The 55337-nt window shown below is 70.9% G+C and carries 50 protein-coding genes, 1 tRNA gene and 4 pseudogenes (2 of these 55 only partly in view); 24 read left to right on the top strand and 31 right to left on the bottom strand.

Going from position 1 to position 55337, the window contains the following annotated elements:
* The 3 genes from ACIBW6_RS32895 to ACIBW6_RS32885 all read right to left on the bottom strand — a co-directional run.
* On the bottom strand, nt 1-1593 hold the 5' portion of the coding sequence (locus ACIBW6_RS32895) for an adenosine deaminase (protein ID WP_399066195.1). The gene continues 36 nt to the left of window position 1, outside the view; the window shows 1593 of its 1629 coding nt (coding positions 1-1593); it begins with the start codon at nt 1591-1593; the stop codon falls past the left edge of the window.
* Nucleotides 1594-2052: 459 nt separating this feature from the next.
* Nucleotides 2053-2820, bottom strand: a complete 768-nt coding sequence (locus tag ACIBW6_RS32890) for an SDR family oxidoreductase (RefSeq protein ID WP_399066193.1) — start codon at nt 2818-2820, stop codon at nt 2053-2055.
* Nucleotides 2821-2900: 80 nt separating this feature from the next.
* Entirely contained in the window at nt 2901-3206 is a 306-nt protein-coding gene (locus ACIBW6_RS32885; RefSeq protein ID WP_399066190.1) for a putative quinol monooxygenase, read from the bottom strand.
* 113 nt (nt 3207-3319) lie between these two features.
* On the opposite strand from ACIBW6_RS32885, the gene ACIBW6_RS32880 reads away from it, so the two are divergent.
* A complete protein-coding gene (locus ACIBW6_RS32880; RefSeq protein WP_399066189.1) occupies nt 3320-3856 on the top strand; it encodes a winged helix-turn-helix transcriptional regulator in 537 nt (178 codons plus the stop codon).
* 458 nt (nt 3857-4314) lie between these two features.
* On the opposite strand, the gene ACIBW6_RS32875 is transcribed toward ACIBW6_RS32880, so the two are convergent.
* Nucleotides 4315-4695 (bottom strand): hypothetical protein, encoded by a 381-nt coding sequence (locus ACIBW6_RS32875; protein WP_399066187.1) that lies wholly within the window; start codon nt 4693-4695, stop codon nt 4315-4317.
* A 226-nt stretch (nt 4696-4921) separates the two neighbouring features.
* On the opposite strand from ACIBW6_RS32875, the gene ACIBW6_RS32870 reads away from it, so the two are divergent.
* The gene (locus tag ACIBW6_RS32870; RefSeq protein ID WP_399066185.1) at nt 4922-5434 is read left to right on the top strand and encodes a GNAT family N-acetyltransferase; all 513 of its coding nucleotides are present in this window, start codon (nt 4922-4924) and stop codon (nt 5432-5434) included.
* A 169-nt stretch (nt 5435-5603) separates the two neighbouring features.
* On the opposite strand, the gene ACIBW6_RS32865 is transcribed toward ACIBW6_RS32870, so the two are convergent.
* The 4 genes from ACIBW6_RS32865 to ACIBW6_RS32850 form a co-directional block, all read right to left on the bottom strand.
* The gene (locus tag ACIBW6_RS32865; protein WP_399066183.1) at nt 5604-6038 is read right to left on the bottom strand and encodes a subtilase-type protease inhibitor; all 435 of its coding nucleotides are present in this window, start codon (nt 6036-6038) and stop codon (nt 5604-5606) included.
* Nucleotides 6039-6557: 519 nt separating this feature from the next.
* Entirely contained in the window at nt 6558-7271 is a 714-nt protein-coding gene (locus tag ACIBW6_RS32860; protein WP_399066181.1) for a 4'-phosphopantetheinyl transferase family protein, read from the bottom strand.
* Nucleotides 7268-7510 (bottom strand): acyl carrier protein, encoded by a 243-nt coding sequence (locus ACIBW6_RS32855; RefSeq protein WP_399066178.1) that lies wholly within the window; start codon nt 7508-7510, stop codon nt 7268-7270. Before ACIBW6_RS32855 ends, ACIBW6_RS32860 begins: the two co-directional genes overlap by 4 nt.
* Before the next feature lie 15 nt (nt 7511-7525).
* Nucleotides 7526-8410 carry a hypothetical protein gene (locus ACIBW6_RS32850; protein WP_399066175.1) on the bottom strand — a complete coding sequence of 295 codons (885 nt, stop codon included), beginning with the start codon at nt 8408-8410 and terminating at the stop codon, nt 7526-7528.
* A gap of 358 nt (nt 8411-8768) precedes the next feature.
* Here ACIBW6_RS32850 and ACIBW6_RS32845 point away from each other — a divergent pair, with 358 nt between their 5' ends.
* From ACIBW6_RS32845 to ACIBW6_RS32830, 4 genes are read left to right on the top strand one after another with little or no spacing between them, the layout of a single operon-like run.
* Nucleotides 8769-9851, top strand: coding sequence for a phytanoyl-CoA dioxygenase family protein (locus ACIBW6_RS32845; RefSeq protein WP_399066173.1), 1083 nt, complete (start codon nt 8769-8771; stop codon nt 9849-9851).
* Nucleotides 9833-11143 carry a DUF6271 family protein gene (locus ACIBW6_RS32840; protein WP_399066171.1) on the top strand — a complete coding sequence of 437 codons (1311 nt, stop codon included), beginning with the start codon at nt 9833-9835 and terminating at the stop codon, nt 11141-11143. The genes ACIBW6_RS32845 and ACIBW6_RS32840 overlap by 19 nt, the downstream gene beginning before the upstream one ends.
* Complete coding sequence (locus tag ACIBW6_RS32835) at nt 11140-13035, top strand: condensation domain-containing protein (protein ID WP_399066169.1); 1896 nt, start codon at nt 11140-11142, stop codon at nt 13033-13035. Before ACIBW6_RS32840 ends, ACIBW6_RS32835 begins: the two co-directional genes overlap by 4 nt.
* 1 nt (nt 13036) lies before the next feature.
* On the top strand, nt 13037-14302 hold the full coding sequence (locus tag ACIBW6_RS32830) for an MFS transporter (protein ID WP_399066167.1): 1266 nt from the start codon (nt 13037-13039) through the stop codon (nt 14300-14302).
* Between the two features lie 167 nt (nt 14303-14469).
* On the opposite strand, the gene ACIBW6_RS32825 is transcribed toward ACIBW6_RS32830, so the two are convergent.
* Nucleotides 14470-14991 (bottom strand): 2'-5' RNA ligase family protein, encoded by a 522-nt coding sequence (locus ACIBW6_RS32825; RefSeq protein ID WP_399066165.1) that lies wholly within the window; start codon nt 14989-14991, stop codon nt 14470-14472.
* An 85-nt stretch (nt 14992-15076) separates the two neighbouring features.
* Nucleotides 15077-15385, bottom strand: a complete 309-nt coding sequence (locus ACIBW6_RS32820) for a hypothetical protein (RefSeq protein ID WP_399066163.1) — start codon at nt 15383-15385, stop codon at nt 15077-15079.
* A gap of 451 nt (nt 15386-15836) precedes the next feature.
* On the opposite strand from ACIBW6_RS32820, the gene ACIBW6_RS32815 reads away from it, so the two are divergent.
* Nucleotides 15837-16178 (top strand): STAS domain-containing protein, encoded by a 342-nt coding sequence (locus ACIBW6_RS32815; protein ID WP_399066161.1) that lies wholly within the window; start codon nt 15837-15839, stop codon nt 16176-16178.
* Nucleotides 16179-16430: 252 nt separating this feature from the next.
* Here ACIBW6_RS32815 and ACIBW6_RS32810 read toward each other — a convergent pair whose 3' ends face one another.
* Nucleotides 16431-17498 (bottom strand): hypothetical protein, encoded by a 1068-nt coding sequence (locus tag ACIBW6_RS32810; RefSeq protein WP_399066159.1) that lies wholly within the window; start codon nt 17496-17498, stop codon nt 16431-16433.
* The gene (locus ACIBW6_RS32805; RefSeq protein ID WP_399066157.1) at nt 17498-18802 is read right to left on the bottom strand and encodes a M48 family metallopeptidase; all 1305 of its coding nucleotides are present in this window, start codon (nt 18800-18802) and stop codon (nt 17498-17500) included. Before ACIBW6_RS32805 ends, ACIBW6_RS32810 begins: the two co-directional genes overlap by 1 nt.
* Before the next feature lie 111 nt (nt 18803-18913).
* On the opposite strand from ACIBW6_RS32805, the gene ACIBW6_RS32800 reads away from it, so the two are divergent.
* Nucleotides 18914-19045 carry a hypothetical protein gene (locus ACIBW6_RS32800; protein WP_399066154.1) on the top strand — a complete coding sequence of 44 codons (132 nt, stop codon included), beginning with the start codon at nt 18914-18916 and terminating at the stop codon, nt 19043-19045.
* Nucleotides 19046-19274: 229 nt separating this feature from the next.
* Here ACIBW6_RS32800 and ACIBW6_RS32795 read toward each other — a convergent pair whose 3' ends face one another.
* Nucleotides 19275-19703: a hypothetical protein gene (locus ACIBW6_RS32795; protein ID WP_399066152.1), complete on the bottom strand. Its 429-nt coding sequence runs from the start codon at nt 19701-19703 to the stop codon at nt 19275-19277.
* Between the two features lie 288 nt (nt 19704-19991).
* Between ACIBW6_RS32795 and ACIBW6_RS32790 the strand changes: the two genes are divergently transcribed.
* The 4 genes and pseudogenes from ACIBW6_RS32790 to ACIBW6_RS32775 all read left to right on the top strand — a co-directional run bounded on the left by ACIBW6_RS32790 (nt 19992) and on the right by ACIBW6_RS32775 (nt 23089).
* Nucleotides 19992-20822 (top strand): NAD(P)H-binding protein, encoded by an 831-nt coding sequence (locus ACIBW6_RS32790; protein WP_399066149.1) that lies wholly within the window; start codon nt 19992-19994, stop codon nt 20820-20822.
* Nucleotides 20823-20898: 76 nt separating this feature from the next.
* Nucleotides 20899-21072: pseudogene (locus ACIBW6_RS32785) on the top strand (GntR family transcriptional regulator); the annotation flags it as partial.
* A gap of 356 nt (nt 21073-21428) precedes the next feature.
* Nucleotides 21429-22760, top strand: coding sequence for a PP2C family protein-serine/threonine phosphatase (locus tag ACIBW6_RS32780; protein ID WP_399066225.1), 1332 nt, complete (start codon nt 21429-21431; stop codon nt 22758-22760).
* Nucleotides 22760-23089 carry an STAS domain-containing protein gene (locus tag ACIBW6_RS32775; protein ID WP_399066148.1) on the top strand — a complete coding sequence of 110 codons (330 nt, stop codon included), beginning with the start codon at nt 22760-22762 and terminating at the stop codon, nt 23087-23089. The genes ACIBW6_RS32780 and ACIBW6_RS32775 overlap by 1 nt, the downstream gene beginning before the upstream one ends.
* Nucleotides 23090-23192: 103 nt before the next feature.
* On the opposite strand, the gene ACIBW6_RS32770 is transcribed toward ACIBW6_RS32775, so the two are convergent.
* Complete coding sequence (locus tag ACIBW6_RS32770; protein WP_399066146.1) at nt 23193-24179, bottom strand: aldo/keto reductase; 987 nt, start codon at nt 24177-24179, stop codon at nt 23193-23195.
* Between the two features lie 905 nt (nt 24180-25084).
* Between ACIBW6_RS32770 and ACIBW6_RS32765 the strand changes: the two genes are divergently transcribed.
* Nucleotides 25085-25453, top strand: coding sequence for a hypothetical protein (locus ACIBW6_RS32765; protein ID WP_399066144.1), 369 nt, complete (start codon nt 25085-25087; stop codon nt 25451-25453).
* A gap of 292 nt (nt 25454-25745) precedes the next feature.
* On the opposite strand, the pseudogene ACIBW6_RS32760 reads toward ACIBW6_RS32765, so the two are convergent.
* Nucleotides 25746-25871: pseudogene (locus tag ACIBW6_RS32760) on the bottom strand (oxidoreductase); the annotation flags it as partial.
* Nucleotides 25872-25877: 6 nt separating this feature from the next.
* Between ACIBW6_RS32760 and ACIBW6_RS32755 the strand changes: the two are divergent.
* The 4 genes and pseudogenes from ACIBW6_RS32755 to ACIBW6_RS32740 all read left to right on the top strand — a co-directional run.
* Nucleotides 25878-26129 (top strand): annotated as a pseudogene (locus tag ACIBW6_RS32755) (MerR family DNA-binding protein); the annotation flags it as partial.
* Nucleotides 26130-26163: 34 nt separating this feature from the next.
* Complete coding sequence (locus ACIBW6_RS32750) at nt 26164-26559, top strand: RidA family protein (RefSeq protein ID WP_399066143.1); 396 nt, start codon at nt 26164-26166, stop codon at nt 26557-26559.
* Nucleotides 26560-26975: 416 nt separating this feature from the next.
* Nucleotides 26976-27329: a hypothetical protein gene (locus ACIBW6_RS32745; RefSeq protein ID WP_399066141.1), complete on the top strand. Its 354-nt coding sequence runs from the start codon at nt 26976-26978 to the stop codon at nt 27327-27329.
* Between the two features lie 449 nt (nt 27330-27778).
* Nucleotides 27779-28015, top strand: a complete 237-nt coding sequence (locus ACIBW6_RS32740) for a hypothetical protein (RefSeq protein ID WP_399066140.1) — start codon at nt 27779-27781, stop codon at nt 28013-28015.
* A 608-nt stretch (nt 28016-28623) separates the two neighbouring features.
* Here the strand turns inward: ACIBW6_RS32740 and ACIBW6_RS32735 are convergent.
* Complete coding sequence (locus ACIBW6_RS32735) at nt 28624-28998, bottom strand: hypothetical protein (protein ID WP_399066138.1); 375 nt, start codon at nt 28996-28998, stop codon at nt 28624-28626.
* A gap of 218 nt (nt 28999-29216) precedes the next feature.
* Nucleotides 29217-29594, bottom strand: a complete 378-nt coding sequence (locus ACIBW6_RS32730; RefSeq protein WP_399066136.1) for a hypothetical protein — start codon at nt 29592-29594, stop codon at nt 29217-29219.
* 372 nt (nt 29595-29966) lie between these two features.
* Here ACIBW6_RS32730 and ACIBW6_RS32725 point away from each other — a divergent pair, with 372 nt between their 5' ends.
* Complete coding sequence (locus tag ACIBW6_RS32725; RefSeq protein WP_399066134.1) at nt 29967-30560, top strand: hypothetical protein; 594 nt, start codon at nt 29967-29969, stop codon at nt 30558-30560.
* A 57-nt stretch (nt 30561-30617) separates the two neighbouring features.
* Here ACIBW6_RS32725 and ACIBW6_RS32720 read toward each other — a convergent pair whose 3' ends face one another.
* From ACIBW6_RS32720 to ACIBW6_RS32710, 3 genes are all read right to left on the bottom strand, one after another.
* Nucleotides 30618-31463, bottom strand: coding sequence for an LLM class flavin-dependent oxidoreductase (locus ACIBW6_RS32720; RefSeq protein ID WP_399066132.1), 846 nt, complete (start codon nt 31461-31463; stop codon nt 30618-30620).
* 261 nt (nt 31464-31724) lie between these two features.
* A complete protein-coding gene (locus ACIBW6_RS32715; RefSeq protein ID WP_399066131.1) occupies nt 31725-33701 on the bottom strand; it encodes a hypothetical protein in 1977 nt (658 codons plus the stop codon).
* 220 nt (nt 33702-33921) lie between these two features.
* Entirely contained in the window at nt 33922-35640 is a 1719-nt protein-coding gene (locus ACIBW6_RS32710; protein WP_399066129.1) for an RICIN domain-containing protein, read from the bottom strand.
* Nucleotides 35641-35810: 170 nt separating this feature from the next.
* Between ACIBW6_RS32710 and ACIBW6_RS32705 the strand changes: the two genes are divergently transcribed.
* Nucleotides 35811-37034, top strand: coding sequence for an ROK family protein (locus tag ACIBW6_RS32705; protein WP_399066127.1), 1224 nt, complete (start codon nt 35811-35813; stop codon nt 37032-37034).
* Nucleotides 37035-37435: 401 nt separating this feature from the next.
* On the opposite strand, the pseudogene ACIBW6_RS32700 reads toward ACIBW6_RS32705, so the two are convergent.
* A pseudogene (locus ACIBW6_RS32700) lies at nt 37436-37690 on the bottom strand (helix-turn-helix domain-containing protein); the annotation flags it as partial.
* A gap of 354 nt (nt 37691-38044) precedes the next feature.
* Between ACIBW6_RS32700 and ACIBW6_RS32695 the strand changes: the two are divergent.
* Nucleotides 38045-38587, top strand: coding sequence for a hypothetical protein (locus ACIBW6_RS32695; protein WP_399066125.1), 543 nt, complete (start codon nt 38045-38047; stop codon nt 38585-38587).
* A gap of 23 nt (nt 38588-38610) precedes the next feature.
* On the opposite strand, the gene ACIBW6_RS32690 is transcribed toward ACIBW6_RS32695, so the two are convergent.
* On the bottom strand, nt 38611-39033 hold the full coding sequence (locus ACIBW6_RS32690; protein WP_399066123.1) for a MerR family transcriptional regulator: 423 nt from the start codon (nt 39031-39033) through the stop codon (nt 38611-38613).
* Nucleotides 39034-39087: 54 nt separating this feature from the next.
* Here ACIBW6_RS32690 and ACIBW6_RS32685 point away from each other — a divergent pair, with 54 nt between their 5' ends.
* Complete coding sequence (locus ACIBW6_RS32685; RefSeq protein ID WP_399066121.1) at nt 39088-40059, top strand: SDR family NAD(P)-dependent oxidoreductase; 972 nt, start codon at nt 39088-39090, stop codon at nt 40057-40059.
* Between the two features lie 128 nt (nt 40060-40187).
* On the opposite strand, the gene ACIBW6_RS32680 is transcribed toward ACIBW6_RS32685, so the two are convergent.
* The 4 genes from ACIBW6_RS32680 to ACIBW6_RS32665 form a co-directional block, all read right to left on the bottom strand.
* On the bottom strand, nt 40188-44573 hold the full coding sequence (locus ACIBW6_RS32680) for a trypsin-like peptidase domain-containing protein (RefSeq protein ID WP_399066119.1): 4386 nt from the start codon (nt 44571-44573) through the stop codon (nt 40188-40190).
* A 33-nt stretch (nt 44574-44606) separates the two neighbouring features.
* Nucleotides 44607-44981 (bottom strand): CU044_2847 family protein, encoded by a 375-nt coding sequence (locus ACIBW6_RS32675; RefSeq protein ID WP_399066117.1) that lies wholly within the window; start codon nt 44979-44981, stop codon nt 44607-44609.
* Nucleotides 44982-45087: 106 nt separating this feature from the next.
* On the bottom strand, nt 45088-46008 hold the full coding sequence (locus ACIBW6_RS32670; protein ID WP_399066222.1) for an SGNH/GDSL hydrolase family protein: 921 nt from the start codon (nt 46006-46008) through the stop codon (nt 45088-45090).
* Nucleotides 46009-46232: 224 nt separating this feature from the next.
* On the bottom strand, nt 46233-48275 hold the full coding sequence (locus tag ACIBW6_RS32665) for an FG-GAP-like repeat-containing protein (RefSeq protein ID WP_399066115.1): 2043 nt from the start codon (nt 48273-48275) through the stop codon (nt 46233-46235).
* Nucleotides 48276-48619: 344 nt separating this feature from the next.
* Here ACIBW6_RS32665 and ACIBW6_RS32660 point away from each other — a divergent pair.
* From ACIBW6_RS32660 to ACIBW6_RS32650, 3 genes are all read left to right on the top strand, one after another.
* Nucleotides 48620-48694: transfer RNA gene (locus ACIBW6_RS32660), tRNA-Trp, on the top strand.
* A gap of 233 nt (nt 48695-48927) precedes the next feature.
* Nucleotides 48928-50922 carry a sialidase family protein gene (locus ACIBW6_RS32655; RefSeq protein WP_399066113.1) on the top strand — a complete coding sequence of 665 codons (1995 nt, stop codon included), beginning with the start codon at nt 48928-48930 and terminating at the stop codon, nt 50920-50922.
* Nucleotides 50923-50960: 38 nt separating this feature from the next.
* Nucleotides 50961-51248 (top strand): hypothetical protein, encoded by a 288-nt coding sequence (locus tag ACIBW6_RS32650; protein WP_399066111.1) that lies wholly within the window; start codon nt 50961-50963, stop codon nt 51246-51248.
* A 43-nt stretch (nt 51249-51291) separates the two neighbouring features.
* On the opposite strand, the gene ACIBW6_RS32645 is transcribed toward ACIBW6_RS32650, so the two are convergent.
* The 5 genes from ACIBW6_RS32645 to ACIBW6_RS32625 form a co-directional block, all read right to left on the bottom strand.
* Nucleotides 51292-52215: a JmjC domain-containing protein gene (locus ACIBW6_RS32645; RefSeq protein WP_399066109.1), complete on the bottom strand. Its 924-nt coding sequence runs from the start codon at nt 52213-52215 to the stop codon at nt 51292-51294.
* Between the two features lie 61 nt (nt 52216-52276).
* Nucleotides 52277-52510 carry a response regulator transcription factor gene (locus tag ACIBW6_RS32640; protein WP_399066107.1) on the bottom strand — a complete coding sequence of 78 codons (234 nt, stop codon included), beginning with the start codon at nt 52508-52510 and terminating at the stop codon, nt 52277-52279.
* A gap of 179 nt (nt 52511-52689) precedes the next feature.
* Complete coding sequence (locus tag ACIBW6_RS32635; protein ID WP_399066105.1) at nt 52690-53985, bottom strand: DegT/DnrJ/EryC1/StrS family aminotransferase; 1296 nt, start codon at nt 53983-53985, stop codon at nt 52690-52692.
* Nucleotides 53982-54617: an AAA family ATPase gene (locus ACIBW6_RS32630; protein WP_399066103.1), complete on the bottom strand. Its 636-nt coding sequence runs from the start codon at nt 54615-54617 to the stop codon at nt 53982-53984. The genes ACIBW6_RS32635 and ACIBW6_RS32630 overlap by 4 nt, the downstream gene beginning before the upstream one ends.
* Nucleotides 54614-55337, bottom strand: partial view of a hypothetical protein gene (locus ACIBW6_RS32625; protein ID WP_399066101.1) — the 3' portion only. It continues 362 nt past the right edge of the window; the window shows 724 of its 1086 coding nt (coding positions 363-1086); the start codon falls outside the window, past its right edge; the stop codon is at nt 54614-54616. Before ACIBW6_RS32625 ends, ACIBW6_RS32630 begins: the two co-directional genes overlap by 4 nt.

Genomic DNA, 55337 nt, shown 5'->3' with positions numbered 1-55337 from the left:
GTAGGCGGACTCCAGGCGCCACTGGGCGGCTGCCTTCGGGCTGTCGGCCAGGAGGCGGCCGCAGGAGCCGCCGGGCTCGCCGCTACCTGGGCGCGCTGTCGCGCAGGCCGAGACGGGTCGATAGCCGTCGCGCGTCGGGTTGCCGCGCCACAGGCTGCGGCCGGGCAGGAAGGCGTATTCGAGTGAGGCCCGCGCCAGGTCCTTCAATTCGGGGTAGCGCAGCCGGTAGGTGGTGGACGCGTACTGGTATTCGTGGCTGATGTCGGTGCGGGAGATACCCGGGTCGTCGGTGGACAGGACGACTGGCACGCCGTAGGTCCGGTAGGTGCTGAACGGGTGGTCGTCACCCTTCACGCCGAGAATCTGTGCGTTGCTGGTGAGCGGCACCTCGACGGCCGTCTCCCGGCGGGCCATGGTGCGGGCCAGTTGCTGCCAGTTGTTCTCGTGGGCGAGGTCGACGCCGTGGCCGATGCGTTCGGCCTTCGCCACGTTCACCGCCTCGCCGATGTGGAAGGACAGATCCTCCGGCTTGACCAGCCCGGGCCACAGCTCCCCGGCGTGCAGGGTGATGTGGGCCTTGGGGTACCGCGTGCCCAGGTAGTTCAGCATCCGCATCTGGAGCCGGTAGTTGCGCAGTGCGCTGTCTCCGTCCTCGGGCTGGACGAGGTTGACGGCGACGAACCGGGGGTCGCGTCCGGCCAGCTTCAGGCCGAGCGCGATCTGGGTGAAGACGCGTTCGGGAGAACTGCCGCGGGAGACCTGTGAGATCCACCGCACAGGCAGCCGGCAGGCGCGGCGGGGGTGCGCGGTGTTGCAGCGGGCCTCCGTGCGGAACTCGGCGTTGGTGCGGTCGGCCTCCTTGCGGGCCTGGGTCACCAGCCTGTCCAACTTGCCCCCGGCCAGGAGTTTGCGGTGCATCCGTGCCGGGTCCGGGTCCCAGCCGACCTCCTCGGCGAGCTTCTTCGCGCCGTCGGAGGCGGGGGTCGCCATCGTCTCCAGGTACGACTGGTTCTGCCGGGCCGCGTGTTCGGCGACCTCTGCGAGGAGCTTGCCCGGGTGGCGCCAGGTCACCTCGCCGAACTTGCCGAAGGCGGCGAAGAAGTGGTCGTGCCCGGACTCGTCCTGCGGGAAGTCCTCCATGGACCAGGCCCGCACCAGTTCCTGGTGGAACGCCTTGTCGGTGCGCGCCTCGGCGGCCGGGCGGGCGCCGTCCTTGCAGGGCGGCTGCACCGCGGTCATCGTCTCCTCCTCGATGCACAACCCGTCCTGCGCGCCGAGTTCGATGAGGTACTCGGTGCTCACGGCACCGGAGAGGTGGTTGTGCAGGTCGCCACCCTTGGGCAGCTTCCAGAAGAAGTCCCGCAGTCGGCCGGAGTCGTGGCGGGCGGATTCCAGATAGGCGGCTGTGCGGGCCTCGGCGGCCGTGGCGGGCGGCCGGTCGGCGGCAACGGCGGCGGGACCGGTCTTGTCGGACCGGGCCCCGTCGGGCTGGGCGGCGGCCGGCAGCGCGGACAGCGCGGTCAGCACACAGAGTGCGGCGGCGCCCGTCGGGTACAGGATCCGACGGCGGCCACTTCGGGATCGAAGAGTCACCCCAGCATGATCAACGAATCAGGCGACGCGTGAAGACGATCGCTGGGGGGCGTCACTCGATCGAAGGATGCCGCCGATGACCTCTCGTTTGGATCAACGGGAAATCGAAGCCGAAGAAGCCCTTACCCGCGGCCACGCCCCCGCGGCCATGGCCGCCGACCCCGACCCCGACCCCGACCCCGACCCCGAGCGGGACCTGGCACGGACGGGGCGCTGGATCAAGGACGAGAAACGCCATGGCCCGGAACATGCCAGCGGTCTGGCTGCCGGCCTGCGCGACCGGAGCAACTGCTGGAGGTTGGCCCCACCGGCCGCGGCTCCCTACCTGTGCGACATGCGCGCGAGCGACTGGCACACACCGGCGTGCGCATGGCCCAGAGGTACACGCGAGGTGGGTACCTCCCGGTACTGGAGGAGTCCCGCAGGGGCGTTCCGCCGGGGACAGCGGGCCCGCACGGGCTACCAATCGATCTGGGTTGCCAGGAAGGGGGCATCCTCTGGGGCTTGCTTACGGGCCGCCAGCAGGCGCTCGGCCGGTGCGCCGACCGGTATACGCAGCGGGGGTTCGGCGTTCTCGACGGTGTCGGCCACTGTGCGGGCGACGTCTTCTGGGGTGATCGACTCACCGCGCAGGGCGCTGAGAGCGTTGAGCAACGGGGCGTACGGGTCGCCTTCACGCAGGAACACGCTGGCGCGTTCGGCGCCGCCGGAGGAGACCGCGCCGGGCTGGACGAGACTCACCTTGACGCCGAAGTGACGTGTCTCGATGGCGAGTGTCTCGGCGAGCGCCTCCAGTGCCCACTTGCTGGCGCCGTACAGGCCGATCATCGGCAGCACCAACCGCCCCTGGACGCTGGAGATGAAGATGAGGCGACCCGCTCCCCTCTCCCGCATCGCGGGGAGCACGCCTTGGACCACCCGCAGCGCTCCCAGGGTGTTGAGCTGGAAGAGCCGGTCGGCCTCCGCGAGCGGCACGCTCTCCAGGGGCGCGCGTACGGTGTCGCCCGCGTTGCTGATCAGGACGTCGATGTCACCGGCGTCTTTCATGGCCTGGTCGACGCTCTCCTGATCCGTGACGTCGAGCCGCAGCCGCTGGTCGACGGGGAGGTCCGCGAGGTCCTCCGGATGGCGTGCGGTGGCGATGACCCGGTGGCCGCGGCGGGCGAGTTCGACAGCGATGGCCCGGCCGATTCCTCGGGACGCACCGGTGATGAGCACGGACGACATGGTGGACCTCCTTGTTTGCTGGGGGTGGCGGGGGGGGGTGGCAACTGACCCGGCCGGAGGTCGGCCAGGCCCGGGATTCGTCAGGCCGCGGTCTCGGCGCCGACGGGGTGGCCCCTCATGAGCCACCTCGGGCCTTCGGCGTAGGCGCCGGCCTCCGCGAAGAACGCGGCGAAGTAGGGACCGTCGACGTGTGCGTGGAAGGCGTCGGTGTCCGCGTAGACCTCGTTCAGATAGAGGACGTTGAGGTCGTCCTCGTCGACGATGACCTCGAACCGATGCGAGCCGGGCTCGTTCGTGAGGGATTCGCGGGCGGTTCGTCGGGCCGCTTCGATGAAGTCCTCGCGATGCTCCGGCTGGACGGTGAAGGAAACCAGGAATTGATACATGGGGCCGCTCTCCTCTTACCCGAGGCCGCACTAGTTCACTGACTGAACTGGCCAGGTCATCACCGTAGCATGCTTCAGTTCAGTGAGTGAACTACCTCTGTTAGGATCGGGGTATGACGCTCCCCAACACCTACGCGGACCGGAACTGCCCAGTGGCGCGCACACTGGAGGTGGTCGGCGAGCGCTGGACCCTTCTGATCGTCCGGGACGCGTTCTACGGGGTGCGTCGGTTCGGGGACTTCGCCACGCAGCTCAAGATCCCGCGTGCCGTCCTCACCTCGCGGCTGAAGTCCCTCGTGCAGGAGGGCGTACTCACACGTGACGACGGCGACGCAGGCGGCGTGGAGTACCGGCTGACCGCCAAGGGCATCGCTCTGTGGCCGGTCGTGCACTCCCTCATGCAGTGGGGCGAGACCTTCTACTCCCCCGACGGGCCGAAGCGCGTCCTGCGTCACGACGAGGATGACGGCCTGCTCGACACCGAGGGGCGCTGCCACGAGTGCGGTGCGGCCGTCCCGGTCCCGGAGATCCGGCTGGAGACCGGGCCGGGATTCCAGCCGTCGGAAACGGCGCAGGATCCGGTGTCCACTGCAATCAACGCCCCGCACCGCCTGCTCGAACCGATCACCGCGCCACGCTCGGCGCGCTGAGGGCAGCGGGCGGTTTTCCCCTGACTACTGTCAGCCGTGCTACCAGTGCATGGCATGGCTTCGCGGATCCGTCCGTGGCGAAGGAGTGCTCAGGAGGCGTTGGCGCACCCTCACCGGCGGGCCAGAGCCGGAACAGCCTCGCGCGGTTGACGTCGTCCTTGTCGGTGGCCCGGCCGGTGCAACACGCTGCACCGGGCGGGCGACACCTGCGCGCTCAAGAACCCGGCCCACTCTGGCTGGCATCAGTGCACTGACTTGACGCTCATACGGTGATGGGTGCGTGACGCGCATCCGTCTCCTCCCCTGTCCACCATCCGGTGACGACTGCCCGCCGACGGAGCCGCAGGAGCAGGCCCGCCAGGTGTCGCCGCGGCTATTGCGTGCGGTGTGCGTGACCCGGCTGGGGGTGCGGCCATCCCGCTGCGGGCTTGCGCCGAGCCGGAGCACCCCTGGGGCAGCTACAGCTCTTCGCTCAACATCTCGCCGGGCATGGTGGTGGTCGCTGCCTTCCCCGAACTGTAGAGCTGAGCGATGACGGGCGTGGTCACGTCTTCGAGGGGCTTTTCCGGGGCCGGCAGCAGGTCGGCCCCGCCGCACTGGTTGAGCGCGCTGCCTACCGGCAGGCCGAGAAGGTTGCCTCCGGCGGAGCCGGTGCCGTGGCTGGTACTTCCCTGCGCGCGGGCCCCGTTGTCGAGATTTGCGCAGGAAGTGCCGAATGCCGGGCTGAGAAAGTCGCCGATACCGCCGGCCGACGCCTGCGGGGCACCGGCCAGACCGGTGGCAAGCACCGCGGCGGTAGAGCTGACACCGAAGGCGACCAAAGCCGTGCGTGAGGTCATACCCGCACGAACGAGATCAGCCAGGTGATGGTTACTGCCGAAAGGCGCGCGCTCTCCAGGGCCGGTATAGGACCGGCGTCAGCCCGGGCACTTGCGACAAGTTCGCCTACCTACGCACCGAGCAGTGACTGGGCGCAGACACGAGCACCCCGCGCCCGAGTCCGGGACGTCCAGTGGACCCGCGCGATCCCGAAGGGCCTTCCCGTGTCCGTGTCAGGATCCCGGCATGGCCGAACCGACGCTTCGCCCTCGTACCGACGGCCACATGAAGGGCTGCCTCCAGGCGCTCGCCACGGTCCAAGCGGCCGACCGTTACCCGGTGGACTGGCCGGCCGATCCTGAGGGTTGGCTCACTCCCCCAGGCATGCGCGAGGCGTGGGTGGCCGTGGGGGACTCGTCGGTCCTGGGTCATCTGGTCCTTGCTCCCGCCGGAGAGGCACTTGCTGACGCCGTCGGGCTGCCTTCGGAGCGTCTGGTGTCCGTGGCACGATTCTTCGTCACTGTGGCTGCCCGCAGGCAAGGTGTGGCCGCGAGGTTGCTGGACAAGGCGGTCGAGGTCGCGGCGACCGATGGGCTCAGGGCCGTCCTCCAGGTCGAGGTCGGGGCGACGGGCGCCATCCGCCTTTACGAGCGTGCCGGATGGCGTCACGTGGGCGCTGCGGCGGGTGACTGGAGGACAGCCGATGGGCGCGTGGCCCAGATGCGCTCTTATCTTGCTCCGCTCGACCGCTCCTCGTAGTGCGTGGTGAGCGGAACGGTGCGTCAGGCGGCCCGCCGCCCGGTCAGGACGACCGGCGCGGCACCGCATGTGCCGCGCCGGCCTGGGGGCTTTGGTCCTTCACAGGGAGGTCGAGGACCGTCAGGGCTCCGTCAGAGGTGTTGTCGGTAGCCCCATGCCGGTGGCCCCGTCAGATTTCGAAGACGACGGTTGTCGCGGCCCTCTTGATGCAGTCATTGGCGAAGGTGCGCTCGTAGGCGACGCGGGTGCCGCGCCAGACGCCCTGGGCCGTGACGGTGACGGGATCGTACTTGTGCGTGCAGGCGACTTCCTGCTCGGCCGGCAGTCGGTCGAAGTCGCCGTCAGCAAGGCGCAGTTGCGAGCAGGCCAGCTCGGGGGCCGGGTGACTTCCCGAAGGCTTGGGTGCGCAGGTCAGCGTGACGGCGCGCTCGGGGGCCGCGTTGGCGGCGCTGTCGCCGTGCGCCACCGTCAGGACGAGGGCCGACGGTGCGTACAGGGACGTCGTGGACGGGGCCGTGGCCGGGAGCGCAATGCCGCTCAACGGTCCGAGCACGGCGGTAGCCGTGAGGGTGATCGCAGTGGCCAGGCGCGCGGTGATCGGCATGGTGTGCATCCTTCCGCTTGGGTCGTAGTGCCGGGTTCGGCAGCGGCGAGTCTGCTGAATCAGCTTCGGAAACACACATGCGGCGGATGCGTTTCGGGTGACTTTGAGTGATGAACCAGTGGCGTGATGTAGCACCGCGGGGCACATGCCCCTCGTAACTGGGCGGCGGGAGAGCGTACTTCAACGTGGTCTGGCTGAAATCCCTTCGCTCGACAATCGGCTTGAACGCACGGGGTCAGCGCCTGCGTCACGCTCCGTTGCGCGTCTCGCGGGCGGGTCGAAATGACGATGCCACCGTGGATCTGAAGGCCGTGATGCCGCTGAAGGGTGTCGAACATGGGGCAAGCGGACCGGTCTGCCGAATGTTTCTGCATTCACTTACGTCGGCCTGCACCGGGAGGAAAGAAGGCCTCGGCCACGGTGACCTTCACGGCGAGGGGCGCGCGGGCCCGACCACCAGGCGCGGCCGGGCCCCGACCGCACGTCCGCACCCGGAAGCCCGGCGGACCCGCGGACCCGTTACCCGTTCCGGACGAGGTCCAGATCGGTGAGGTCGGCCCGCCGCCACGGCCCGGCACAGGCCACAGCGGCGCGCGCCCCGCGCAAGGCGTCGTACCAGGAGTGCACGGGCAGTGCCGCGTCGCCCGCCTTGAACCGTGCCTCCTCCTCGACCCAGCGGGTCAGCCCGTCGACGAGGCGGGCCTCGGTCTCCACCGTGTCGGTCAGCCCGTCGACGGCCGGTGACCGGCGGGTGGCGTCCGTCGCGTCGCCCGGTGGGCGGTCGGCCGTGGGGAAGCGGCGGCGCAGCAGTTCGGGGCGGGGCGGGACGCGGTCCCCGGGCTCTACGTCGACGCCGACCCGGCCGTGCCCCACGGCGGCCGCCACCAGTCCGTCCGCGTGGCTCATGCTGACCCCCAGTCCGGGATGCGCGGGCAGGAAGGGGCGGCCGTGACCGTCGCGGTCGCAGTCGGGGCAGCGTTGGCGCAGAGCGGGCCGACGCGGCGGTCCGTCGGCGAACCGGGCGACGCACCACCGCAGCAGCAGGCGCGCCGCCAGGACGTCGTCGCGCCGCGCCGGCACCCGCACCAGTTCCAGTCTGCGCCGCTCCCAGCCGGCGAGCGTGCGCTCGTCCGCGCCCGGGACGGCCAGGACCTCGGCGGTGCGGGCGACGACCACGAACGTGGGGCCGCCGACCCGTTCCGCTGCGGGGCCGGCCACCTCCCCCGTGTTCACGCCTGGGCGGTCACGGAGGCGCTCAGGAACCGTTCCTGGATGCGGGCGAGCGTGCGGAAGTCATCGATGGTCGACGTCTGCAGGTCGATGGTCTCGCCGCTGATGGATTCGAGCAGGTCGATGAAGTCCAGGAAATCCATGGAGTCGATCAACCTTGCCTCGATCAGGTCCTCGTCGGGGGCGATGGCCCCGTCGAGTCCGGGGTTCTTCTCGTGGATCCACGCGATGACGGATTCCATGGCGCTGGGCGTTCCTTACTCTGCGGTACGGGTGGTCGGGTACTGCGGGGGGCCGGGCGGGACGTCGCGGAGCGCGACGAGCGCGGCCTCGGCGGAGCCGTGCGCGAGGATCATCGCGTGGGCCCAGCGTTCGACGCCGAAGGCGACGCACGCGCTGTAGGCACTGCCGTGCGTGCCGGCGCTGATGCGCAGCCGTTCGCCGAAGAAGTTCCGGTGCCGGTTCACGGAGGCGATGGCGGTGCCGTCGGAGATGCTGTACTCGTGCTTGACCGGGTCGAGCGCCATGAGCCGGGCCCGTGAACCCTGCCGGTCGTAGAACGGGTCGTCGGCCGCCGCCCGGGTGAGTTCGAGACCGAGGCGCCGAGCCGCTGCCGTGATGAACTCCGCACCCCGGTCGAGGTGTTCGACGCAGCCGTCCTTCGTGCCCAGGTACACCACCTCCCGCATGTGGAAGCCGTGCAGCCGGCGCAGTCCGTCGTAGTGGGTCTCGTTGCGAAAGCAGCGTCCGGTGGCGGACAGCAGCATCCCGTCGTCACCGATGTCCTGCCCCTCCAGGGACAGCAGCAGGCCGTAGCAGGTGGCCGAGGGCAGTACATGCCCGGTCGTCCGCAGCGGGACGTCGGTCGGCGGCTCCCCGCCGGCCAGTGCGTCCAGGGCCTCCGGGGCGAACCGCCCGGCGGGGACGCCCAGGTGCGGGAAGTTGCGGAAGTAGTCCAGGCGGGCGAGTCCGTCCGCGGGCAGCAGGGGCGGGCCGAGGCACTCGGGGGCCGCCAACTGCTCGGCCAGGCCGCGCAGCAGTGTGTCCAGGCCGTGCAGGAGCGCCGTGTGCACGGGGTCGAAGGCGAGCAGTCCGGCGCCGGGGCCGCGCAGTCGCGGCAGCGGCCGGGTGGTGGTGTTCATGCAAACCGCTTCCTGAGGATCGGGCGGGTGCGGAGAAGCCCGGGCGTGCGGGGGCGGCGCGACGGTGAGGTGCCGCCAAGCACGCTGCGTGGGCGTCGAGTTGTGGACACTAAGCCGTCGCGACGGAGGTTGTCTAGACCAAAGGGCGGAAGGTCGATCGCGGGTCCGTTTGCTCCGGCCGCGGGCTCAATGACCCCCACGAAGAGGGGACTTGACAGCAACCTGCGGTCTAGACCAGTGTTCGAGCGCTCCCTGTGTCCCGCCGCGATCCCGGCCGACGACGGGGCACGGCGCAGCCATGACCGCGCCGTACGCGTGCCCAGCCGATCCGACTGCCGGACATCGCCGAAGGACTCGCATGACCACCACCGCGCCCACCCGCACCCGCCGGCCCCGTCTGCACAGGGCCGCCACCGACCGGCCCTACTTCAGCGCCGACGGCGAGTCCTACCTCGCCCAGACCACCCTGCGGGAACTGGAGAAGACCCGTCCGCTGCGGGTGCTCACCGCCGAGCAGTTCGCCCACTGGCAGACCTACGGCTACGTCATCGTCCGCGAAGCGATCCCGGCCGCCTCCGCACGCCGGCTGCTCGACTTCACCTGGGAGTTCCAGGGCCTCGACCCCGACCGCCCGCAGACCTGGTTCGAGGACCGCCCCTGGCGGTCCCAGCTCGACCGGCAACTGCACATCTACGGCTTCGTCGAGGCGTACCACCACCAGCTCCTCTGGGACAGCCGCCAGAGCAGCCGGGTCTACGACGCCTTCGTCGACGTGTGGGACAGCGAGGAACTCTGGGTCACCCTCGACCGGCTGAACCTCAACCCGCCCAACCGCGGCAACCGCGACCGCGCCCTGATCGACCCCACCGACCGCGGCTTCGACATCGAGTTGCACTGGGACATCGACACCACCCTCGGCGTCCCGCCCCAGCGGGTCCAGGGCATCATCGCCCTCAACGACACGAGCCCCGAGACCGGCGGCTTCCAGTGCTGCCCCGAACTCTTCCGCCGGTTCGACCGGTGGGCCCCGCTGCGGCCCGCGGACCGCGACCCGCTGCGCCCGGACGTGGACCACGACGAGTTCCCCGTCGTCCGGCCCGACCTGCACCCCGGCGACCTGCTCATCTGGAACGGCCTGCTCGCCCACGGCGTGGCCCGCAACACCTCCGACAACGGCGTGCGGGCGGTGCAGTACCTCTCGATGATGCCCGCACTGGAGGAACACGACCGGCTGCGCACCTCACGGGTCGAGTCCTGGCGCCACCTGCGCACCCCGCGCTGGAACCGCACCCTCGTCGGCGACCCCGTCCTGCACGAGTCCAAGCGCTATCCCACGGCCCGGCTCGACGCCCTCGGCAGCCGTCTGCTCGGGCTCACCTCCTGGCACGAGCCAGCGGCACCCGCGAACGCCGAGGAGCGCGCGTGCGCCGCATCTGCCTGACCCTGCCCACCAACCGGTCCTGCGCACCCGCCATCGCCGGCCTGGCCCGGGAAGCCGCCTACGGCGCGCGCGCCTTCGGCGTCGAAGCCCACGTCCTCGTCCTGGACTCGGCCGACGAGGCCGCGCGCGCCGAGCACCGCGCGGTGATCGCACACCTGCCCCCCGCACCCGGGGTGGTCGTGCACCACCTCGACGAGGAGGCCCAGCGGGTCCTGCTGCGGGACCTCACCGCCACCGCCTCGCCCACCGACGCCGGCCGTCTGCTGAAGCTGCTGCTGCCCGACGGCGTCTCCTACGGCGCCTGCACCGACCGTGCCTTCCTCCTCGCGGAGGTCCTCGGCTGCGCCTCGGTGCACCGACGGGACTCCGACAGCCGCTACCAGCGGCACGACGGCGAGACCGTCTTCCCGATCCGGCACGAGCTGGACTTCCTCGACGCCACGGCGTCCGAAGCCGCGGAGCGGGTGTCCCTGCGCCGGTTCGACCCCGCCGCCGGAGACCGCCGGGTGGCTCTGGTCGGCGGCTCCTTCATCGGTGACATGTCCGTCGACCTCGACGCGGTGCGCCGGCGCGACCCGGCGGCGTACGAGCGGCTCATCGGGCTCACCGTGCCCGACGACCACCCGGCGATGTGGCGCGCCACCCTCGTCGCCGAGGCCTTCCGCGGCGGGGGAACGACACCCTTCACGGAGGATCGCACCACGCTCGCTCGGGTCCCGGCCACCCGCGTCGACATGTGCAACGTCGCCCTGTCCCGCGCGGTGTACAGCAGAGTCCCCCTGCCTCCGGCCACGGAGACCGTCGGCAGCGACTACTTCCTGCTGAACCTGGTCCACGCGGCGGCGCTGCCGGGCGTGTTGCACAACCGGCACATCGTCAACCACCACACCCCGGACCGGCGCACCGACAGCGGGTTCCTGGCCTACCAGATCAGACTCGCCAAGTACTTCCTGGCCGTCCCCCGCCTCCACGAGATCCACACCGCGCTGCGCGATCCCGGGACGCGCCTGCTCGACGAGGACGGCCGGTTGCGGACCGGCGAAGTCGCCGCCGCGGTGCGACGCAGCGCCGCCGACTCCCGCCCTGGCGACGTCCACCGGCTGGACACCCTCGACGCCGTCCACCGGAGCCTCGGCGGACGCTGGGCCGAGGCCGCCGACCTGCTGGCGGCGCACCGCGACCGGCTCCGGGCCGAGGCCCGCACCGACATGGCGGACTTCGCCCTCCTGCTCGACGCATGGCCCGCGTTGATCCGCGCCGCGCGCACCAGGGAGCTGGTGAGCGGACGATGACGACGGACGCACCCGAGACGCCGCCCGAGGCGGAGCGGAACTCCTGGACCGAGCACACGCACCGCGTGACCTACCGCGGCGGGACCGCCCGGCGCGGCCCGCTCGCGGTCGGACAGACGAACATGATCCGCTGCATCCTGCGTGACGACCCCGTGCAGATCAATATCCACGACGTGTGGTCGGCCCCCGACGGCACCAGCGTCGAGCGCGCCCTGGACGCACTGCGTGTCCTGGTCGAACGCCATGAGGCGCTGCGCACGACGTTCCCGCACCGCGGCGGCGACCTGCCCGACGAGCAACGGGTCACGGCCGCCGGCACGTTCGACGTCGTCGAGCGCGCCCACCACGCCTGGCCCGACGAACCGGCCCGGTACGCCGAGTCCGTGGCCCGTCACGCGCGCCACGGCCGCTTCCGCCTCGACCGCGACTTCCCCCTGCGACCGACCCTGCTCACCCGCGACGGATCCGTCACCCACGTGGCGCTCGCGGCCAGCCACGCCGCCACCGACGGCACCGCGCTCGCGATCTTGCACGACGAATGGCGCGCGCTGGTCACGGGCGCCACGCTCACCGCCCCGGCCGCCCTCACCCCGCTCGACCTCGCCGCCGAGGAGACCTCGCCCGCCGGCCGCCGCAAGAGCGAGGCCTCCCTGCGGTACTGGGAACGCGTGCTGCGCACCGCGCCGCAGGCCATGTTCGCCGAACCACGGCTGCGCGCCGGGGAACACGCCACCGCGCAACTGTCCCTGCGGTCCCTGCGGGCCGGACGCGCCCTGCGCGCCGTCACCGCACGTACCGGCAGCCCCGCCGCGACGGTCCTGCTCGCCGCGTGGAGCACCCTGGCGGCACACCGGGCGGGACAGAGTACGTGTGTGACCGCCGCACCGACCTCGAACCGCGGCCGCTCCGGTCTCGCCCGCAGCGTCAACACCCTCTCCCAGGACGCGCTGCTCAGCCTCGACGTCAGCGGCCCGACCTTCGACACGGTGCTGCGCAAGGCGTGGGGCGCGGCCATGGACGCCTACCGGCACAGCAGGTTCGACTCCGTACAGCTCTGGAACATGATCGACTCGGTGACGCGCGAACGCGGCAGCCGCTTCGCCCGCGACGTCGTGTTCAACGACGTGAGCAGCGTGCCGGCCACCTCCGTCGGCACGGCGGCGTCCCCCGAGGCCGAGCCCGCCGAACTCTCCCTGACCTGGGGCCCGGAGCAGGAACTGCCCACCCGGCTGCTCACCTTCGTGTACGCACTCGAGCCGGAGCTGCGCCTGTCCCTGTGGGCCGACCCCGCGCTCTTCACTCGCGAGGAGGCCGAGCGCTACCTCGTCGGCCTCGTCCGTTTGCTGGAGGCCGCCGCGGCCGCGGACGTGCCGCTCGCCGAGCTCACCGCCGTCACCGGGGTGCGCCCGGCGACGCGCGACGCCGACTGGTTCCGGATCGACGGCTGCTGGGTCTCGCGCACGGCCGTGGAACAGGCGGTAAGCGAGGCGGCGGGCCACCTCCCCGCTCATGTCGCGGTCACTGACCCCCGGTCCGGCGCCGGGCCGGGCACCCCCGGCGACCCGGACGCGGCCGACCCGGGCGGCCCCGGCCCGGCCCGGCCGGACGACCCGGCCGGCACCGGACCGGACGAGCCGGACGACCCGGCCGGTACCGGACCTACCGGGCGGGACCGGCGTCTGACGGTCTTCGTCGCCGCGCCCGACGCCTCCGCCGCGACCCCGCACTCACTGCACACCGCGGTCATGGCCCAGGTCGCCGCCCGGTCCGAACTCCTCGCGCCGCACCACTACGTCCTCGTGGCGAACGCCCCGCGCGACACCGCCGACACCGCGGCCTGGCGCCGACTGCCCGTCCTCGTCGAAGGGAACGGCCGCGAGCGGCCGATGTGACATGACCACCGACCACGCCCCCGACACCGTACCGAGCCCGTGGCGCTCGGCCCCCTTCCGGTTGTTCTTCACCGCCCGCAGCGCCTCCCTGCTGGCCGACGGCATGCTGATGGTCTCGCTGACCACCGCCGTCCTCGCCACCGGATTCGGCCCCTCGGGCGTCGGCTACGCGCTGGCGGCGTGGATGGCGCCCGTCGTGCTGCTCGTCCTCATCGGCGGTGTGCTGGCCGACCGGTTCTCCCCGCAGGTCACCATGGTCGCCGCCGACGTGCTGCGGATGTTCGCCATGCTGATCATGGCGGCGCTCCTGGCCCTGGGGGACCCGAAGCTGTGGCAGATCATGGCGCTCATGGCGCTCAGCGGAGCCGCGACCGCGCTCTTCCAGCCGGGTCTCGCCGCGCTCGTGCCGCAGGTCGCCGAGGACATCCAGCGGGCCAACGCCCTGCTGCGCGTCTCGGAGGCGATGAGCGCGCTGCTCGGCCCCGGCCTGGCCGGCCTGCTCGTCGCGTACTGGGACGTCGCGGGCTCGTACACGGTGATCGCCGGCGCCTACGCGCTCAGCGCCGTCGGCCTGCTTCCCCTGCGCCGCCTCGCCGCCGCCCAGGACGAGGAGACCGCGCCCATCTGGCACCGGCTTGCGGTCGGCTGGCGCGAGTTCCGCTCCCGTGACTGGCTGTGGTCCGTCATCCTCATCTGGTCGGTGTTCGGACTGTTCGTCTTCGGGCCCGCGCTGCCCCTGGGCGCCGCGCTCATCACCGAGCAGCACGGGGCCAACGGATTCGGGTGGATCGCCTCCGCGGACGGCGCGGGCACGATCGTCGGCGGTCTGCTCGGCCTGCGCGCCCGGCCGCGCCGACCGGTCGTCGCCGGGGCGCTCGCCATGCTGATGTTCGCCCTCAACCCGCTGGCCCCCGCGCTCGGCTGGTCCTTCACCGCCACCGCGGCGGCTCACGTCCTGGGAGGCTGCGGGTTCGCGTTCTGGGGCGTGATGTGGGCGACGAGCATCCAGACGCACATCCCGCTCACGGTCCTCAGCCGCGTCTCCGCCTATGACGTGGCAGGCTCCATCATGGTCATCCCGCTTGGCCGAGCCCTGTCGGGCCCGGCCGCGGAGGCGTTCGGCGCGGCGCACGTGCTGGAGTTCTCCGCGGTGGCCGCCGTCGTGCTCCTCACGGCGATGCTGGCCGTACCGGCGATCCGCCGCCTCGGACGGGAGCCGTCGAAAGCGGCCCCCGCGCCCTTGGGCCCGCTGGCACCGGCCGACTAGCGCTGTGACCGGAAGCGGTCACAGCACGCTGATTGACCGCGAGGCGGCCTTACGCGTCTCTGGTGTGGAGGTCGTCGGGAGCGCGCGGGACGTTCGACGGCCTCATCGGCTCCGTCGAGCAGAGCAAGGCCTGTGGGCCGGCCGGACCCGCGCCGCAAGGGGCCTCCTCAGCCCAATAGTTGCACCGTCCGCCGCACGCTGTCGTAGCTGCGAGCGTGTGTGAAATGCCCCTCCCACGGCTCAGCCAACTCCGCGGGCAGTGACGCGTCCGGCCGATAAGCAGCGGTGGAACGGGTCCTGCCGAGCGTGAGATGCGGAGTCCAGTTCCCGGGGGCGTGCAGAGGATTGCGGCTCACGTCGCCGTCGGCGCGCAGCAGCTCCCACACCTGCTGGTGCAGCGCCGTCAGTTCAGCGCTGGGAACGACGCGCCAGGCCAGTACCCGGGTCCGTCCGCCGAAGCGGACCACGCCCTCCAGCCGCAGGGGGACGGGAAGCACGCTCAGGGCCGGGCCGAGGGCGCGCCATCCGCCCGGTGGCGGCTCGGCCGTCGTGGTCAGAGTCAGGTGCGGGCGGTTGGTGGGGTGATGGTGGTTCGCCTGGCTGGGCAGGCCGGAGACGGCGAGTGCGCGCCAGACGTCGGCCACTCGTTGCTCCGTCACGCGATCGACCAGCAGTTCCACAGTGTGCACGGCGGCACCTTAGGGTCCCGCCACCCGACGAGGCAGCAAGGTCCGCCGCCCGGGCGGGTCGGCACCGAGCAGCGCTCACCGGGCTCTACGGAGACGTGCTGGTCATCGAGGGCCGACGGCGAAGTAGGGGTCCGCGGCGCGATGCACGCGGACCGTACCGGGGTGCTCGGCGTCCCGCCCCTTCCACGAAGATGCCCAGGTCGGGTTCGTCCTGGTGGTACTCGGTGAGCAGCAGATCCAGCCGGAGCTCCGAGAACTCGGTGCGCAACGCGGCGACGACAGGCGCCAGCAACGCCGAACCCGCGGGACTGAAGTATCCGATCGACAGACCGCCCACGCGGCCGGCCCGCAGGTCGCCCACCACCCGTTCGATCCGGCCCAGCGCCTCGAACAACGTCTCGACCTCGGCCGCGAGGATCCGCCCGGCCGCGGTGGGCTCGATGCCACGCCCGGAGCGGCATGACCTCGGCGCCCACGCCTTGGAGCGGGAGCGCGAGGTTGTGTCATGGTGCGCGGGCGATGGCGGAGAGCGCCGCCGAGTGCGAGGCGTCGCCCCCTGCGGCCGGCCGCTCACGGACGGCCTGGCGGGCACCCCTGAGTGGGACCGCCGCGCCCGCGCGTCGAACGCGGCGCCGCGACGGGTAGGCACCGGCCGGGACAGTTGTCGTTGTGCAACGATTGCGGGACGAGAGATTGACCGGCCCCTGTCGCCGCGGCGACAGGGGCCGGTCCACGGGAATCGGGCATCGCCCCCTTCACGGGCATTCGGTTCCCGTCATCGCTGCCCGGCCGCATCAGCGGCGCCGGCACGGCGGTGGACTCACAACCCCCGAGAGGGGGCCGACATGCTCATCACGACCGCCATCGACGGAGATACGGCCGTCATCACGCCGCGCGGCGAGATCGACTTCGCCGCCCTGCCCGGCCTCCTCGCCGCTCCCCGGCGACTCCCCCGCACGGTGGCGCGGGTGGTGTCGGATCTGCACCAGGTCACTTTCATGGACATCGCCGGGCTCCACCTCCTCGCGGGCCAGCGCGACGACTGCCGGCGCTCCCGCCGGACGCTGACCGTCACCGGCCTCGGCCGTCAGGCGGAGCACCTGCTGCTCCTGGCCCAACGCCTCTTCCCCGCCTTCGACTTCGGCGCGCTCCTTCTCCCCGCCGCCTCCCCCGCCCAGTCGGCCTGAGCACATGTCCGCCCCCGGGCGAAGGTAGCCAGAGGCGGGGCCCCGCTCGTCGTGCCGGACGGGCAGCAGGAGGTCGGCGGACCGCCCGGTCACCCGGACCGCGCGCGTACCGCCGTGCGGGCGGCGACGCGGCGCGGACGGGAGCTGCGGCTGGGGCCTGGTGGTGGGTCCCAGGGGCCCGGCCACGCCCGTCGCGGGTCGCGCGTACCGGGATCCGCCGCGAGAGGTGCCCGCGACAGAGTCTCCGTCACGTCACCGTGCGGCGGCATTGCGGTGGAGGGCTTGCGCGGCACAGTAGTTGCGCACCCGCGCGTACCGCTCCGCCGGATTCCCGTAGTACGACCACGGCGTCGTGCCCGCGTAGCCGTCCACCGTACGGAACTGCTCCAGCGCCTCCTCGTACCGGTTCTGCCAGTACAGGAAGTGGCCGAGCATGTGGCGGGCCGGCGGTATGTTCCGGTCGTGTGGGTCCTTCGTGTGCGCCGCCGCCACGTCCACGAGCGCCGCGTCCGTCGCCGCGACGATGTGGGGCTGCTGGTAGTACGTGCCCGGGTTCAGCGTCTCGTCGGTGATCTCGTACTCGAAGTACGCGTCCAGCACGATCGTGGACAGGAGCTGTCCCGGCACGCCCTTCGCCGCGGCGGCCCGGCCGAACTCCTCGGCCGCCTCGTGCGAGCCCCGCCACTTCGCGCACCAGTACTGGAGCGCCGAGTGGTGGGCCCCTACGTGGTGCGGGTCCCGGTGCTCCACCTCGGACCACAGGGCCGCGAACTTCTCGTGGTCGTAACCGAGCCCCATTGCCAGCGGCAGCTCCGCGATGAACGGGCACGGGTCGTCGCCGGCCAGCTCCTGCGCCGCGGCGAACGCCTCCCCGGCCTGGACGAGGACCCGGTGGAATGCGGCGAACTGCTCCCGCGTCGTGGCACCCGCGAGGCCGCCACCGCGGACCTCCCAGGCCAGGTCGACCAGCGACCGGGCGTTCACGAGCGCCGCACCGGGATCCTCGCGCCGGGCGGTGCGCCAGGCGAGCAGCCAGCCGTCGTCCGCGACGGCTTGGGCGGCGAGGGCGTTGGAGCGGCGGCTGCGCTCCGCCCAGTCGCGGCCCGCGTCCTGCAGATAGGCGGCCGCGGCTTGCCAGTCACCCGCGAGTACGGCCTGCCTGACCTGCTCGAACCGCGGGTCGGGGGCCATCGCCGCGGTGCCGTCGATGTCCTCGACCGGGACGAGCCCGAACTGCCGTTCTGCCGATACGAGTTGCTTGTCGCTGAAGGAGCCGACGCGGTTCGGGTTCGTGCCGCGCCGGTTGCGGAAGAGGCCCATCAGATCGTCTCCCGTTCGCGCGTGCCGCTGTCCAGAGAGTCGGCCGGTCGCAGCACCTGCCGCAGCCCGGTGGTGTCCGGCACGTCGGCCACCGCCGCGTCCAGGGCGCGGGTCAGTTGCTCCTCGGAGGCGGTGTGCAGGCGCAGCAGTGCCGAGTCCGACCAGGACAGCTCGAAGTGCGCGCCGCCGCGGGCGATCAGCTCTGCGACGGTCAGGTCGCGGAGCAGGTCGTGCAGGCGGGGCCGGACGAGCTCCCGGGCCGCCCGGTTCGTCGCGGCCGCCGCCTGCGCGGACTTGGGCAGTCGGTCAGCGACCTGCCACAGCGCACCGCCGTCGATCGCGGCGAGCACCGAGTCGAGCGAGCCGTCCGCGCCGGTCGCCTCCCGCACGGCTCGTCGCAGCGGCTGCGTGGCGCCGTCCGCGTACGTCGTCATCGACTCGTGGACGAGCTGCTCCCAGTCGGCGGCCCGCCGCATGGTGAGCGCGTCCGGTGTCAGCGAGACCTGTTCGAGGGCGGCGAAGGCGGCGGCCGGATCGTCCAGCAGAGCGAGCGCCGGTCCGGCCGCACCGGCCGCCCGGCCGTCGTCGGGAAGCTGCTCGATGCGGGCCACCCGGTCGGCGGTCGGCGGGTGCGTGTCGTAGGCGGAGGGCTCCTCTTCGGGGAACTTCTCGCGCAGGTCCCGCAGTTCGGCCGAGCGTGCCCGCAGAAGGTGGCGCAGGCCGCCGTAGACCTCGCCTTGGGGCGGCAGCAGGCCCGCGTTCGCCCCGAGACTCGCGTACGACTGCATGTAGAAGCCGAACGCCGCGTCGAGAGCCGGGATCTCGCGCAGGGCGGAGGCCGTCGCGGCGCGGCCCGCGATCCGCGCGGCGGTCAGGTCGGCGGCGTACTCCTGGCGGCGCATCGTGCTGCGCATGGAGCGTACGTAGAACTTTCCGTACCAGATGAAGGGCTTGGCGGCGAGGCGGTAACTCAGGCCCGCCGAGCCGGTGTCGATCTGCCGGGCCGCCTTTCCCCTGGCGACGCGGCGTGCCTCCTTCTCCTCCGCCTTCAGCCGCTCGTCGTCCACCTTGGCGGCGGAGCGGCGCATCAGCGTGGAGACGGTGCGGGAGACCTGTTCGAAGCCGCGGCGGTTGATCGCGCCGAGCCGGGTGTCGGCATTGGAGTAGTGGCCGAATTCGTGGGCCAGTACGGAGATGAGCTGGTCCTCGTCGAGGCCGCTCAGCAGCGGCGCGCCGATCAGCAGGACCCGCCGTCCGGGGACGAGGCCGAGCAGCCGCGACTTCTCGTACACGGCGGCGTTCACCCTTGAGAACATCGCCATGGCGCGGGCAGCGTCCTGGACGGGATGCCGGAGGCCGAGCGCCCGGAGCGGTGGTCCTGGTGCTCGAGCAGCCAGCGCTCCAGCCCGAACGCGTTGGCCACACTGCAGACCGCCCGCGAAGAGCACGTCGACTCCGTCCGCGCCCTGGGTGAGCTCCGCGATCCGGTCGCCGAACAGGTACTCGACGCCATCACGGGTGTTGTCGAAGAGCAACTCACCGAGTGACTGGATGCCCACATCGAGCACTTCACGGAGAACCGCCACACTGTCCCGGCGGCCAACCGCGTCCTGGCCGGCGACCGTCTGGTCCAGACGATCATCGCCGAGGAACTCGACGCGCTGCGCGAACGACTGCTCGGTGCGTTGCCGGTCACTGACGACGCCACCCGGCAGGCGGTGTCGTGCGTCCTGAAGAGCTGGCTGGTCTTCGTCCAAGTGCTGTGCGTGGACTGGCTCACCGAACAGACCCGCACCCGCACCGAGCTGCACGACGTGTGCATCGGCGCCATCCGGCGAACTCGCCGTTCGCGATCAGGCCGGCGATCACGTCGGTCATGCGGTCGATGCCCGGGGCCCTGACGATCAGGCCGTCCGGGACCCAGAAGTACATGCCCCCGAGGGCCTCGTCGGTTCCTGCCCAGCGTGTCATCATGCGCTTGACTTTCGCGACGGTGAACACGGTCGCGGTCCAACGAGACCCATCCTCCGGGGTCACGAAGACATCGACGTTGCAGACCTCGTCCACGTCCTCGCCGTCGTGGGGCAGGACCGACGCCTCGAAAGCCTCCGTACGGACCAGATACCAGGGCTCGTCCCAGCCTCGCTCGATCCGTTCAGACGGTGTGCTGCCGTTCTTCGCGCGAGTGCCCCTGGTCAGGGGCATCGATCTCAACTGACGTCCCTGCCGCAACTGCCGCAACTGCCGCCGCCCGCGGCCAGAACCGGGGAGGTCTGTTCGTGGTCGGCTTCCAGCAAGCGGGATGTCGATGGTCCGGTGCTGCCCGGGTCGAGCAGAGCCCGCTGGGCGTCGCGTTGCCGATCACGGTCCGGAAATCTCTTTGACGCGTCCGGTGCCGGTGGTTGAAGGTGTGGCCGTCATCGCGGTCACGGGAGCCGGCCGCACGAGGGCGGGGGCCGTCGCGGTGACGGCCGTACGGCGAAGGAGCCTTCCATGATCGTGGTGTCGGCCGCCTCCGGTGGCCTGGGCCGACTCGTCGTCGACCATCTCCTGGCCAGGCGACCTGCCTCGCACATCGCCGTCGCGGTCCGTACGCCGGAACGGGTCGCCGATCTCGCCGCCCGCGGCGTTCAGGTGCGCCGCGGCGACTACGACGAGCCCGACACACTGCGCACCGCGTTCGAGGGCGCCGACCGTCTCCTGCTCATCTCGTCACCGGAGCTCGATCCCGGTCGCCGGATCCGCCAGCATCAGGCCGCTCTCGATGCCGCTCGCGCCGCGGACGTGGGCGCGGTGGCGTACACCAGCTTCCTGGACGCCGACACCCGGTCCGACGGTGTCACCGCGGCCCACCACGCCACCGAGCACGCGCTGAAGGCCAGCGGTCTGCCGCACACCGTGCTGCGCCACCCCTTCTACAGCGAGGGATTCCTCCGTCCGGCGCTGCAACACGCACTTCACGCGGCCGAGTTGCGGGACGCGACGGAGGGGAGGGGTCTCAACACCGCGTCGCGCGCCGACCTCGCCGAAGCCGCGGCGCGCGTCCTCAGCGAGGACGACCACGTCGGTCGCGCCTACGATTTCACCGGCACCCTGTGGACCTATCCCGAGCTCGCCCAGGCCCTCACCCGCGTGTCGGGCAGACCCGTCGCCCACTGCGTACGGCACGTACCCGCCCCGGGTGTACAGGGATGGCTGGAGGGACAGATCCGCGCCGGTGCCCTGGAACGGCAGACCGACGACCTCGCACGCGTCCTGCACCGGCCGCCCGCGGCCCTCCAGGAGACCCTCACGCAGCTCCTCGCGGAGATTCCCGTCACGTAGCCTCATCAGGGCCGAACTGGGCCTGTGCAGCGTCAATGCCGGGACGAGGATTCCCGCTGAGCGGGTCAGCTGCCCGGTGGCCCGCCGCTGGTCGGCACACCGCAACCCCGACCGGGACGGCGCCGCGGAACGCCGCAGGCTGGAGGAGGCGGTGCTGGACCGCGACGCGGACACCGCCGCCGCGGTCCTGGTCCAGCATCTCACCACGACCGCGGCCGCCCTGACCGACGACTCGGAGCGCGCCATCTGAAGGGTGTCTCGCAGCGATCGGCGGTTGGCTCCAGCCAGGGCGGTAGACATCGACGAGACTCCACGTAAGTCGATACTCAAGCCCGGATGAGCAGCGCGCTTCTTCTCCCGCTCCACGATGTCCTCCTTCACCCGCGCACCGAAATGTGTGCAGCACGCCGCGACCCGCCCCCTGGTGCGGGGCACCCACGAGGTGCGGGGAGCGCGCCCAACCGCTGGAGCAGGCGTCCGGGGGTACCCGAGGAAGAATCCGCTCGCCGGTGACGGGCTCGCCCGGCACCGGGGGCAGCGGGACTCGGGTGTGAGGATGGCGGTCATGGACACACGACTCAGGAACAACGTCACAGCCGCTCGGTGATGTGCCGCACCGGCCAGGAGCCGGACCCCGCCGAGGCAGAGCAGACCGCGGGCACCGACGCCGTCTTCACCGCACTGCTGGAGGACAGCGCCGAGGAACTGTACGAGGCCGCTCCCTGTGGCTATCTGTCGACGATGATGGACGGCACCATCGCCAAGATCAACGCCACGCTGCTGGACTGGCTCGGCCTGGACCGCGCGGAGGTGGTGGGCCGTCTCCGCTTCACTGATCTGCTGACCGTAGGCGGCAAGCTCTATCACGAGACGCACTTCGCGCCGCTGCTGCGCATGCAAGGTGAATTGCGCGGCGTCGCCATGGAGATGAAGGCCTCTGGCGGGCAGCGGCTGCCGGTGCTGGTCTCCTCCCTCATCAAGCACGGTGGTGAAGGCGAGCCGCTGCCGATCCGCACCACCGTCTTCGACGCCTCAGACCGGCGCGCCTACGAGCAGGAACTGCTGCGCCGGCGCGAGGAGGCCGAGGAAGCCCTTGCCGAAGCCGAGCGGGCCCGCGCGCAGGCGGAGGAAGCCCGGCAGCAAGCCGAACGGGACCGTGAACGTCTGGCCGGCGCACTGGCGGTGCTGCAGCGGTCTCTCGTGCCCACCTCGCTGCCCTCGGTGCCGGGCCTGGAAGCGGACGTGTACTACCACACTGCCTCCCCCGACCGTCTCGGCGGCGACTTCTACGACCTGTTCGCACTCGGGGACGGCAGGTGGGCCTTCTTCCTCGGCGATGTCTCCGGCAAGGGCCCCCAGGCCGCCTCGGTCACATCGTTGACGCGCTACACCCTTCGCGCCGCGGCCCTGCACGACCCCGACCCGGTGACAGCCCTGCGCACGCTGAACGCCGTGCTGCACGAGCGGTACGCATCCGGCGGCGACCCGCGGTTCTGCACCGTCCTCCTCGGCGTCATCGACTTCTCCGACGGCACCCGTCCCGCTACCATACGTCTGGCCTCCGGCGGTCACCCCCCGGCCATGGTCCTGCGGGCCGACGGCAGCGCCGACTACCTGCCCACCCCGGGCGGACTCCTCGTCGGCCCCCTTCCGCACGCCCCGTTCAAAACCACGCAGACCACGCTGGAACCTGGCGACACCCTGCTGCTCTATACCGATGGCCTCACCGAAGCACGGATCGGCCCCACTCGCGCCCAACTCTTCGGCCCCGAGGCGCTGCACGCCTTCGCCACCGACCACGCCCCCACCTCGCCGGCAGACTTGATCAAGGCACTGGCCGGGCTGCTCGACGGCTTCGGCAGCGCCCTCGACGACGACACGGCCCTGCTCGCCCTCGGCATCCCCACCACCTCTCCCCCAGCCCCGGCCGCATCGTGATGAGTCCACTGCGCATCGCCCACAACACCACGGCCACCGGACCCGTCCTGCACGTGAACGGCGAGCTCGACTACGAGCATGCCCGAGCACTGCGGGAACACGCTCAACGCTGCGCCCTGGCCCCCGAGGTGAGACTGACCATCGACCTTTCCGGTCTGCAGTTCTGCGACTCCACGGGCCTAAGCACCCTCCTCGCCGTCCTCCACCACGCCCAAGCAGCCGGCAGCGACCTGACGCTGACCGCTGTCCCGGCCGACACCCTGCGCATCCTCACGAGCACCGGCCTCGACCAGGTCTTCACCCTCCAGCCCGCTGCCGCCCCCGGCTGAGGCTGTGACTGTCCTGGACCAGCTCAGAGGCGTCTCCCCGGGTTGCCGGAAGACGGTGCAGCCGTCAGCCTCGTCCCAACCAGACCCCGACTCCGCTCATGCCCTAGTGCGCGGCGTCCAGCTTCGCCCGCTGGTCCTGCGTGAGGTCGAGGTCCACCGCCGCCAGACTCTCCTCCAGCTGAGCCACCGAGGATGCGCCCACCAGGGGGACAACCGGGATCTCGCCACCGATCAGCCAGGCGAGGACGACCTGGTTCTGCGTGGCTCCCGTCTCCGCCGCGACCTCGGCCAGGGCGGCGAGGCGGGCGGCCGTTCCCGCGTTCTGGTAGCCGGGGTCCAAAGGCTTGTCCGTGCGTCCGTAACTGCCGTTCAGCAGCGGAGAGTACGCGACCAGGCAGAGGGACGGCTCCTCGCGCAGGTAGCTCAGGTGGTCGCCGGAGGCGACCCCCAGGTCGCCGTCGGGTGAGCGCAGTGTGGGCTCGTCCGTACGGTGGCGGAGGTAGCTGTGGTGGTACTGCAGCACCTCGTAGCCGGGCAGACCCGCGGCTGCCGCCAGAGCCCGGGCGCGCTCCAGGCGCCAGACACGATGGTTGCTCGCGCCCAGCAGGCCCACCGTGCCGTCGGCGACGAGGGCGGCGAAGCCGTCCACCGTCTCCTGCAAGGGGACACGGCGATCCTCGATGTGTGCGTAGAGCAGGTCCAGCTTGTCCGTGCCGAGGTTCTCCCGGCTGCGCTCGGCCGACTCGCGGATCGTCTTGGCGGTGAGGCTCTCGACGTCCGGCGTGAAGGTCGAGGTGGGGTGGTCGGGGCGGCCGCCGAGCTTGGTGGCGATCGTGATCTCGTCGCCGATGCCCCGGCTGCGCCGCCAGCGGCCCAGGAGCTGCTCGCTCTCGCCGCCCTGAGTGCCGTTGACCCAGAACGCGTAGTTGTTGGCGGTGTCGATGAAGGTGCCACCGGCTTCGACGTACCGGTCGAGGATCGCGTACGAGGTCGCCTCGTCGGTGGTGGTGCCGAACCGCATGGCGCCGAGGCTCAGGACGCTCACCTTGCGGCGGGTGGCCGGATTCTGACCGATGGTGCGGTAGCGCATACGGGTGCCTTTCAAAGGGGACGCCTGGGCTTCGGCGGCAAGTCTGCCTGCTGGAGCGCTCTCGAAGTCAAGGGCCGCCGAGGTCACCGGGGGCGGTGTGCGCGCCCTTAGCACGCTGCTGGGCCCTGCGCCGCCTTCACTGCGACCGGTCCCCGCGGGGACAGCGGCCCTGTCCTTCTGTGGGTTCCGCCCTGCCTTGCGCCTGCCGGGCCCGGGCGGAATCGCGCCGGGTCTGATCATCTTCGGAGCAGCCTTCGCGGTCTACGTGACGGCTCCGGAGGATCCCGGGACGAAGCAGGTAGACCTGACCGTGCTGACCGAGAAGTCCGACGGGGATTGCACTGTCACCTGGGCCGACCCCTACGCCAAGGAGCGGCTCCAGGGCCATTACAGTTGCGAACCCGACCGGGACCCTCTGCTCAAAGGCTGGGCCTACGATCCCGACACCGGTCACTGCTGGGACACCGGATGGATGGTGACCGAAGGGTCCCGCAAAGGCGACCTCTTTGTCCTCGGCCAGGACGACGCGGAGCACAACAGGTCGCCGGTCGGCTCGTGCAGGATCACGCGCAAGCCGTGGAGGCGGTACGCGTGGCATGGGAGCCGTTGCGGCAGTCCTTGGTGGATGAGGCCCTTGTCCAGGTGTCCGTCGAGGAGTTGAGGGATGCAACGAACGGTGGATTCGACGCTGGGGAACTGCGCCGGTGTGGTACACGGACCGCCCGGGACGTGCTCGAAGCCGGGACGCCGGTGCTGTTCCGCTTGCCGGGTGTGGAGCCGGGCACAGGTGAACGGCTGACCACCGCAGTAGAGATGCTGGCCGACCGTGCGGTGAGGGCCGGCGCGGGCCAGGACTCCTGGAACGGTCCGACCCGCGCGTCACCGATCTGCTCAACGCTCTGAGCGTGTTGGTCCGAGTAGGCCCCGATGGGCGAGCCGCCGCGCAGAGCGCGACCGAGCCGGCTGCCCTGCTCGGCCCCCTGTTGGAGAAGGCCGAGCCCGCAGCCGGACGGCGGAAGATGCTACGGGCGGACGCGGAGGAACACGCAGCGGCCAAGCACGCGGTGGGCCTGATGCGTCACCTGCTTGGCACGGTCGGACAGCGCGGCTCCATCGACCAGCTCGCTCAGACGTCGGTGGACCTGCTGCGCGGCCCCGACGCGGACCCGGTCGGGATCGCGGCCCCGATCGACTTCGAAACGCCGCCCGAGAAGTACGCGCACCTGCTGACGGAGCTGACCGTACCGGAGCCCCGGCCGGCGCCCGTCCCGTGACCGAGGCGCTGCACCAGCAGCCGTTGTCGGCCAAATGGAGCCAGTGGCCTCGTCAATAGCTGTAAGAGGGCTGGACCTTGGTGACACCGCTCTTGAGACGCGCTGAGGACGGTAGGCCGCCCGTTGCATGGGGCGGGCGGTGGTAGCTGTAGTAGGTGCTCCAGGTGCTGATGCGTAGCCACGCGTCGCCCCTGCCGACTTCGCTCGGCCAGCCGCCTTGGCCTGCTCCGAGTCGCGACCGTGCTCGCGCCGGCCTCCCCCGCAGGGACGCGGCGAGGGTCGTGCGGCGGGGTCAACGGGCGATCGGGGTGGCACCGGTCGCGGCGACGGACAGATCCCACAGCCTTGCGGCGGAGTCCCGGTCGATGGCGTAGGCCCGGACGCCGCCATCGTCCATGGCCGCCTCGGGAGCGGAGACGACTGACTCCTGATCTGCGTCAAGCTACGGGAATCGCAGATGCCGTTAGCTGACCTCAAGCGGTTCGCGGAGCTCGTGCGGCACGGCCGGGGTAACGAGGCGGAACGCCTGGAACTCCTCAATGCCCACCGGCAGCGCGTCGACGCCCAGATCCGGGCACTGGAAGAGTGCCGCTCCGTCATCACCTGGAAGGTCGGTGTCTACGCCGACCGCCTCGCCCGCGGCGAGGCCGGCGGACTCTGGTCCCCGACGGCCTGAGGAGCCGGTTCCGATCATGGCATGATCAACCGGCATGAAGCATTTCATACGTCCGGACGGTTCTCCGCCCGTCAACGGCTACAGCCATGCAGTCGCCTTCACCGGAGCGATGGTCGCCGTCTCCGGTCAGGTCCCCATGGACGGCGGCGGCAACCTGGTCGGCAGGGAGGACGCCGAGGCGCAGGTCCGGCAGGTCTACGCGAACCTGATCGCCGCGCTGAGAGCAGCGGGCTCCGGCTTGGAACACGTCGTCAAACTCACGGTCTACCTGACTGATCTCGATGACCTGGATGCGTTTCGCAAAGTACGAGACGAGTACCAGGACACGGACAATCCACCCGCATGCTCCTTGGTGAGGGTCGCCGGACTCGTTCACCCAGACTTCCGCGTCGAGATCGATGCGCTGGCTGTGGCGCCGAACGCTGGATAACTGGAACCCTCCAACCCTGGACGGACGGGCACCGACGTCGGTTGTCGGTTGCCGGGAACTGCCCACCGATCACAGAGCTTCAACCGGCGTCACCGGGCCCATCGCCCCCCGGCGGTCCAGGTCCGGGTCCATAAAGACTCTGCCGACAGGGTGGAACCACACTGGCGCGCGGCGTCGTGCGCGAAGAACTGCACCAAGGGCGTGAAGCACATTGCGACGCTCTACACGCCCCACCGCCTCGGCTGATCCATCTGGGAGTCCAAGTAATGCGTCACCGGCGGCTGACGAGGTTCAGCATCCTGACCGCTACCGTTCTGCCGTTGACAGGAGCCTGCTCGGCCGACCACGCCGACAGTGAGCCCAAAACCAAGCCGCCGTCTCACGTCAGCGCCTCCGCCTCCGCCTCCCTCACTGGAGTGGATCAGACTCCGGTGAAGGTCCCGCCGGAGCTCGATCAGGGGGACACGTTGGCCGTCCGGCAGGGCGCCACGCACGGAGGCCGCACCATCGGTTTCACCGAGGGCGGCCAGAAGGGCAACGCGCTCATCGTCGCGGTGCGCTGTGAGGGCAGGGGAACGATGAAGGTCGTGGTCAAGCCCATGACGGTCTTCTTCCCCATGGACTGCGTCGATGGGGAAGTGACGACGACGTACAACCAGTTCGCTCTCGCCGGAATGGAGAAGCAAGGCACGGTCTCCGTCACCGCGCCCACCACAGTGACGTGGTCCATGACCATCGGGCGCGGTGAGCCCCCGGAGGGAGAGGACTAGAGCACCTCGGATCGGCCACCTGTGCTGCGCAGTCTGCTGGCTCGTCGCCGGATCACTCCTTGGCAGACCGCGTCGCGGGACGAAGCCACGGATCCGGGTGGCGACGCCCAGTTGAACGGGTGCGAGTACGCGCTGACCGAGCGGCCTGAGAGGACCTGCGCTTTCGACGAGTTCGGCGCGGGCCGCCCGGATCACGCCACCGGCCGGGGCATGGATGCAGCATGCAAGGATGTCGGGGTGTCCCGCCGATCACGCCTCTTGTCGTGGGCTGCCGTAACAGCAGCCGCGCTCGCCATTCTGCTTGGCCTGCTCGTCCGCCTCAGGGGGACGATGCCAGTGAATCCAAGGTTTTCCCCTCCAACACCGAGGCCACATCACCCGCGGTAGCCCGCGCTGTGCGTGAGCACATTCGCCTGTCCCACCCATCCGGGCGGAAGAAGACGGTGAGGATGACCGTGGACGGCATCCTGGGCGGACAGCACTACAACTCCGTCCAGGGAACCGTGGACTTCCTCGACGATGAGGGCGAGGTCGTGGACAGGGTCCCGTTCCGCGAGGTGGGTCTGGTCGACGGACGAATAGAGACCTCGACGACGGAGCAAAATCCGAGTCGGCGCCTCGACGACATCTCCTCGGCCACGCTTGGGCCTGGCCTGAAGTTCTCCCAGTGGCGCACCGAGCCGTAGGCTATGTAGCAGTCGCAGCCAACGGCCTGACCGACGGTCAACCGGGGGTGAAACGAGCAGCTCAGGTGCGTGGTGCCGAGCCCAGAAGTGAGAGGGCGCAAGAGGGGCAGGACGATGCCGATGGCGGTGGTGAGCCGGGTCTCCGCCGCACGAGGGCAGGCGTCCGCAATTACGTCGAGACGTCACCGGGCACGTCGGAGTCCGCACGACCCTGTGGCCCACTCCAGCGGGCACCCCGGCGTACGCGGCCGGGCCCGGGCGGGGCGGGCTCCCGGCCCGCGGCGCGGGCTTCGTCCCAGGCGGTGAGGACCGCGGCCGGGACAGGACTGCGACCACCTTTCTGACGACGTCTGCTTCAACGCCGGCCAGAGGCCAGAGGCTGGAGCTTGGCGTTCTGCGTCACTCGCTGTGAGAGAAGATTCCCGATGGCATTCCGATGCGGACGATGCTCATCACCCATCACGGTGACAGCTCCGAGACTCCAGCAGGACGGGCGGACGCCGCGCACGACGCCCGCCCTTTTCCGTCCGCCTGCTACTCGCCTGCTACTGAACCACCGGCTCAGAGAGGCCTCCCGTCATGGAACGGGGAGTCGCTGACCGCTGCGGTCAGCAGTTGCGGACCGGGTTGGTCTCGCTGTAGATGGCGGTGTCCTTCATGAAGCCCAGCTGGCCGTTGTCCGCGACGGTCATCAGCCAGCGCGTGGGGTGCGGGCCGCCCACCCAGGCCTGGCCGTCGAGCTTGCAGTAGAACCAACTCGGGTTGGAGTACATCCGGCCCACGATCGTGTTCGGGTCCGGGTAGGAGTGGTTGTTGCCGATGATGCCGTACACCGGCGCGCCCGACACGTTGTTGCAGTACCACCTGATGCCGTCGCTGTCCGGTGAGCAGTTGGTCGCCGCCTGGGCGGACGGCGCCGTCGCGGCACCGATCCCCAGGCTCAGCGCCGCAGCCGCCAGGACAGCTCCCACTGTCTTGCGCATGCGCATGCGTCTCCCCCGCACTCGCTCATGAGACGGCACACGGTTCATGGTGTGCCGTCGGGTCGTCAGGAAAGACGCCGCGGCCGCGCGGAAGGTTCCGCCCCCGCTCCCGAGAGCCGTGCGGCGACAGGGGCGCTGGTGCTTCTGGCGCACCGTGGGGTGCGTCGTAGTGTCCCTCGCTGTAGCTGGTCGTCTTGGCTGGGATGAAGGCGCGCACGTCAGGGGCTGTCGACCTTGACGAGGTCGAGGGTGATCGGCCCGTCGGGGTCGGGCTGCAGGAACACCTTCGTCGAGCTTGCCGTGTAGAGCTGGATGTCGCTCGCCCCCTGGTCGCCGCCGACGGGGTCGGGCTGGAGGTAGACGAAGTCCGCGTGTCCGCCGGCCGTCCAGGTGCCGCCGATGTCGACGGACTCCGCACCGCCGTGCCACCAGAGGTCGCTGCCCGCGATGCCCGTGACAGAGAACCGGCCGCCGACCTCCAGCCGGATCTCTCCGCCCGTGCCGCTGTCGCGATAGGTCCCGGGCACGTCCTCGGGGTCGACCTCGACCGGACCGAGACACCCCGAGGCGAACACCGCCACGGCTGCGGCAAGCACGATGAACCCACCTCTGACCCCACCTATCGCCCGCATGAACCTTGCCCCCATGTCCCGTCCCTCCCCGGCGCCGGGCGGCAGGCCTGCCGCCGACTCCACAATTTGAACATGCTCAAAAAGGTGGGGTGCAAGTGGGATGGCTTCGGGTCCAAAGGAAAGCTCGCCCAGGGGACCCGCCCCGCACCTCTACGCCGACCACCCGCAAATCGTCCAGGACAAGCGGCGGATGGTGCTGCTCAGGTCGCACTCCTTGCCCGCGTGGATGCGTCCGCAGAGGTACGGCACCCCACCCCGCGGGCGGATGTGACCCGGTGCGCTGGGTGACAGCGTCTGGCTGTCGACCTTCACCTCGCCATCGAAGGAGCCGTCCTCGTGACCATCAGCACGCCCTGCCCCGAACCCCTGCACCTCACAACGGCCTCACCCGTCCCGCGATGGGCCGGACGCGCGGCGGCCGCCGTCGTCTGGGCGTCACTGCCCTCCGCACTGTGGCGGCTGGCCGCCGTGCTCCACCTCCCGCTCGGGCTCGCCGACTCCGAGTACGACAACATGCTCATCCCCGGCTGGGGCTACCTCGTCATCCCGCTGCTCTCCCTGCTCCAGGAAGCGGCGGCCTGGCTGACACTGGGGCTCGTCCGGCGCTGGGGCGAGGTGTGGCCACGCTGGATACCGGGCCTGCGCGGACGTCCCGTCCCCGTGTACGCGGCCGTGACATCTGCCGCCCTCGGCGCCCTGGCCTGCACCGTCTTCGGCGTCCTGTTCGTCTACACGACGCTCCACGCCGACATGGACATCACGACGTGGGGCGCCTGGCTGATGAACCTCTGCTACCTCCCCCTCGTGGCATGGGGCCCTCTGCTCGCCGCCGTCACCTTCCACTACCACCAACGGCGGACCACGGAATCGAGGACGGCGCAGACGGACGTCATCGCCGGCCCCCACCCCCACGAGGAAGCTCCCGAATGACATCGTCGCCCCGTCCGTACCGGCCCGGCGGGCGCCCCGCGATGCGCGCTCACACCGTCACAGGGCGTCGGCGAGGCGTTCTACCTGGTTCGGGTCGAGGCCGTAGCAGTAGAGCATGACCTCGTCGGCTCCGAGGTCGGCGAAGCGGGCGATCGTATCGCGGATCTCCGTGGGCGTCGTGAGCAGTCCGGCGACCATCTGGTCGGCCATGCCGGTGAACGTGTAGTACGCGTGCATGTTGCTCCGGGCGTCGTCGATCACGTCCTGAGGGCCGAGGGCCACATTGACCTGCGCGACGATGCGCGGTTCGCCGTCGCGACCGTACTCCTTCCAGAAGGCACGGACGGTGTCGAACAGACCGCCGGCCCACGAAGGCGCAGCGGCGGCGAGAAAGCCGTTGCCCCAGCGGACAGCGCGTTCGAGCGCGACGGGCTTGAATCCGCCGAAGAGCACCTCGGGGCCGCCGGGCCGCGCCGGCGTCGGGCCGATCGGGCCGATGCCGGCGCCGTACGGCTCGCCGGACCAGAGGCGGCGCAGGACCGCCATCTGCTCGTCGAGGCGTCGGCCCCGGGTGCGCTTGTCGATCCCCGTGACCTGGTGGTCGTCGTCCCGGCCTCCGATACCCAGGCCGAGGACCAGGCGGCCACCGGTCATCCGGTCCAAGGTGGCGGCCTGCTTGGCGAGGAGGGCGGTATCGCGCAGCGGCGCGAGCAGCACCTCGGTCTGGACGCGGATGCGGGAGGTGGCGCCCGCGAGGACGGCGAGCGCGACCAGCGGTTCGGGGTTGTCGTAGACGAGGCGGTCCAGCAGGCCGAGGGTGCTGAAGGGCCCGTCTTCGGCATGCTGGGCCCAGGTGAGCAGGGTGGCCGGGTCGCCGATGGGCAGGCCGATACCGACGTTCATGAAGGAGACCTCCGAAAGGAAGGGTCGACAAAGACTGCTGCCGCCCCTTTGCACCTCGGTCGAGGTGGAACGCTCCCGCTCTGCGGCGTGCTTCTGGGGAACGTCTCATCGAAGTGATCTCACCTTAGGGCGAGCCGCATTCGGGGAACAAGCGCTTTTGCACGTCCCCTGCCCCCGTCAGTCACCGTCCGTCTTCGGGCGGTCTGGGGCGTCTGCCGCCGTGGCCGCTTCGCTGCCGCCGGCGTGTCACCCACCCACGCCTCACGGCAGGTCGAGCAGGAGCCAGCCTCGGTGCGGGAGGTCCGCCGCGAGGGTGAGGTGGGTCCCGTCCGGCGTGAGCGACGCGGGCGCGGGTGGGCTCAGCGGGGTCAGGAGCCGGGCCGTCGCCGGGGCCGGGGCGAGGTGCGGCAGCGCGATCCGCGGACGGGCCGGGTCGGCGCTGCCGTTGGCGATCGCCAGATGACGGCCGCCGGGGGTGCGTAGCAGGTGCGGCACGAGGTGCGGGCCGCCGGTCACGAGCGGCAGCGACGGGTGCGGGCCCTCCAGGGCGCGGACCAGGGCGTGCAGCAGGCGCTGCCCCTCGTCGTCGTACGGCAGCAGGGCGGGGGCGGTGGCGGCGAGGACGGCGACGCGGCCGCCGACCGCGTTCGTGCGCAGGGTGCGGGCCGCGCCCCAGGGACCGCCGTCCGGGGTGTGGACGGTGCTCAGGACCGCGGTGCCGTCGAGCGGGCGCAGGCGGGCCAGGGCGGGCTGGACGTTGACGCTGAGGAGGGTGCCGTCGCCGGTGCGTTCGTACGCGTACGGGTACGGGCCCGCCGCCTCGCGGTCGATGACCTCGGAGATCTCGACGCCCAGCAGCTCCGCGAAGCCACGCTGGGCGAGGATGCACGCGGCCGTACCATCCAACAGCAGTCCTTCGTGGAGGAGTTGCTGTACGTCGGCGTCGCTCACGGCGTGGGCGGTGCGCCCGAACAGGGCGCGGACGGGGGCGTCCTCGGCCGTCACCGGAACGCCGTAGCGGAGTAGGAAGTCAGCGCCCGGTGTCGCGTCGACCGCCAGGTCGCCGAGGGCGCCCGCGCGGGCGGTGCGTGTGTGGGCCGCCGTGTCGGGGCGCAGGACGAGGCAGACACCCGCCGTGCCGAGGGCTGTCGCGGCGCGCTCGGCCGCCAGGTCCAGGGCGGGGCGCGAGCGGCGCAGCAGCTCGGCGATGCGGGGGTGACGGCCGGCGTCGCCCGTGTATGTCGGGTGGAGGTTCAGCAGCAGGGCGTCCGCGCCGCTGAGTTGGGCGGCGACGAGTTCGGACCAGGTCTGGGTGTCGGACTTGGACCACACCGTGTGCGGCCAGTTCTCGATCTCCGGTTCGCTGCGTATGTGGGCGGGGCGCAGCGACCGTTGCTCCTCGAGCAGCCAGACGCAGCTGCTCAGGGTGGTGCCCGGTGCGTCGCCGTAGGGTGCGAAGTGGGGGCGCTGGACCGCCTCGCCACCGATGGAGAGCCGCTCGAAGAGGTCCGTCCAGTCGCGCCCCTCCACGCTGTGCGTGCCCGGCACCGAACTCATCAGACCGAGCCGTGAGCGGCCTTCGGAGTGCTTTTCGACGGCCTCGGCGACGAGGGAGGCGACCTCCGACTGGGCCGTGCACCATACCCGTTGGAGCAGGGCGCGCCAGGGGTGCGGAGGGCCGGGGGCGGTGACGGCGGCAACGAGGCGCTCGCGCGTGACGGGTTCGCCGGCGGCCCGCGCGAAGCGTTCCAGCATGAGGGGTTCGAAGCCGCCGCCCCAGGTGAGCGGCGCGTGGTTGTGGTAGCGGAAGTCGTCCTCCAACCACAGGACGCGGAAACCGAGTTCGGCGAAGCGCCCGTAGTGGGAGGTCAGCCAGGTGCGCCAGACGGGACAGGCGAAGGAGGCCTGCGCGGTGGCCGTGGTGCCGTCCGGTCCGACCATGGGCGCGAACCCCAGCCGGTCGCGTCGCCCGCGGTCGGCGTGGCCCGTGGTGACCCACGGGTTGAGGCTCACGTCGAGACCGGCGGCCCGCAGGATCGCCGAAGCCGTGGCCGCGGTGTCGTACCACGCGTCCTCCTCGTCCGGGGTCGGGTGGCCCGGGTGGAACTCCTCCGCCGCCAGCAGCAGGACGACTTCGTCCACGCCGGACCGCGCGCAGAACGAGGCGAGTTCGTGTGCGCGGCGTTCGGTGTGCGGTCCGGGGGCGAGCTGGTAGCGCAGGTGGTAGCGGGCCGACATCGGGCTCCTTCGGGGTTGGGGCCTGCTCGCGCGGCTCCCCTCGCCCTCAGCTGATGCCGTCGGCGTCAAAGAGACCGCGCGCGGCGCGTGCTTCAGGGGCGCAGGGTCCCGCGCGTCCGGCCACGAACGGCGGCCGGACGCGCGGGACAGGGGAACGCTTCTACGACAACGATGTGGGGTCAGCCCCCATCAACCCAGGGGTGATGGGGGTCAGGCCCTATCAGCCCCTGGTCAGCCGGAGAGCCTGTTGCTCCGCGGCGCGCCCGGTCGGGTTCATGGACCAGCCGTGCGCCCCGGAGACACCGAGGACGAGGCCGCTGTACCGGTTGACCAGACGGACGGTGCCGTCCGTCGTGCCGTCCGCGTGGCGCCCCGGGATCACCCACCACTGCTGTCCCACGGTGGGCCCGGCGCCGGGCGCCGCCGAGACCGCTGCCCGCGCCGACCAGGCGCGGCCCGCGTCCCGCGAGGAGTCGACGCCGAGCAACCGGTGCGAGGCGGCGTCGGCGACGCGGTACGAGCCGTCGCCGTTCGGCATGAACACCCAACGGCCCTTCGCGGTACGGCCGCCCGCCTGTACGGAGTAGGAGGTCCCGGCCCGCACCGGCGCGGCAGCGGTGCCCGATGCCCGGTCGATGGTGGCGTCGTAGTACTCGCCGTCCGCGCCGCCCGAGCACTGGAACGAGCAGTAGTTGCGGAACGTCTTGCCGACGATCTGCGAGCTGGTCCTGTTCACCGGGTCGAGGAACCACCGGTACCAGGACCCCGTGCGGTGCTCCCCGGAGTCGCCGAGCAGGTGCCACTTCTGCGTGGCGAGGTTGTCGGTGGCGTAGAAGCGCTGCGGCTCGGTGCTGTCCTGGTGGATGGCCTCGGGGGTGCCGATGTAACGGCCTAGGTATGCGTCCCAGGCGATGTTCATCGTCAGCAGGTCTGCTTTCGCCGGGAGTTCACCGGCTGCCTGCTGCTGCGCGACCGAACCTTTGGTCGCCGGGTCGTAGTCCTTGTCCACCGGCGTGTAGCCGGTGTCGTCCGCGGAGTCGACGGGGAGCATGTTGCTCTCCTTGCCACCGAGGCCGGGCTGCGACCACGAGCCGTCGTACCACTTGCGCCACGAACTCGGCGCCATCTTCCCGGAGATGGGCGCGCGGGCCACGTGCGCGAGGCTCGCGTCGGTCCAGCCGCCGGGAGAGCCGGGCTTGGGGATGGCCCGCGAGTTGTAGTAGACGTAGAAGTAGCCGGAGGCGGTGTCCACGAACAGGCGCGGGTCGCCATCGCCGTAGTAGTACGTGTCGTTCGGGAAGGCGGCGCTGTCGCCGCGCTTGGTGCTGTACGGCGAGGTCAGGATGTGGTTCTTGATCGTCCACGTCTTGCCGTGGTCTTTCGAGACGGTGTAGTCGATCGCGTCGTAGTGCAGCCCGTCGCCGAACGGGCCCGGGGTGAACTCGTTGTGGACCAGGCCGTACCAGTCGCCCGATGCGGGATCGACCCAGACGCCCATCAGGTCGCAGAAGTTCTTCTGGGAGTACGAGGACCCGGCGGGCGGAGACGTGGCCTCGCGCCCCGTCGGGGAGTTGTTGCACCGCCAGGTCGTGTCGTCGTTGCGATCGGCCGGCCTCGCCGGGTTCACCGCGGTGTTGAGCTTCGTGTCGGGCTTCGCGGCATCGAAGTCCTTGCCCGACCAGAACTTCCACTCGCGCGGGTCGGTCTTGCCGTAGAGGGCGTGCGCGGACTGGTAGTGGAACGAACCGTCCTTGTCGATGAACGGGGCGGCCGGGGAGTCGTCGGGGTTCGACCACGGGCCCTTCTGCCCGATGGTGACCGTGTACGCGGGGTCGCCGCCCGCGGCGTGCGCGGGGGTGGTCAGGGCCGCGCCGAGCAGCACGGTGGCCGCGGCGGCGAGCGCCGCGGAGGTTCTGGTGCGGGAACGGTCTGGTGACACAGGGGGCTCCTCCGGATCACGGCGGCGCGTTGGTGGGAAGTAGCGGAGGCCATAATTAGTTCGGCTACGATCCGAACTATCTGCACGGGTGCGGGAGGTGTCAAGGGCCCTTGCGATGATGAGGGCCGACGGACCGGTGGACCGGGGGCTCCCCCAGAGACGAGGGTGAAGTGAAGGCTGATCTGACCGTGCCGTCGGCGGCCCGCGACCGCGGTTCCATCCGGCGCGCCAACCTCGCCCTGGTGCTGCGCATGCTGCGCGACGGGGGTCCGCTGTCGCGGGCCCGCATCGCCGCCGACAGCGGCCTGCCCAAACCCACGGTGACCAGCCTCGTCGCCGAACTCGTCGCTCTCGGCCTCGCTTTTGAAGGACCCACGAGACGCGAGGGCGCGATCGGGCGGCCCGGCACGCTCGTCGGCATCGACGGCTCGCGCTTCTGCGGCATCGGTGTGGAGATCAGCAGCAGTTACGTCCACGTCCTCGCGCTCACGCTCGGCGGCGGGACGGCGTTCGAGCGCCGGGTGCCCGTCGCGGTCGCCGGGGCGGGCGCCGCCGCCGTCCTCGACCTGACCGGCGCCGCCGTACGGGAGTGCGCGGCCGCCCTCGACCGGTCCGCGGCCCGCGCGGTGGGCCTGACTCTCGCGGTGCCCGGCGTCATCGACACGCGCGCCGGGGTCGTCCGCTACGCGCCCGCTCTGGGCTGGCGCGACGTACCCGTCACCACCGGGCTCTCGGAGCGGCTCGGCCCCACGGCGCTGCCGCTCGCCGTCGAGAACGACGCCAAGCTCGGCGCCGTCGCCGAGCACGTCCACGGGCAGGTCCCCGACATGGTGTGCATCACCGGCGAACGCGGCATCGGCGCGGGCATCATCAGCGACGGGCGGCTGCTGCGCGGCTCCGCCGGATTCGCGGGCGAGGTCGGCCACATGCCGCTCGGCCCGCGGCGGCTCCCGTGCGTGTGCGGGCGCACGGGCTGCTGGGAGACGATGGTCGGCCTGGACGCGATCCTGCGCCTCGCGGCCGACGCCGATGACGAAGTGCACGATCCGGGAGTGGAGTTGGAGCGCCGCCTCGCCACGCTGCACGACCGCGCCGCGCTCGGCGACGCGCGCACCCTGGACGCGCTGGCCCGCGTGGCCGACGCCCTCGGCCTCGGTATCGCCCTGCTCACCGACGTCCTCAACCCCGGCCGCGTCGTCCTCGGCGGCTACTTCACGCACATCGGCGACCTCATGCTCGACCGCGTCCGCGCGGTGGTTCACGAACGTGTGATGGCTCCCGAGGGAGGCGGCTGTGACGTCGTCCTCTCCACCCTTGGCTTCACGGCGGCGGCCCGCGGCGGCGCGTACGTGGCGCTGGACGCGGTGTACCGCGACCCGGGGTCGGCGGTCTGAACGGTTCCTGGACTCGCCTCCCTCCGCCGTTTGCGTCGGAGCGCCCTCACCAGGCGGTCTCAGCAGCGCATCCGCCTGGTGCGCACCGGCATCGAGGTCTCTGTCGCCTGCGCCGGCTGGCTCCTGGGTGGAGCCGTCGGGATCGGCACCGTGCTCATCGCACTGTGCATGGGGCCCCTCGTAGGCCTCTTCCTGCCGCTGGTAGCGGTTGCGCCTCCCTGCCCTGTCCGCTCCCACACGGCACCCCCGATGACCCCTGAAGAGACAATCGCTTCACCGCGACGCCCCGCGGTCAGCCGAAGACCGATGCCACGGGCTCCGGCTCACAGACGACCCGCCACAAGACCATTGATCGGCGTGCTCGGCTCCGGACTCCCGCGCGGGGTCCGTCACGAAACGGCTCAGCCGGTAGGTGGTCGGCAGCTCCAGGCGCCCGCAGGACGGCAAGGCGATTGAACTGAGCGCGCGTGCGGGATGTCGCCGGACGGCTCTGCGGGCGGGCGGCGGAACATGGCGCGGTAGTCCCGCGGTCGTCTGCCCGTGTGGCGGGCGAAGAGGGCGCTGAACGTGCTTGCGCCGGCGTACCCGAGATCGGCCGCGATGCGTGCGACCGTCCTGTCGGTCGTCTCCAGCAGATGCCGGGCCCGGCGGATCCGGGCGGACTGCTGTACGCGATTCGCGGCCTACCGGAGGCTGCTCGGCGACGCGTTCGACGGCAGCGGGCTGCACGCCGTCGATGAAGCTCCGGCAATCTGCCTGTCGTGGGCGGGTACTTGGCAGCTGGTCCGGACCAATGGATTCGGGGCGCGGGTAACTGGGGTCAGGCAGTTGGAGAGCCGGTTCGCAGTGCGTGGGCTCTGCGGTTGTCCGGATGGACGTTGACGGCACGGTGTTCCCGTAGCCGGTCCGCGGCCCGGCGGCCGTGCACAGGTTCGCCCGCTGGACGGACGCCGGCGTAGGTGAAGATCTCTGCGAGCATCGTTGCGTCGCCCCGCCCAAGGAGCCCACCTGTGTCCACCCGCGCCGACAGCCCTCACGCCCTGACCGATCCCGCCTTCCTCGCCTGGGCCCGTGACCTGTGCGAGGACCTGTGGCTCACGCTCGGCGAGATCGACGCGTCCAACGACTTCCTGACTTTCCTGTGGCGGACCTTCGCCACCAACGGCGAAGCACCTGCCAGCCGCATCGCCCCCCTGATCCAGCAGCGCAGGATCGAACTGGCCCGGCACTACATGCGGTACTTCATTGCCCAGGCAGGCAACGACACCGGCCTCGCCGTCAAGGAAGTCATGTCGTTCTCCGAGCCCGACGCGCTCGACCCCACCGGCCTGACCCAGGTCGGCAACCTCAGCATTCAGGGCGTCCACCGCGCGGACATCACCCGTGAGACCGCCGAGGCGGTCCAGGACTACCTCATGGCCCGCTACCGGACACTCTGGCCGCAGTGCCCGGCACACCACCGCGGCCTGCATGCGACGCTGACGGACGGCATCCCTCAGTGGACGTGTTCCTCCGGAAACCACCACAGGCCGATGCTGGGAAGCGACGCGTGAGCGAGGCGGTCTCCCCGCCGGCCTCAGGCTGTCGGGTCCCAGAGCCCGCCGGCTGAGCCGCGGGCGAGGTGCTCGGCGTAGACGCCGACCTTCCAGGCGATGACGGAGCGGCACTCCTCCAGCGCCCGGATCTGTGCGTCGACGCGTTGCTGATGAGTGTCGAGCAGGCGCAGGCGTTCTGCCTCGTTTCCCGGTCCCTGTCGTACCAGTTCGGCGAAGTGCTTGAGGTCGGCGAGCGGCATACCGGATTCGCGGAGCTTGACGCAGATCAGCAGCCAGTCGACATCTGAGGGCGTGTAGCGCCGGCTGCCGCCCGAGGTGCGCTGGACCGGGCCGACGAGCAGGCCTTGGCTCTCGTAGAAGCGCAGGGCGTGCACGCTCAGTCCGGTCCGCTCTGCCACTTGCCCGATGCTCAGCGACGGCACGGTCGCCCCGGCAGTTGTCATGCCGCTCCCCCTGGACTTGATCTAGACCTCGCTCTAGATCGTAGCCTCCGCGGCATGACCGTTACTGATCAGAAGCCGCTCGGCTCACCCTTTTCCGCTGCCAGCGCCGCCGAGGACGTCATGGCCGGCCATGACCTTTCCGGCAGGACCGCTGTGGTGACCGGGGGCTACTCCGGGCTCGGCCTGGAGACCACCCGGGCCCTTACGGCCGCCGGGGCCCGGGTCATCGTTCCCGCTCGCCGTCCCGAGGTCGCCCGTGCCGCTCTGCGGGACGTGAAGGGCAGCGAGGTCATCCCCATGGACCTGGCCGACCTCGACAGCGTCCGCTCGGCCGCCGCGCGCGTCAACGACCGTATCGACCGGCTCGACCTCCTGATGGCCGTCGCCGGTGTCATGGCCACCCCGGAGCGGCGTGTCGGGCCCGGCTGGGAAGGTCAGCTCGCCGCCAACCACCTCGGACACTTCGCCTTCGTCTGCCAGCTCTACCCGCTCCTGGCCGCGGCGGGCGGCGCACGCGTCGTGGTGAACAGCTCCGCCGGACACGCCCTGACCGGCATCCGCTGGCACGATCCGCACTTCCGTACCGGCTACGACCAGTGGCTGGCCTACGGCCAGGCCAAGACCGCCAACGCCCTGTTCGCCGTGCACCTCGACGCCCTCGGGCGAGGCGACGGGGTCCGGGCGTTCTCCCTCCACCCCGGCAAGATCATCACCGGTCTCCAGCGGGAGATGACGCTCCAGGCGCAGATCGACCGCGGGTGGGTGGACGAACACGGCAATGTGGTCGGCGGGGACTTCAAGTCCCCTTCCCAGGGGGCAGCCACCGGTCTGTGGGCCGCCACGTCCCCGCTCCTCGACGGCCGTGGCGGGCTCTACCTGGAGGACTGCGACGTCGCCCGCGTCTCCGGCCCCGGCGCCCCTATGGACGACGGGGGTGTGCGCGCGTACGCCATCGACCCCGGGGAGGCCGCTCGGCTCTGGGACCTGTCCGTCGCCATGACCGGCGGCACGCCGATCATTCGCTGAGCCGCCCAGCGCCGACGCCCGCACTATCCGTCCGTGCGGCACGGGGCCGGGTACGGGCTGCCGTTGACCGGGAGGCCACCGCATCGGAAGCCGCGGCGGCCCCGGTCTGGAGCTGTTCGGGGTCCCTTTCACCGCGCCGGGCAGATCACCTCCGGCAGTCCCGACGGGAGGCCCTGGCGTTCCTCCTGGGTGAGGTCATGGCCGACCGTGTCGCACAAGTGGCGTTTCCAGAGGGCGGGGTCGAGGTGGATCAGGTCCCAGCGGCCCCCACCCTCGTCTCCTCCCAGGCCGCCTTCGGACAGAGTTCGCACCAGGGTTCTCCCGTCCTTGGTGGCGGCCACAAAGTACTGGTCCGTCGCGAAATCGTAGGTCTTGAAATTGCTGGGGTCCGATAGCTGTTGGAAGCGTACGGAGCCTGCGTTGGCCAGGTAGAACTCGTCGTCGTGGCCCGTGAAGCCGAAGGTGAATCCGTCGCCGGTGAAGTTGCTGTTCGCTCCCAGTGGACCGAGCGGGCCGAGCACTTTTCCGGGTTCTTTCCCGGTCTTCGTCGACCACAGTTCCAGCATGCCGCCCGGGGTCTTCGCGGCCGCGTGCCGTCCGCTGTCGTCGAGGAAGGCTCGCTCGACGTGCGCGCCGAGGCGGATGCGGAGGGTCTTGTTCTCCTTGCCGGTGCGCAGGTTCACGGCGTGCAGTTCTGGTTCGCCGCGGACCATGATTTGTGCGTAGCCGGCCAGGGGGCTGGTGTCGACCGCGAAGCCCGAATCGAAGGCCTCCTTGGTCGAGCCGAAGAGGGGCGGGTTCTGCGGACCGAGTTGCAGTGTGCGGGCGTCGATGGGTCTGGAAAGGTGGTGGCCGGTCCGGGCGTTCCAGTGCTCGATTCGGCTGCCGGAGCGGGTCAGGAGTTCATCGGTGTCGCGGAGGAAAGTGAGCGTCAGCCGTTCGGCGTTCCCTGCTTTGTCGACGGGCGGCTTGAGCGTGCTGATCTCCGCCACCTCGCGCAGGGAGGGGATCTGACGGATCGAGACCTTGTTGTCGCCGACTCTGTCCGCGACGAGGGTCCCGGCATCGTTGACCGCCAGTGAGTCCGCTGCGGTCGGGGCGGGCGCCACGGGCGAATCCGGCCGTTTCACCTCGGCCGTGACCCGGCCGGAGGCGGCGTCGACAAGCGCCAGGGTCTCGCCCTTGGTGGCTTCGTTCGGGCGCTTGATGTGGGCCAGCATCGTCTTCCCGCCGCCGATGAGTCGTGGCGCGTTGACGACGATGTCTGCGCCGTCGATGTCCCTGGGGAGGAGCGGCAGAGCGGTCAGGGCGTTCTTGTCCTCGTCGAGCGTGAGCACGAGGGGTTGTCGTCCGTGCCGGAGGAGACGGCCGACGGTCTTCTCCGGGGCGCGGGTGGTGCTCTGTCGCACGCGCCGGCCGTGACGGATGTCGACGACCGCCCACGATCGGAAGGTGTTCGCTGCGAAGCGTTCGCCCTGCTCGTCGACGGCGATGCTGCCGCAGTCGCTATTGGGGCCCGTGTACGTGTACCTGCTCAGCACTCGTCCGTCCGGCACCCGCAGCGCTTGGTAGACCTTCGTGTCGTCAGCGGCCTGCTCCGCCTCGCGGCAGACGACCAGCACGGTGCCGTCGCCGGACAGGCCGACGGCCGAACCGTACAGCGAGCTGGTGTCGACCTTGTCCGCCATCTTGCGGGCCCGCCCTGTGCCGACGTCGACCGCTGTCACGGAGGACTCGGCGGTACCGGAGCGGGTTTGGAGCACGAGTGTGTTCTCATCCTGCCCGAACCACAGGGCTTCCTGGTTCCAGGCCACCTGGCCGGGCACGGTCCGGTGGCGTCCCGTGGCCAGATCCCACAGCTGCAGGCGGCGGCCGGAGACCGTGGCCAGTTCGCCGGCGTCGGGTGAGAACGCCATGAGGTTGTCGTCCTCGCTCGCCACCTCCGCCAGATCGGCCAATTCCCTGAACGCGGCTCCGCGTAGGGGATGTGCCTTTCCGAGCACGCCGTTCGGCGTTGCGGCGGTGCGGTCGACCTCGTGCCAGAAGGCCGTGCCTGCGGCTGACAGATAGGCGATGCGCCGTCCGTCGCGGCTGACCTGCGGAAGGTAGGCCATGGTGGCAAGGCTGAGCTGGACCTGCCGGATCCTGCCGCTGCCCTGGCGTACGAACAGGGTGCCGCGCCCGTTGGCGGACGTCACGAGCGTCACCGTGCCGTCCCCGCTCGTCGCCGCGTTCCTGATCTTCCCCTCGGCTCCGGTCAGCACCCATGCGGCGTCCTTGAACCGGTCGTACCTGCGGAGCATGGCGTTGCGGGCCTCGTCGGTCGGCGCGATCTCGTACGCACCGACGGCGATCAACGCGGCCCGTCCCGGGTCCCGTTTCGCCACTTCGGCGGAGAGGTTGGCCAGCAGACGCGAATGTGACTCCGCCTCGCGCTGGGTGCTGACGCGTTGCTGGTAGACGAGGAAGGTGCCGAGGCCGGCGAGGAGCGCGAGCACCACCGCGGCCGCGGTCCACGCGGCGCGGACACGGTTCCGGTGCAGGCGTCGGCGCTGCCGGGCCCGCGCCAGGAAGTCCCGCTCCCCCTCGGACAGTTCTCTCTCGCGGTCCGTCAACCAGTGCTCGATCGCCGCCAGTTGCACCGATCCGGGCAGCAGGGACGGTGGCCTGCCTTCCCTGCTCCAGCGGTCGCGGTCGTGGTCCAGTTCCGCGCGGCCCGCCAGGAACTTCGCGTCCTGCTGCACCTGTTCCCGCAGTGCGGGCCAGACGTTGATCAGCGCCTCATGGGCCAGTTCGGCGGTCTCCGGTGCTTGTCTGCCTCCGCGCAGTACGAGCAGCCGTCGTTCCGCGAAGGACCGGGCCAGCTCCCATCCGGCCTCACCTGCCTCCTCGCGCGTGAGTCTGCGGCGCAGTGGTGTCTCGCTGCCGGGCAACACCCTGACCAGGCCCCTGAGCAGCCGCGCCGCCACGGCTTGTTCGCGCTCCGCGACGCACTGCTTCCAGGCCTCGTTGCAGTGCTCCTCCAGTGCGCCTTGCACGCCGTGTATCGCCTCGTACGTCGAGGTGCGCAGGCGGCCGGCGAACCGCTGGTCCCACAGTTGTCTCAGCAGGAAGCCGAGGAGCGGCAGGTTCTCCGGCTCGCGGCACGCGTCGTCGAGGATGCGCTGGGCCAGCCCCGGGTCGTACGCCACCGCCGGGGCCTTCTCCAGCGGCTTGGTGATCACTTGGCTGAGCTGATCGCGGGACATCGGCGTCACCGCGAGTGTCGTGCTGTGGTGCAGCAGGGCGCCGAGCCGGGGGTGCTTGAGCGCCTCGTCCATGAAGTCGGAGCGGAGCGTGACGAGTAGCCGCATCCCGGTGCCGGTGCGGCGCTGGGGGAAGAGGAGCGTGGCGGCTTCTTCGGTCTCCCTCTCGGTCCGGTCCAGGAGGGCCTCGGCCTGGTCGAGCACGACGAGGTACTGGCCGCCGGTGCTGCCGTGGAGCCGGTTCAGCGTGTCCACCAGGCCCTTGCCCGCGAGCCAATCCTCTATCTCCGCGACGCTCGCGGCCCGTTGGTCTCCGTAGCGGCCGGTGCGGACGCCTTCGTAGAGGTGCGTGGCCAGGCCGGACAGCACGGACCCCTCGGCCCCCGCGTTCACCACCACGGCGTCGAAGTTCTGCGGATTCCGCCGTCGCATCGCGGGTATGACGCCGGCCAGCGTCAGCGAGGACTTTCCGCAGCCTGACGGCCCGTAGAGGATGACGGCCGGGTGTTTGCCCTTGAGGGCCGTGACGACGTCCTCGATGTCGTCGTCACGCCCGAAGAAGAAGCCCTCGTGGCTCTCCTGGAAGGTGGCCAGGCCGCGGAAGGGCTCGGGGGTCAGGGCGCGGGCGAGGTCGGGCAGTTTCTCCAGCACCGCTTTCGCGCTGATCGCGAAGGCTTGCTGGGTGTCGTCGTGTTTCCGTTGCGCCGCGACGACGATGCCGACGGCCGCGCCCCGCTGTTCGTCCCAGACAGGACTGCCGCTGTAGCCGCCTGTGACGTGAGCGGTCCGGGTGTCGGCCCGGGAGAGCTGGAGCCAGTCTCCGGACGATCTTCCGCTGAGTTCTCCCCGGTGCCAGACCAGGCCCAGCTCGCCGTCGGGGAAGCCCACGACGCGCACCGGCCGGCCCGAGACGTCGTCCGGGGCCGCCAGCGGCAGCGGGCGGGTGCCGGGCACGGCTTCCGGCAGGCGCAGGACCGCCACGTCCCCGCAGTGCTTCGGCTGTTCCGGTATCCAGTGCTCGACCTCGGCGGTGAAGTGCTGTCCCCCGGCGCCGTCGGCCAGCGGGAATTCGACCAGCACCGTGGTTCCGGCGCGGACGTCCAGGTCCCGGTCCCTGTCGAGGGCGTCCGACACGACGTGGGCGCAGGTCAGCACGCGGTCCGGGGCGACGAGCACGCCGGCTCCCGCGATCGTGCCGCTCGCCCCGCTGACCCGCACGACCGCCCTGTCCAGCGCCTCGTCGGCGCCGCGTGACTCTTCCCCCGCCACCGTGACCTCCACGTCCCCCGCGAGTTGGTCGGATCAACCTATCGGCGCCGCGGGTTCGTCCGGGTCCGCCGGGTCACTTCTGTGCCAGGTCAGACTCACGGAGAAGTTGGCCGCCGTCGCGGTACTGGCGATGACCACGTCCGCCTCGGCCGACAGCGACACCCCGAACTCCAGCGTGATCTCGTCCGGTGCGTTGGCCAGCCCACGGAACCTGCCCACGAAGCTCTCCGCCACCGGCCGTACGGTGTCCAGCATCTGGCCGAACGACTGCTGCGCCCGGGCTACGGAGCGGCCGCCGCGGCCCACCCTGACGAGGGCCTCGTCGACCTCGCGGATCTGCACGCGGATCGTCTCGTCGCTGCCGTCCGCCAGCGGTACCTCGACCGTGCGGACCGGGCGTTCGCTCACTGTGACCTCCAGTACTCGGGAGGGGTGATCGTAACGAAGCCGGGCCGCGGCCGAAGGGCCATCAGCCGCAGCCCGACTGCGTTGCCGCGGTCACGTCCTACGAGGTTCAGCGGTGGCCCCCGCCTCGCTTCAGCGTCTGCACGAGCGCCTGCGCCATGGCTTGCATGCCCTTGGCGTTGGGGTGGGCCGGCGCGGCAGGCGAGGCCGGACTCAACGGCTCGATCCAGCGGTCGGCGGGTGCCTTGCACATGTCGTGGCCGACGGTCGCCTTGTACGTGTCCACGTACTCGGCCCGGTTCAGGAGCGCGACCGTGCGCAGCATCAGGTTGAGGCGCTTCTCGGTGTCCCGCAGATAGGGGAAGTCCTTCGCGGCGAAGGGGACCGTGGGGTAGCAGCCGGTGCCGTCGTCGGGCAGCAGGTCGGGGTAGCCGACGACGATGACGCGGGCGTGCGGCGCCTTGGCGTGCACGGCGCGCAGGACGCGGGCCACCTTGGGCGCGGTCTGGAGGATTTTCAGGGACAGCTGGTCGTAGCCGTCGGCCCGGTAGTGGCGCTCGCACGGGTTGCCCGCGAGGTCCGTCGCGCTGAGTCCGGCGCAGGTGGCGATGATCGACCCGAAGCCGATGTCGTTGCCGCCGATCTGCAGGGTCACGAGGTCGGTGTCGTGGCGGACCGCGTCGAGCTGGGGACCGTTGCTCCCCTGTGCCTGCCACATCTGCGCCGTCGTCGCGCCGCCGCAGCTCACGTCGGTGAACAAATCGACGTGCCGCTCGTCGGCGGTGATCGAGGGGTAGTTGTGGTCGGAGCGGGCGCAGTCGGCGTCGACCTGGCGGGGGATCAGGGGGCCGGAGGTGTAGGAGTCGCCCAGGGCCACATAGTTCGCGTGCCCGCGTGACTCGTGCTGCGCCGGCGCGGCGGCCGCGGTCCCGGTCACGCCGATGGTGAGCGCAAGACTGCTCAGTACGGCCAGGCCCACGGCGCTCTTGCGTCTCGGCACCGCTTCGCCCCCGTGCATCCGTTGCGACATCATGCTCCTCCCCTGTGGTCCTCATGGTCATGGTCCAACTGGGCCTGTATACCGGCCAGTAGCGGGTTGGGCCAGTGATCGGACACCCCTGTGACCGAGCGTGCTCGGGCCCGGAGCCGGGCGTGCCCGTGTCCGGAGGGCCGGCCCCGGGAGGGCTGTCAACCTTCCCGGGACCGGCGGAGCGAGCAGTGGAGCGGACTCGCCCTCGTGCTCGGTTGCGAGCGTCAGACGCACCTGCCGCTGAGCCAGGACTTCAGCTCCTTCGGCCAAGTGGTGGCCATCGGCACCGAGGTGGTCGGCAGGCCGTAACGGCTCAGTCTGTTCAGCCAGGTCGCATAGTTGCCCGAGGCCGCCGGGGCGGGCTCTTCCCAGCCGATCCCGTCGACCCAGCGCGGGTGGTTCTTGAGGGTGACACCAAGGCCCGCCGCCTCGATGCGCTTCTCGAGTTCAGCCTTCAGTTCGGCGTTCTCGGTCTTCGTGTAGATCATGATCTGCTGATCGGCGATCCGGTCCTTGATAGGGGCGATGACCTCGTTCCATGCGGTCGCGCGGATGGAGGCGTCCTTGTTGAGGAGTGACTGCCCGGCTTCTTCCTTGAGTTCTACGAAGGCGGCCATGTTCTGACTGCGGGCGCTGTCGAGCCATTCCCGGAAGGTGTACACGGTCTCGCCCTTGTACGGGCCACGGTCGATGGTCCGGCCCTTGAGCTGGTCGGTTCCGGTGGCCCACCACAGCGTGTTCGCGTACTTGGCATAGGGCCCCGTCAGGCCTCTGGTGGATTGGTTGTGCCACATCACGGCCTTGGTGCCGTCCCGGGTGAGCTGGAGGTCGGCCTCCACGCCACCCGCTCCCCAGCTCTTGTGCTGGGCGAGCCCCCTGGGGTGGTTCGGCTGGCGGATCTGGTCCCGCTCATACCCGTTCACCGCCGTGGGGTAGCCGCCGTGCCCGAAGATGGTCGGGCAGATCGGCAGCCCTTGTGAGTGGCGCTCGATCGGACGCATCCGGTCGAAGGCCCAGTCCTTGTCGGTCTCCCAGCCGTGCAGGTCACCGGTGAGTGTTCCGTCCGCCTGGGCGGTGAAGGTGATGGTCTTGACCGTGCCCGAGCGGAGGTCGGTGTAGCCGTAGAGCGTGGCGAGGTCGTCGCGGCCGTCACCGTTGTAGTCGCCGGTGACGATCTTCATCCGGGACCGTTCGTACCAGCCCGCCGGCCGGTTCAGGATCTCACGGCGATTGCCGAACCTGCCCGTGGCGTCGAAGTCGAAGCCGATCAGCGCGTCGTGCCCGTCGGCGTAGTCGTACCAGGCGGCGATGGAGTCCCGACCGTCACCGTCGAAGTCACCGGAGTGCACGGTCGCCCGGCTGAACGTCCAGCCCGTGGCGGACTCCCAGCCGCGGACCGGCTCGGCGAATCCGCCACCGGGCAGGCCGGTGAAGGACATCAGCGTCACGGTGCCGGAGGCGTAGCCGTACAGCACCCCCAGGTCGTCGCGCCCGTCGCCGTCGTAGTCGCCGGTGGCGAACTTCATGCGCCCGACCTCCCACCCGTCGGCCTCGGTGCGTGCGAAGGACGAGAAGGGGCTGGCGAACCCTCCGTCGGGCCGGGCGAGGAACGTGAACAGCTTGTCGTCGCCGTTGCGGTAGTCGTACCACGCGGCGATGTCGTCGCGGCCGTCACCGTCGAAGTCCCCTGCCTCGGCGGTGATGGCGTCGAAGGTCCAGTTGCCGGGGTCCGCGGTCCAGGAGGTGAGGCGGGTGCCGAACGTCCCGTCCCCCTTGCCGAGCCACGTGAACAGGGAGACCCTGCCGTCGTCGTAGCCGTAGAAGGCGGCGACGTCACCCGTCCCGTCACCGTTGAAGTCACCGGTGACGTACTTCATGTGCTCGGCCCAGTAGTTGCCCTCGGCGGCGTCCCACCCCGTGATGGGCGCGGACAGGCTGCCGTCGGGGCCCGCCGCGAAGGTGTGCAGGGCGTCTTGGCCCTCTGAGTAGTCGTACCAGGACACCATGTCGCTCCGGCCGTCACGGTTGTAGTCGTGACGGGGGCCCCTCGCGGCACCTGCGCCTGCGGTGGCCGCGCGCGCCGCACTGTCCGCCGTGTTCTCCGGAGCCACGCCGCTGACCTGAGGAAGCTCGGTGCCTGCTCCGGCGGCGGTGGCGGCCGTCAGCGGCTCGCCGCGCACCTGGGCGCTCGCGCCGCCGACGCCCGCCTGCAGACCGAGCAGCGCGCACACGACAGCGGCACAGACCATGCCCATGGGTCTCTTCATTCTGCTGTTCATCCCCCTTGTTCAGTTTGCTGCTTCCGCCACCCGACGACGCGCCTGCGCTTCCTCTCGGCCACCCCACGCGGGGCACCCGATCCCCGGAAGTGCACGCATGTTCGACGAGGCGGATCCGGCGCCGATTCGACCATCACCTCGGCGTCAAGTGCCAGCCGGTATCCCGCCGTTCGAATCAAGCCATGGCCGAAGAGCGACCGCATCCGACGATGGCAGCACCGGTGCGAGACCTCCGCCCGCACCACCGGCTCCCAGCCGCTCACCGGGCTTGCGGGCTCCTCGGTAATCCGGTGGCCGCAGCGCGCACAGGCGTGCCAAGCTCCTGGCAGCGAGGGGGTGTAGCTCAGCCCGGCCAGAGCAGCGGCCTCCAAACCCGCACGCCGCAGGTTCGAATCCTGCCGCCCCCGCCCACCGTGACCGGGCCCGGAACCACCGGGCCCGGTCACCTCGCTCAGGGCCCGTGCAGCGTCGCCCCCGAGACGGCGGTGCCCCGACCCCCACCACTACGCAGCCTCGTACGCAGCTCCTCGGGCCGCGTCGGCGCGCCGAAACGCGCGGAGTGGTTCACCATGGTTCTGGGCGCAAGCGGCCCCGCACGGACGGGGCGTACCGCCGACCCGGCCCCTTGAGGAGTGCCGCGATGACCGATGTCCTGTACGTCACCAGTGACCCGGATGCGCTGACCGCGGAGGTCGCCGCTCTCGGTGGCCGGATCGGTTTGAGACTGGAGCACGGTCTGGTTGCGGCGTGGCTGCCCCCTGACCGCGATCCGGCCTTGCGGGCGGGCGAGCCGGTGGCCGAGGAGGACGCGGACTCGGCCGGCTTCGATCCACCGGCGGCGGATCTCGTCCGCGCCTGGTACGACATGCTGCGGGCCGAGTCGGATGCCGCCACCCGCAGCGGCGCGCCCTTGCGTTCCTGGGCCGAACTCGGCCTGGAAGGCGACGAGTCGGGGACCGAAGCCGTCACAGAGCGCCCCGCCGAGGGCGACTCCGCCGCCCCGCGCGGTCCGCGCTGGGCCACCGACATGAACGGCCGCGTCGCCCTCAAGGTCGTCATGGTGCTCGGCCCCGGCGCCCTGACACCGCCGTCGTCCCTGCGGCAGAAGGCGCGGTCGGAGGTCCTCCGCGGTCTCCGCCGCTTCCAGTCCCTGAATCCGATGGGCGAGCTGACCTTCGTCCCCTCCTTCGTCGAGGTTCCGATCACCACCCCGCCGAAGAAGTGTGACGACATCATCGCGTGCGAGAAGGTCTGGCGCGGCCCCGTGATGCAACGCCTGGGCTACACCGGCCGGGATCCCATGGGCGACTTCGTCGCCGCCGTCGGCAATCAGGCCGAAGCCGACCGCGCCTACCTCACGTTCTTCTCCGCGTACCCCAGCCCGGTCATCGCGTACTGCCGGCCCGAGGAAGAGGCGAGCTGGGTGGTGATGTCGTACGAGAACGGCGGCTACACCCCCGAGAAGCTGGCCGAGACGTTCGTGCACGAAAGCATGCACGCCTTCCACGCGCAGGACGAGTACATGAAGCGGAACACCTGCTCCGACCGCAGCGGGTACTTCCACGCCGCGAACTGCAACTCCGTCGCGTGCCCCGGGCGCAAGATCCCGTGCCTGATGTCCTACGACACCTCCGACGGCTGCTGCACCTACAGCCGCCGGCAGGCCGGCTGGGACGCGGTGTCACCGCAGACCGAGATCACCGCCCACAATGAGGCCCGCTCCCCATGCGCACCCTCTCTCACCAGCACCGAAGGCATCGAGACACCTCGCCTCGTGGCCGCTTTCCGCGGCATCTCCGACGCCGCGCTCCTGTACACCTGCGCCAAGGACGGCGACCGCTGGGCCACCCCCCAGCGTGTCCACCCCGACGGCAAGGACGCCGCGAGCCGATGGTCACCGGCGATCGCGGCGGACGCCGGTTCGCTCGTGCTTGCGTACGCAGGCCGCTCCGACCAGGGCAACCTGTACGTCACCCGCGGCAAACCGGGGTACTGGGGCGCCGAGACCTCGCTCACCGAGCAGGTCGGGGCACGCACCGGCTCCGCACCCGCCCTGGCGAGCCTCCACGGGCTCCACCACCTCGTCTATCGCGGGCACGGCTCCGACACCCGCCTCTTCCATACGACGTCCGCCGACGCCGTGACCTGGCGAAAGCCGGTGCTGCTGAAGGCGCCGTCGCAGCTGATGACCGGCCACCGACCGGCCCTGGCCCGGCACGGTGACCGCCTCTACCTCGCCTACCGCATGCCCGGGCGGGTCGGGAACCTGCGCATCTGCTCCTACGACGGCACCACCTGGTCCGACGACCAGGCTGTGACCTGGAACGACGATCCCCTGACCGCCGAAGGGCCCGGCCTCGCAAGTCTCGGGGACGACCTCGTCCTGTCCTGGTCCGGCGCAGACGACGAACGCCGCATCGGCCTGTGCGCGGTACGCGACGGCCGGGCCCTTCCTGCCGTCTTCCTCACGGAACAGAACAACGGCAAGGCCGGCGCGGGCGTCACCCTCACCCCCTGGCAGGGCGGCCTCCAACTCGCCTACCGCGGTCGCTCCTCCGACCACCTCTGGACCGCTTTCTACGCCCCCAACGCTCCTGCCCGAACCAAGCTCGACTCCCTCTGGCAGGGTTGCTGAGGCGAGGGGTTCATCGACTCGCGTGAGATCATCCGTCCATGAGCAGCGATCTGGAAGTAAGTGCTCTGGCGATCAATGTCGTGATCCCCCAGGCACTCCGCTGGACGGACACCCGACGCGGTGACACGTTCACGCTGACGAACCTCAACGTCAGGCTCCTCCCGGACGGTCACCTCGCAGTGAAGGCTTACGGCAGACCGGTTGGTGGTGGCAGGGGCGCGTACGTCTCGTTCCCTGTGCCCGACCGACCCGAACTGGCTGCCCTGGTCGCCGAGGCCGCCGACCGTGCCGCGGTGTTGTGGTCCGCCCATCGTGGTCTCGGCTGAGGGGCGGCCACCGCGGCACCGCTCGCCGTCCGCCGCGGCGTGATCACCCCGCCTCCCCGGCCAGTTGTTCTGCGAAACGGGCCACGGACGCGGGTTCCGCGGTGTTGAGCCTCTGGTCACGCTGCATCGCTCGCGCGTACCGCACCAGATCCTGCGGTTCGAGGGCCGCCAGTCGCTCGCGTGCGGTGTCGAGCAGTGCGCCCGCGGACTCCAGCAGTCCGGATTCGTCGAGGGGGCGCGCGGGCAGCCGCACCCCTTCGCAGAGCAGGCGCGGGACGGCGCGGGTGAGGTGGGCCCCGCCGATCTCCCGGATGGTCAGGGACACATGGGCCGACAAGCCCTCGTCCCCTACCGCGGAGTGGGCGTATCCGCGCGGGATGTAGAGCACCTGCCCCGTGGTCACTGTCGCCTGGAGCAGGACGGGACCGGCGTCTCCCGCGACTTCTCCCGCCTGCCAGTGGTGATCGGGCGGACCGCTTCGGACCGTCCACCGCTTGCTGCCCGCCACTTGCAGGAGGAGCACGTCCGCGTCGTCCCGGTGCACCGCGAGTCCTTGGGCTCCCGGTGGCGTGACGAAGAAGAACGCCTCCACTCGCCGGCCCGTCTCATCGGCGAGGCGGGCCACCAGTTCGGCGGTGGGGCGGTGCCACTGCTCGGTGTTCCGCAGGAGGAGTGTCGCTCCCTTCTGCAGATGGGCGAGTATGGCTGGGCCGTCGGCGAAGCCCACGATGGGTCTGGCGCCCACTTCGCGGGCTTCCGTGTACTCCTTGAGCGCCATCTCCTTGCCCGCTCGGACCATCTCGACATGCGGAGACCTGAGTGTCCCCCCCGCCAGAGCGGTGTCGATGTCGGTGAGGCCCATAGGCGGGGGCGGCGCCGTGTCGAACACCGCGGGCTCCCGCCGCCAGTACGTGGCGTCGAACGTCTCGACATCGCCCACCCAACGATGCATTTCTGTCGAATTCATGGGTTCCCTGTTTCGTGTGAAGATGCCTGCCTCACCTCTGCCGCCCGCGTGGGGTGTGCCGTCAGCCGGCGCTCCGCATACTGTCGTTTCCCAGGATGTGACTCAGGACGGCGAGTTGCATGCGGTTGGCCGCCCCGGTCTTCTCCCGCAGCCGCCGCAGGTGCGTGTCCACGGTGTGCGGGCTGATCCCGAGCCTTCTGGCGATGCTGCCGTAGGTGAGACCTTCGGCGAGCAGCGTGAGCACCTGCTTCTCGCGAGGAGTGATGGGGGCGTGTGTCGAGTCGGTCGAGGTCACCGTGGCTCCCTGATTCTTCGGGACAGTGCGATGCGATGAGCGTGTCACCGCATCGACTCCGGCCTCCAGCACGCTTCCTCTTCAGCAAGTGGCCCGGCAGCATGAAGAACGGTAGACATAAGGCGTTGAACCGGACTTACCGCCGACTTTCCGGGGTCATCGGCGGTCGGACCGCGGGCTCAGCGTGACTCGTGGGCACGCAACACGTGTGCCCCCGCGGCGACCTTGGCCAACGCCTGCGCCCAGCGCTCCACGTGGTCGCGGATGTCGGTCGAGTACACCGGCAGCCGCAGGGCGCGCTCCAAGTAGCGCAGCGAGCCCGGGAACTCCTTGGGGTGGTAGTGCCGGTAGCCCCGCCCCGCACCGGCGTGCGGCGTGAAGGTCCCGGAGTGCCAGCCGCGGTCCGTGAAGACGGGCTGGCAGTGCAGGGGCGCCGAACGCGGCCTCGACAGCGGGACCCCTTCCGCGACCGCCGCACGTACGAACAACTCGGCTGACAGGCCGCCGAGTTCCTCGGGGACGTAGAGCGGCTGGTAACTGTAGTAACCGAGCGCGTCCATGTAGGGCGCGCGGGCGGGCGGGCGCAGGCCGGGGATGCCGGTGAGCAGCTGGTCCAGGAGGTCGTAATTGGCCTTCCGGTGGCGCAGGGTCTCGGGGAGTGCGCGCAGGGAGCCCCGGGCCAGGGCGGCGCCGACGGGGTGCATGCGCAGGTTGTGGCCGAACCCGGTGCCCGCGAAGCGGGCGTACTCGTCGCTGGTCACGGCTTGTTCGGCGCGGTCGAGGAAGTGCCCGAGCATCACGGCGCGTTCGTGGACCCGCTGGTCGTCGGTGAGCAGAATGCCGCCCGTTCCGGCGCTCACCGTCTTCTTGGCCTGGAGGCTGAAGGCAGCCGCGTCGCCGTACGAGCCCACGTGCTTGCCGGCGCAGATCGCGCCGTGTGCCTGCGAGCAGTCCTCGACGACGGCGAGCCGGTGCCGGCGTGCGAACGCCGTGAGCGCGGGCATGTCGGCGGGAACGCCGTTGAGGTGGGTGACGACGACGGCCCTGGTGCGGGGGGTCAGGTGCCTTTCCAGGTCGGCCGGGTCGAGGTTCCCGGTCCGCTCGTCCACGTCGGCGAGGACGGGTACGGCGTTGACGGCGAACAGTGGCATCACGGTGGCCAGGAACGTGTAGGTGGGGGCGAGCACCTCGTCGCCGGGTTCGAGACCGATCCCGAAGAACGCGGAGTACAGCGCGGACGTACCGGAGTTGACGGCGAGTGCGTGGCGGGCGCCGACCAGGCGACCGAACTCGGTTTCGAGTTCGCGTACCTGGCCCTCGTCGCCGACGTAGGCGCCCTCGCCGCGGCGCAGCATCGCCGTGACGAGGGCCAGGTCCTCTTCCGTGGGCGGTCTCGGCCGCGGGTCCGGCAGCCTGCTGGTCGTGGGTTCGCCGCCGAGGAGCGCCAGGGTGGTGGTGTGCGGGGGCGGCATCATGGTCTCCTGCCGGGTGGGAGGGGGTCGGCTGCCTCCGGGGTCGGCGGGCCCTTCTCGGTGAGCCGGTCCGGCGGGGGCGCGCCGAGCAGTTCGGTGAGTGCGGCCTTCACCGAGGCGGCGCGCAGGGTGCGCACGTCGCGAGCTGCCAGGCGGGCGAGGAGCGGCCGGTTGACGGCGGCGACGGCACGGTGGCTGCGTACGGTCCACACCAGCAGTCCCACGGCGCTGCCGAGGGTCTCCCGGTTGTCGTTCCACAGGGCCGTGCGGGTGAGCAGACGCCGCAGCGTGCGGCGTGTCACCCGGTACAGGGCGACGCCCAGCGGGACGTCCAGCCAGATGACGGTGTCGGCTCGTGCGGCCAGCACCGGGTGCGCGTCGTGGTACTGCCCGTCGACGATCCACCTCTCCCCTGCCGCGAGCCCGGTCACGACGGCGTGGAACGCGTCGCTGTCTGCCCGATTCCATCCCTGGTGCCAGAAGTGCGCGTCCAGTTCGTGGTGGGGGTGGCCCAGCCGCTCGGCGAGCCGCCGGCCCAGCGTGGTCTTGCCCGCGCCGGGCGGACCCAGCAGCCAGATCCGCCGCGGCACCGGGGCACGTCCGGGCGGGCCCGTGCCCTTGCGGTGGGCCGTCACGCCGTCGTCCCCTTGTCCGCGTACGGGCGTCCGGCCTCCGGGCGCTCCAGGAGGCGGAGCAGCATGTGCTCGCACTCCTGCGTGGTGGCGTCCTCCGTGACGTCGAAGAGGTGTCCGCCGCCGCCGTGCTCGACGACCGGGTTGCCGCCGAGCGTCGACAGCGCGTCCGCGTCCGCGCCCGCGGCCAGCAGCCTCCTGCCCAGCGCCGTCCGGGCGAGGGGCATCGGTGTCCGGTCGTCGGTGAAGTACTTCTGGATGGTGAACATCGCTTCGACGGGACCGGGAGACAGGTGCACGCCGTTGAGCCGGGTGCAGACCTTCCACGTTCTGAACGTGGCGCGGTCCTTGTACAGCATGTGCTTGACCGAGCCGGGACGGGCCTCGGCCGGGTCGGTCGCGCCGATCACCTCGCGGCGCACCAGGTCGGTGGGCCGGTGCGTCGTGCAGGTCAGGAGGGCGACCGCGCCGCCGGGCTGCTGGAAGTGGGCCAGCTGCATGGGGTGGAAGGCGTTGAGGACCACGAACCTCTCGCCGTCGAGCAGGAGTTCCGTCGTGTAGACCCCGGACGCGGCCTTGACGACCGGCAGGTTCCGGGCGAGCACGTCCAGCGCTGCTGCCGTCAGGTCCGGTCGCTGTGCCAGCAGTTGGTGTCCACCGAGGATGCGGGCCGGGACGGCGTCCGGGTGCTCGGCGGTGTCCTGGGCGTACCGCTCGGCGAGC

The organism is Streptomyces sp. NPDC049813 (genome assembly GCF_044465085.1).
GTDB lineage: Bacteria > Actinomycetota > Actinomycetes > Streptomycetales > Streptomycetaceae > Streptomyces.
This window is presented reverse-complemented; position numbering and strand designations above follow the sequence as displayed.

What these genes read in the sequence shown, in the direction of transcription:
- ACIBW6_RS32890 (WP_399066193.1), bottom strand. Translation starts at nt 2,820, where the DNA reads ATGTCGTCCGTGCTCATCACCGGTGCGTCCCGAGGAATCGGCCGGGCC.
- ACIBW6_RS32885 (WP_399066190.1), bottom strand. Translation starts at nt 3,206, where the DNA reads ATGTATCAATTCCTGGTTTCCTTCACCGTCCAGCCGGAGCATCGCGAG.
- ACIBW6_RS32880 (WP_399066189.1), top strand. Translation starts at nt 3,320, where the DNA reads ATGACGCTCCCCAACACCTACGCGGACCGGAACTGCCCAGTGGCGCGC.
- ACIBW6_RS32875 (WP_399066187.1), bottom strand. Translation starts at nt 4,695, where the DNA reads ATGACCTCACGCACGGCTTTGGTCGCCTTCGGTGTCAGCTCTACCGCC.
- ACIBW6_RS32870 (WP_399066185.1), top strand. Translation starts at nt 4,922, where the DNA reads ATGGCCGAACCGACGCTTCGCCCTCGTACCGACGGCCACATGAAGGGC.
- ACIBW6_RS32865 (WP_399066183.1), bottom strand. Translation starts at nt 6,038, where the DNA reads ATGCCGATCACCGCGCGCCTGGCCACTGCGATCACCCTCACGGCTACC.
- ACIBW6_RS32855 (WP_399066178.1), bottom strand. Translation starts at nt 7,510, where the DNA reads ATGGAATCCGTCATCGCGTGGATCCACGAGAAGAACCCCGGACTCGAC.
- ACIBW6_RS32850 (WP_399066175.1), bottom strand. Translation starts at nt 8,410, where the DNA reads ATGAACACCACCACCCGGCCGCTGCCGCGACTGCGCGGCCCCGGCGCC.
- ACIBW6_RS32845 (WP_399066173.1), top strand. Translation starts at nt 8,769, where the DNA reads ATGACCACCACCGCGCCCACCCGCACCCGCCGGCCCCGTCTGCACAGG.
- ACIBW6_RS32835 (WP_399066169.1), top strand. Translation starts at nt 11,140, where the DNA reads ATGACGACGGACGCACCCGAGACGCCGCCCGAGGCGGAGCGGAACTCC.
- ACIBW6_RS32830 (WP_399066167.1), top strand. Translation starts at nt 13,037, where the DNA reads ATGACCACCGACCACGCCCCCGACACCGTACCGAGCCCGTGGCGCTCG.
- ACIBW6_RS32815 (WP_399066161.1), top strand. Translation starts at nt 15,837, where the DNA reads ATGCTCATCACGACCGCCATCGACGGAGATACGGCCGTCATCACGCCG.
- ACIBW6_RS32810 (WP_399066159.1), bottom strand. Translation starts at nt 17,498, where the DNA reads ATGGGCCTCTTCCGCAACCGGCGCGGCACGAACCCGAACCGCGTCGGC.
- ACIBW6_RS32795 (WP_399066152.1), bottom strand. Translation starts at nt 19,703, where the DNA reads ATGCCCCTGACCAGGGGCACTCGCGCGAAGAACGGCAGCACACCGTCT.
- ACIBW6_RS32790 (WP_399066149.1), top strand. Translation starts at nt 19,992, where the DNA reads ATGATCGTGGTGTCGGCCGCCTCCGGTGGCCTGGGCCGACTCGTCGTC.
- ACIBW6_RS32780 (WP_399066225.1), top strand. Translation starts at nt 21,429, where the DNA reads ATGTGCCGCACCGGCCAGGAGCCGGACCCCGCCGAGGCAGAGCAGACC.
- ACIBW6_RS32775 (WP_399066148.1), top strand. Translation starts at nt 22,760, where the DNA reads ATGAGTCCACTGCGCATCGCCCACAACACCACGGCCACCGGACCCGTC.
- ACIBW6_RS32770 (WP_399066146.1), bottom strand. Translation starts at nt 24,179, where the DNA reads ATGCGCTACCGCACCATCGGTCAGAATCCGGCCACCCGCCGCAAGGTG.
- ACIBW6_RS32750 (WP_399066143.1), top strand. Translation starts at nt 26,164, where the DNA reads ATGAAGCATTTCATACGTCCGGACGGTTCTCCGCCCGTCAACGGCTAC.
- ACIBW6_RS32740 (WP_399066140.1), top strand. Translation starts at nt 27,779, where the DNA reads ATGACCGTGGACGGCATCCTGGGCGGACAGCACTACAACTCCGTCCAG.
- ACIBW6_RS32735 (WP_399066138.1), bottom strand. Translation starts at nt 28,998, where the DNA reads ATGCGCAAGACAGTGGGAGCTGTCCTGGCGGCTGCGGCGCTGAGCCTG.
- ACIBW6_RS32720 (WP_399066132.1), bottom strand. Translation starts at nt 31,463, where the DNA reads ATGAACGTCGGTATCGGCCTGCCCATCGGCGACCCGGCCACCCTGCTC.
- ACIBW6_RS32715 (WP_399066131.1), bottom strand. Translation starts at nt 33,701, where the DNA reads ATGTCGGCCCGCTACCACCTGCGCTACCAGCTCGCCCCCGGACCGCAC.
- ACIBW6_RS32690 (WP_399066123.1), bottom strand. Translation starts at nt 39,033, where the DNA reads ATGACAACTGCCGGGGCGACCGTGCCGTCGCTGAGCATCGGGCAAGTG.
- ACIBW6_RS32685 (WP_399066121.1), top strand. Translation starts at nt 39,088, where the DNA reads ATGACCGTTACTGATCAGAAGCCGCTCGGCTCACCCTTTTCCGCTGCC.
- ACIBW6_RS32670 (WP_399066222.1), bottom strand. Translation starts at nt 46,008, where the DNA reads ATGTCGCAACGGATGCACGGGGGCGAAGCGGTGCCGAGACGCAAGAGC.
- ACIBW6_RS32665 (WP_399066115.1), bottom strand. Translation starts at nt 48,275, where the DNA reads ATGAAGAGACCCATGGGCATGGTCTGTGCCGCTGTCGTGTGCGCGCTG.
- ACIBW6_RS32655 (WP_399066113.1), top strand. Translation starts at nt 48,928, where the DNA reads ATGACCGATGTCCTGTACGTCACCAGTGACCCGGATGCGCTGACCGCG.
- ACIBW6_RS32650 (WP_399066111.1), top strand. Translation starts at nt 50,961, where the DNA reads ATGAGCAGCGATCTGGAAGTAAGTGCTCTGGCGATCAATGTCGTGATC.
- ACIBW6_RS32645 (WP_399066109.1), bottom strand. Translation starts at nt 52,215, where the DNA reads ATGAATTCGACAGAAATGCATCGTTGGGTGGGCGATGTCGAGACGTTC.
- ACIBW6_RS32635 (WP_399066105.1), bottom strand. Translation starts at nt 53,985, where the DNA reads ATGATGCCGCCCCCGCACACCACCACCCTGGCGCTCCTCGGCGGCGAA.